This window comes from Streptomyces sp. NPDC002623 (genome assembly GCF_053592635.1).
In genome coordinates, this window is record NZ_JBSFWB010000051.1 from 1 (window position 1) to 57671 (window position 57671).

Here is a 57671-nt window from a genome sequence, read left to right on the forward strand (position 1 = left end):
GGCCTGACGGATTCCGTCAGGCCACGCCCCTGTCGGCGTAGGGCTTGGTGTCGGGCTCGTCGGGGATGGTCGGGGCTCAGCCCTGCTTCTGCTGCGGTCGTCGCTGGGACCACCACAGCCCGGCCACGCCCGCCGCGAGCAGCGAGGCCCCGGCCGCGCCGAGCGGCAGCAGGTCGCGTCCGACGCCCGTCTTGGGCAGTTCGTCGCCGCCGGGGGCCACGGGCGTGTTGTCGGTCCCGAGGAGCAGCGGGGTGGCGGGCGCGTTCGGCGACGGGTTCGTCGTACCGAACGGGACCGGGCCCTGCTGCCAGAACGTCTTCGTCCCGTCGCTGGTCTGGACGGGCAGACAGATCTTCCCGGTCTTGCTCAGATCGAAGGTCGCGTCGACGTCGTACGACTTCGACGCCCCGGCCGCGAGATTGTCGATAGGACAGGCGAAACCGCTGTTGGATCCCTCCGGAAGATCTTTCTCCGCGATGGCGTCACACCCTTCGACGCTTTTGACCGTGAGTCCGTCGAACCCGACGACCAAAAGCCTTATCTGTCCGCTGTCCTTGGTTCCCTCGTTCTTCACCGTCGCGGTGATGGCCGTTTTATTCGAACTGTTGTCGACCGAGATCGACTCCGGCAGCAGTGTCGTCGTCTTCACGCCCGCAGGCGCCTCGTCGACCGGCTTTCCCCCCTTGCTGCTGCCGGGCCCTTGGTCGTCCGCCCCGGCCGGGAACGAAAAGATCAACACTGCCGAGAAAGATGTCACGACCAGCGATCCGGCAATGGTCGTCGCACGACGAGAACTCATGTTCGGCCCCCTTGGCTGCGCCTGAGTTCGCAGTACTTGAAGAGGTACCACAAGATTTCTCCACACTATGCTGGTACGGCACTAAGTGTGACTATTGTGTTTCGGGGGCCGGGCAATGGAGGGGGTGCAGCGGATTGCCGGGAAATTCGGGAAACACAGGGAATCCGGGGAGTCCGGAGGATCCGGGGGGTCCGGGGAACGGCGGGAGTCCGGGGAATTCCGGGAGCGAGGGTTTCCCCGGGATAATCGTGACGGGCCGCTATCGGCTGGTCGAGAGTATCGGTCAGGGGGGAATGGGGCGGGTGTGGCGAGCCACCGACGAGGTGCTCGACCGCCAGGTCGCGGTGAAGGAGATGCGCATCGACGGCCTCGACTCGGAGGACACCCGCACCCGCCGCGAACGCACCTTGCGCGAAGCCAGGGCCACCGCCCGCATCGACCACCCCAACGTGGTGCGCGTCTACGACGTCGTGGACGAGGGCGAACGCCTCTGGATCGTCATGGAGTTGGTCGCCGGCCGCTCCCTGGAGCGAATCATGGCCGAGGAAGGTCCGCTGGGCCCGCGCGAGACCGCCCGCATCGGCCTCGGCCTGGTCATGGCGCTGCGTCAGGTGCACGCCGGGGGAGTCCTGCACCGAGACATCAAACCGGGCAACGTCCTGGTGGAGAACACACGGAGCGTGCAGACCGTGCACGGAGTGCGGAGCGTGCAGACCGCGCACGGTGTGCCGAGCGCGCAGACCGTCGCGAACAGTGCGGCCGGCGATCGACGCGTCGTCCTCACCGACTTCGGCATCGCCGCGATCCAGGACGCGAAGGCGCTGACCATGGTCGGCATGCTGGTCGGTTCCCCCGACTACATGGCCCCCGAGCGCATCTCCGGCAGCCCACAGGGCCCGCCCTCCGACGTCTGGTCCCTGGGCGCGACGCTCTGCGCGGCCCTGGCCGGCCACTCCCCCTTCTCCCGGGACACGACGCTGGCCACCCTGCACGCGGTCCTCTACGAGGAGCCTCGACTCCCCGCCAACGCGGGCCCGTTGCGGGCCGTCCTGGCCGGCCTCCTGACGAAGGACCCCACAACCCGCCCGACCCTCACCGACCTGGAATCCGCCCTCGCCCCCATCGCCTTCCCGCGCGCTGTAGATGAGGGGGAAGGGCCAGAGGAAGCTCTGGGAGAAAGTCTGGGAGAAGGCCTGGGAGAAGGCCTGAGGGAGGGGCAGGGGGAAGGGGATCGGAGCGCGGGACCCCCTCCGACCGTGGGACCCCCTCCGACCGTGGGGCCCACGCCGACCGCTGGGGACCTACCGCTGAGGGAGCTGCCGACGCGCGCGCTCCTGGACCCCACCAGGACGCCGGCCCCGCCGGCCCCGCCGGACCCCCCGGACCCCTCCACCGAAGCAGCGTCAGAGATGCGCTCGGAGTCAGGCTCCGAACCCCCACCCGCGTCCCCGTACCTGTCTCCGTCCCCCTCTCCCTCCCCGTCTCCGTCTCCGAGTGGGGCCGGAACCCCACGCCCTCGCTCCGGAGTCTCACTGGCCCGCTCCCAGGCGGTGACGGAACGCAGGCCTGTGCCAGGAACGGGAGCGGGGGCGGGGGCGGGAGCGGGGGCGAGGGAGGAGCCCCCCGCACTGCGTCCGGCAGTCCAGACCCGCCGAGCGGGATTGCCACCCGGCGGCGAACTGCCCGGTCCCGCCGTCCCGGCAGCCTCCCGGAGCGGATGGACGGCGGGCTGGACAGGCCGGGGTCGCCGTACCGGAGCGGTCGCCGCCCTGGGCGTCGTAGCCGTCGGGACGGTCGTGGCGATCGTGCTGGCGTCGGCCTCCGGATCGCACAACGGCGACGACCAGGCAGGTGGTGCCTCGCCCAAGCCGTCAGCCGCCACCAGCACGCCCTCCGAATCAACCGCAACCACAACCGCAACCCCGTCGCCGTCACCGCCGTCGCCGACAGTCGAGGGGACCTTCCGGCCGCCGAGTCTGCCGCCGGGCACGCACCAGGAGGCCGGTGGCTTCGCGTGGGCGACGCCCAAGGGCTGGCGGCGGGACGTGAAGACGGGCGCGGAGGTGCACTACACGTCCCCTGACGGCACCCAGGAGCTCGTCGCGAAGTCCTCCCTGGCCCGCGGCGACCTGATCGACACCTGGCGGACCTCCGAGCGGAACGCCCACCAGGGCCAGGACTACCGCAAGATCCGCCTGGAGGAGACGACGTTCCGAGGCCGCCCGGCGGTCGTCTGGGAGTACACCTTCACCCTCCAGGGCACCCCCTGGCACGCCCGTCTCCTGGGCTTCAACGAGGACGGCAAGTCGTTCCAGATCAACACCTGGTACCAGCCCGAGACGGAGACGGCGGCCATGGAGACCTACGAGAGGGTGAAGGACAGCTTCAAGGTGATGTGAGAGACGAAGAAGGACGACGAGAGAAGAGAAAGGGGCCCGCGGAACGGACCACGGACCCCTTCCTTCACCTCTCGCGAAGTGCACTAGCTCACGTTGGCCTTGGCCTTGTCCTTGTCCTTGGCGTTGGCCTTGAGCCTGCCCTGCTTCACGAAGGCGATGGCGACCACGACCGCCGCGACGAGCAGCGACAGCAGCACGGTCGTCCGCCCGCTGCTCTCACCCTCGGTGTCGGTCAGCATGTAGCCGAGCACGAAGACGATCAGCGCGGCCGTAGCCCAGGTCAGGTACGGGTACAGCCACATCTTCACGACGAGCTTCTCGGGCGCCTCGGCCTGGATGATCTTCCGCATCCGAAGCTGCGAGAAGCAGATCACGAGCCAGACGAACAGGGCCACGGCCCCGCTGGAGTTCACGAGGAAGAGGAAGACGGAGTCCGGGAACTTGTAGTTGAAGAAGACGGCGACGAACCCGAACACGACGGAGACGACGATGGCGGTGAGCGGAACGCCACGCGCGGTCGTCCGGGCGAAGACCTTGGGCGCGTCGCCACGCTGGCCGAGCGAGAAGGCCATGCGGGAGGCCGTGTAGAGCCCGGAGTTGAGACAGGACAGCACGGACGTCAGCACGATGAAGTTCATGATCTGACCGGCGTGCGCGATGCCCAGGGAGTCGAGGGCGGCGACGTAGGAGCCCTGCTCCTTGATGGACGCGTCGTCCCAGGGCAGCAGCGTGACGACGACGAAGATCGACCCGAGGTAGAAGACGCCGATCCGCCAGATGATGCTGTTGGTGGACTTGGTGACGGCCCGCTGCGGGTCCTCGGACTCGCCGGCCGCCAGGGTCGCGATCTCGCTGCCCATGAAGGAGAAGACGACGAGCAGCACGCCGGTGAGGATGGCGCCGGGCCCGTTGGGCAGGAAGCCGCCGTGTCCGGTGAGGTTGTCCAGCCCCGCCTTGTCGCTGTCGACGCCGGGCAGCACACCGAAGACGGCGAGCCCGCCGATGACGATGAACGCGCCGATCGCCACGACCTTGATCCCGGCGAACCAGAACTCGAACTCGCCGTAGGAGCCGACGGACACGAGGTTCGTGGCGGTGAGCACGACCATCACGATGAGCGCCCACCCCCACTGGGGAACGGCGGGAATCCATCCTTCGAGGATCTTGGCGCCGGCGGTGGCCTCGACCGCCAGCACGACGACCCAGAAGAACCAGTACAGCCAGCCGATGGAGAACCCGGCCCAGCGCCCGAGCGCCCGGTCGGCGTGGGCGGAGAACGAGCCGGAGGTCGGGTTGGCCGCGGACATCTCGCCGAGCATCCGCATCACCAGCACCACGAGCGTGCCGACGAGGGCGTACGAGAGCAGGATGCCGGGCCCGGCGGTGGCGATGCCGGAGCTGGATCCGACGAACAGTCCGGCACCGATGACGCCGCCGATGGCGATCATCGACAGATGCCGGTTCTTGAGCCCTGCGTGAAGCCCGGAACCGGATTCTCCGGGTTCTCCGGGGCCTCCGGGGCCGCGGTCGGCCTTGGCGAGGGTCGGCTGCGAAGTCATGGGATGGCTTTCCTTTGCGCCGCGTGAGGGGGAATCAGCTGGATCGACAGGTGTCGACACGTGGGGGGCGTACGAGCCGGTCCAGTGAATCCGAGGTGAATGAATTCAGGAACCTTTGATTCCAGATCGTTACTTGAGGTTTTCCTGAGCTTCTGTGGGATTGCCTACAGTTTTCGGACACAGCACCCGGCGCTGCCACCCCGCAACACCCGTGTCACACTCATCCCATGCGCGTGTATCTCGGCTCGGACCATGCCGGCTTCGAACTCAAGAACCACCTCGTCGAATGGCTCAAGTCGGCGGGTCACGACCCGGTCGACTGCGGACCCCACATCTACGACGCCCAGGACGACTACCCCCCGTTCTGCCTCCGCGCCGCTGAGCGCACCGCCGCCGACCCCGACTCGCTCGGCATCGTGATCGGCGGTTCCGGCAACGGCGAGCAGATCGCGGCGAACAAGGTGAAGGGCGTCCGTGCGGCGCTGGCCTGGAGCGAGGAGACGGCGTCGCTGGGCCGCCAGCACAACAACGCCAACGTCGTCGCGGTCGGCGCCCGGATGCACACCCAGGACGAGGCGACGAAGTTCGTCGAGACCTTCCTGGCCACCCCGTTCTCCGAGGACACCCGCCACATCCGCCGAATCGACATGCTGACCACCTACGAAACCACGGCCACCCTCCCGGAAATCCCGCCCCACCACCCCCAGCAGTAACCCCGGCAGGGATGGAAGACTGAAACAGCACCACCCGGGGTGGATAGCGGAGCAGCACCGCCCGGGGTGCAGGACTGAAGCAGCACCGCCCGGATGGGGCTGAAACAGCACCGCCCAGGGTGGGGCTGAAGCAGCACCACCCGGGGTGCAGGGGCGGAGCCCCGCCGGGGGTGCAGGGGGCGGAGCCCCCGCAGGGGTCTGGGGCGGAGCCCCAGACCAACCCTCACCTTCCAGCCCACCGAGTCGGGCGGGTGGGTGGGCGAGGGTTTTGGGGCGCGCCCGCAGGGGGCTCGCGCGCCCGCAGGGGTCCGGGGCGAAGCCCCGGGGGAGGCTCACCTCTCGGCCGACCGAGTCGGGCGGGTGGGCGGGAAAGAACAAGGGAGACCCCGGTGCCGGAAGGGCACACGATTCACCGACTGGCGCAGGATTACGCCCGCTTCACCCACCAGACAACCCAACTCACCAGCCCCCAGGGCAAGTTCACCGACGCCGCCGCCCTCCTCGCCGACACCCCCCTCACCCACACCGAGGCCCACGGCAAACACCTCTTCCTCGGCTTCGCCGGCGCCCGCTGGATCCACATCCACCTCGGCCTCTTCGGCAAGGTCAACTTCGGCCCGGCCCCCGCGCCCCCGCCCACGGACACGGTCCGCCTCCGCCTCACCGGCCCCACCTCCTACGTGGATCTCCGGGGCCCCACCACCTGCGCGCTGATCACGGACGAGGAGAAGCAGGCCATACACGCCCGCCTCGGCCCGGACCCCCTCCGCGCCGACGCCGACCCGCACCGCGCCTACGCCCGCATCTCCCGCAGCCGTACGACGATCGCCGCTCTCCTCATGGACCAGAAGATCATCGCGGGCGTCGGCAACGTCTACCGCGCCGAGGTCCTCTTCCGGCACGGCATCGACCCCTACCGCACGGGCAGGACCCTCACCCCCGCCGAGTGGGACGCGATCTGGACCGACCTCGTCGACCTCATGCGCGAGGGCGTCCGCAACAACCGCATCGACACGGTCCGCCCGCAGCACACCCCGGAGGCGATGGGCCGCCCGCCCCGCGTGGACGACCACGGCGGCGAGGTGTACGTCTACCGCCGTGCGAACCAGCCCTGCCACCTCTGCGGCGAAGCGATCCGCACGGCGGACCTGGCGGCCCGCAACCTCTTCTGGTGCCCCACCTGCCAGAAAAACTGAGAACCACGAACGACCAGGCCGGGCACGACCAGACCAGGAAAGCCCGGCCCGCCCCGCCCGCCCCCCTTAGAACCCGTGCGGGGCCAGGCCAGGCCAGGCCAGGAAGGCCCGGCCCGCCCCCGCCCGCCCCGTCAGAACCCGTGCGGCAGCCAAGGCGCAGCGACCGCCCCGAACCCCACCGCCGCCTCCGCCAACGCCCCCTGCCTGAGCTCCCGCACCCGCCCGGCCGCACCGAGCGCCCCCAGGCTCACCCCGCCGAGGTACGCCGCCCCCAACTCCCGTACCGACAGAGCGAGATCGGCGGCGTCGGACGTACGCCCGCACACCGCCCCCTTGGCGTCGCCGGACAGCCGCCAACGCCCCGAGTTCCAGGGGCAGAAGGCGTCCTCGACGTCCAACACCACATCCACCGGCGTCTGATACGTCCGCGCCTCCAGCGCCGCGCCGACGTCCACCAGCCGCACGTACAGCGAGTCCCGCACCCGCAGCTCGCACCGCCGGATGTCGGAGACGAGATGCTGCCACGCCTCGTCCATCGGCCGCCCCCGCACCTTCAGCGTGGTCGTGAGGTCGATCCCGAACAGGAACCGCCACAGCGCCGCCTCGGACACGTGATCGAGCCCCGTCAGGTCCTGGAGCTGCACCTGCCCGTTGTGCCCGCGGTCCGTCCACTCGGGCCGCACCCGGAAACGGGCGTACCCGACGACCTCCCCGTCCCGCTCGGCGAGCACGCACTGCAGCGGCGACGCCCCGTTCCGCCCGCTCTCCGGATCGATCAGCGCCAGCCGCTCCCACCCGGGCCGCCGGGCGAGCATGCCGGCCCGCTCGGGCACGGTCCGCGCATACACCGCCTCGCACGCGTCGAGTGTCGCGGCGGGGTCGACGTACCGCAGCCGTACGTCGTCCGTGCCGGCCGGGACGGACAGCCGTACCCGGCTGGTGTCGATCTCGGCGTGCAGCCCGAAGGTCGCCGCGGCGTACCCGAACCGTCCGTAGATGTCCGGCTCGGAGGCGGTGAGGGCGGCGAGCGGCTCGCCCCACGCCCGTACGTCGTCCAGCTGCCGCCGCATCATCGACGTCAGCACCCCGCGCCGCCGGTGGGTCGCCCGCACGCTGACCATCGTCACGCCCGCCGTGGGCACCGAGGTGCCGCCGGGCACCGTCAGCCGGAAGTCGAAGGCCCCCGCGGTTCCCACACAGCCGCCGTCCCCGCTGCCTCCGCCCTCCTCGTCCCACACGCCCACGGAGCGTGGGAACGGGGTGAGCGCCCTCCACAGCTCCCGTTCCTCGGTCGTCTCGCGCACCCCGCCGAAGGCACGGACCAGGGTGTCGTACCACTCGTCCCATTCGTCCGGTCGCAGCACCCGCAACCCGGTCGCCGACCGGGCCGCACCGTCCCTCGCCTCACTCGTCATGGACCCATGCCTAGCAGTCCAATGCAGGACGAGCCAGGGAATTTCTCCCTCTTCGCGGCGCGAGCGCTTTCCGTGAAGTTCACTGTGAAGTTGGGCCTCGGACGGGGGACAAGTGGGACCTCCCGTGCCAAGCGGCGGGTTCGATGGATAGGGTCCCGAACTAATGGCAGCAGGACGACAGCGGCGCGCGGAAGCCGAGACGTTCACGGCCCGGTTGAAGCACTTGTTGCACCGGGTCCGCACCGGCGTGCGCAGAAGCGCCGTGGACTACTTCCGCGGCGACGGCTCGGACTGGATCGCGCTGGCCTTCCTCCTCCTCACCGTCCCGCTGATCGCCGTCACCACGCTCGCCAACTCCGTGTGGTGCTCACCGGCCGCCCTGGTCCTGCCGATCGTCGCGGGCGGCCTGCTGCTGCGCCCGTCGAGCCTGCTCGGTCTGTACGCGGCGGCGGCCACGGCCCTCATCGTGGAGTCGGTGCAGCTGGGGCCGTACACGGAGGGCCCGTCCAGAGTCACCCCGGGGGTGGTCCTGGTCGTCGCCGCATGCGGTTTCTTCGGCCTCCTCATCGCCCAGTTCCGCAGCCGGGTCGGCGTGCCCTGGCGGCGCGGCGGCACCATGCTCTTCGACCTGCGCGAGCGCATCCGGGTGCAGAGCAAGCTGCCGAGCCTGCCGCAGGGCTGGCACCGCGAGATGGCGCTCAGGCCGGCCGGCGGCCAGTCGTTCTCCGGCGACTTCGTCGTCGCGGCCCGGACGAACGGCGGCCGCACCATGGAGGTCGTCCTCACGGACGTCTCCGGCAAGGGCATGGACGCGGGCTCCCGGGCCCTCCTGCTCTCGGGCGCCTTCGGCGGCCTGCTCGGCTCCCTGCCCCCGCACGCCTTCCTCCCGGCGGCAAACGGTTACCTCCTCCGCCAGGACTGGGACGAGGGCTTCGCGACCTCCATCCATCTGGTCCTCGACCTCGACTCCGGCGACTACGAGCTCTACTCCGCCGGTCATCCGCCGGGCCTCCAGCTGAGCGCGGGCAGCGGCCGCTGGGAGGAGAAGGCCGCCGAGGGCCCCCTCCTGGGCGTGTACGACGGCGCTCAGTTCGACCCGGTGAAGGGCTCGCTGCGCCCCGGCGACGTGCTGATGCTCTTCACCGACGGCCTGGTGGAGACCTCCGACCGGGACATCGTCGAGGGCATCGACCGCCTCACCGGCGAGGCGGACCGCTATGTGGCCGGCGGCTTCCAGGGCGCGGCCTGGCACCTGATCGAGGCGGTGGCGAAGGACGTCAACGACGACCGGGCCCTGCTGCTGGTCTGCCGAGAGGGCCCGACGTCCCAAGCCGTATCGCTGTCCTGAGCTCTGCTGAGCTCTCCCGAGGGGGACCCGTGCTGCTCATCCTGTCCGAGGTCGAGGCCCTGGCCCGCGCCGCCCACGAGGGACAGACCGACAAGGCGGGCCGGCCGTACGCCGAGCACCTCCGGGCGGTCGCGGAGGGCGTACGCGCGCGTGGCGGCGACGCCGATCAGATCGCGGCCGCCTGGCTGCACGACGCCGTCGAGGACGACGCCCTGTCCGAGGCCTGGCTGGACGACGCCCCGCTGAGCGACCGCACGAAGACGATCGTCCTGGCGGTCACCAAGCGGCCGGGGGAGCCCCCGGAGGCGTACGCGGGGCGCATCCTGGCCACACCGGGCGCGCTGCTGGTGAAGCAGGCGGATCTGGCCCACAACGCGGACCCGGCCCGGCTGGCGGCCCTGGACGCGCCGACGCGGACCCGCCTGACCGAGAAGTACGCACGCATGCACGGACTTCTCGGCCTGACGGCCCACCCGGGGTGAAGCGCTAGGCGCGGACCTTGCCGCCCTCGACGTGCCGGGTCTCGCTCTGGGCCTCGCTCTGGGTTTTTTGCCGCGTCTCCCGCTCCCGGGCGAGTTCGGCGGCGTCCCGCTTGAAGGCCCACTCCATCCTCGGCTCGATCACGAACCGGAAGACCCGCCGCACGGGCGGGGTGCACAGCAGTGTGACGGCCACGGCCACGGCGACGCTGACGGCGATCTCGCCGAGCGGCCGGTGCAGCGAGGGGTGGTCGAACCAGCCGCGGTAGTCGGCGGTCTTGATCAGGAAGCCGTGCAGCAGATAGCCGTACAGCGTGCCCGCGCCGAGTGCCGTGAACCACATCGTGCGGCCCGGCACCCAGGAGAAGAAGCAGGCCGTCAGCAGCAGCGAACTGCCGAACAGGGCGAGCTGCATGACGGGTCCGGTCCACCAGGGCGCGCCCAACGCCTGTGCGGCGTCGCGGTGGTAGAGCCACGAGGCGTTCATCCGCGGCACCGCCCAATAGGCGAAGGCCAGCGCGACGGCGAACACCGGCACGGCCGCGATCCGCACCGAGCGGCGGCGCACCAGCCGGAAGTGCTCGGGCCTGAGGCACAGACCGAGGACGAAGTAGGGCAGGAACTGCAGGACCCGCTGGAGGTCCAGGTCGTCGCCTATGCCGGGGGTGAGGGCGGCCAGCATGGCGACACCGAGCGCGAGCGGCAGCGGATGGCGGACGAGCTTCCAGACGGGGGTGGTGAGCCGCCAGATGAACAGCGCGCACAGGAACCAGGTCAGGTACCAGGGGTCGAGGAGGCTGATCGCCTGGGCGGGGTTGTCGTCCACGATCCGCCGGAAGATCGGATACGCGGTCTCGAAGACGACGTACGGGACGGCGACGCCCGTGATCAGGCGTTTGAGCCGGCGGGGACTCCCGTCGAAGCTGCGGGAGAAGAAGCCGGAGACGACGATGAACGCCGGCATGTGGAAGGTGTAGACGAACATGTACGCGGCCTGCAGCACCCGGCTGCCGCCCTTGATCGGCTCCCAGGAGTGACCCACGGCAACCAGCACGATCGCCAGGTACTTGGCGTTGTCGAAGAACGCGTCGCGCCTCGCGGAGGGTCGCGGGGACGGCGAGCGCGAGCGCGAACCCGGAACGAGAGACGAAGCGGCGTGGAACATTCGAGGCACCCTAGCGTCGAGTGCGCGCATTCGTAAAACGCCCCAGGTCATTCCTCGTTATTGCCCTTCGTGCGCAAAGCCGGAACGCATGCCCGCACCGCAGAGCACCGTCGCACGATCACCTCACACCGCCCAGGATGTCACGATTCATCCCCACTAAAAGGCGCATAACGTCGGTCGTGTGTCCGTAGTTGGTGCGTCTGCGCCCGCAATTCGAATTAGCTGCACAGGTGTTGTGTGGACATGGAAACGAACTCTCTCAATTCCCTGTGCCGGTACGCGATCCCATTGCCGTACGGCACTCGTGGAGGCGGAAGGCCCGCGCGATGATGCGTCACGGGCAGCATAGGGAGGCCGTGTTGGTGGCACGATGGAGTCGGGAGTGCGGACCTATCGAGGGTGTGTGATCAGTCGTGGCCATTTCACTGTCAGTAGTGGTGCTGTTGGCGATCATCCTGGTCGTACTGATCAGAGGAGGGTCGATCAAGGCGGGCCCGGCCATAGTCGCGATCCTGTTCGGCTTCTTCCTCGCCTCGACCGGCATGGCCCCGTCGATCAACCGCTTCCTCGACTCCCTCGCCGACACGATCAACTCGATCAGCTTCTGAGGCCCGCCCTCGTCGACTCCGGCCACGCGCCCGGACGCGAACACGACGAGGGCCGGGTCGGAGAAGGAAATCTCCGACCCGGCCCGGGTCGTTCGGAGCGGGCGACGGGAATCGAACCCGCGTAGCTAGTTTGGAAGACTAGTGCTCTACCATTGAGCTACGCCCGCACAGCGCGCGCCGCAGGTCGGTGGACCGCGGCACTGCCAGCATCGTAGCGGGTCGGAACCGTGTGTCGCACACCCCGTTCCCCGGCCCCGCCGCGGCTCGCCCGCGGGCTCGGCAAAAGCGACGGTCAGGCGGCCTGCGGGCATGTACCCTACGTCTCGCACCAGACGGGGTGTGGCGCAGCTTGGTAGCGCGTCCGCTTTGGGAGCGGAAGGCCGTGGGTTCAAATCCCGCCACCCCGACCACCGACCGGCAATCGACCGACCGGCGACCGGCCACTTGTGCGGTCACCTCGCTTGATCGCCTTTGGGGCGTGTCCTCGCTGCCGTTACTATGCAAGCTGCACGCCCGTATGTCTCATCTCTCTTGAAGTCCTCCGGGCGGCGAATCCGCGGGAGCCGGTCTGGCTCCTGCAGAACCCAAGAAGTCAGCCCCCAAGGAGACCGAACCGTGAAGAGCGCCGTGGAGACCCTGAACCCGACTCGGGTTCGGCTCAGCATCGAGGTGCCCTTCGAGGAGCTCAAGGACAGCCTCGACGCGGCGTACAAGAAGATCAACCAGCAGGTCACGGTGAAGGGTTTCCGCAAGGGCAAGATCCCCGCCCGGGTCATCGACCAGCGCTTCGGCCGCGGGGCCGTGCTGGAGGAGGCCGTCAACGACGCGCTGCCGAAGTTCTACACCGAGGCCGTCAACGAGGCCTCGATCGACGTTCTCGGCCAGCCCGAGGTCGACATCACGGAGCTGAAGGACGGCGAGACGCTGAACTTCACCGCCGAGGTCGACGTCCGTCCCGCCCTTGAGCTCCCCGAGGACTTCTCCTCCATCGAGGTCGAGGTCGACGCCGTCGAGGTGTCGGACGAGGACATCGACAAGTCGGTCGAGCAGCTCCGCGAGCGCTTCGCCTCGACCTCCCCGGTCGAGCGGGCCGCCGAGGACGGCGACGTCGTGACCGTGGACCTGGAGGCCAAGGTCGACGGAGAGATCCTGGAGGACGGCGTCGCGAGCGGCGTCTCCTACACGATCGGCTCCGGCGAGCTGCTGGACGGCATCGACGACGCCGTGAAGGGCCTGGAGGCCGGTGGCGAGGCCACCTTCACCTCCGAGCTGAAGGGCGGCTCCGCGGCCGGCAAGGAGGCCGAGGTCACCGTCAAGGTCACCCAGGTCGCCGCCCGTGAGCTTCCCGAGCTGGACGACGAGTTCGCGCAGCTCGCCTCCGAGTTCGACACCCTCGACGAGCTCAAGGCGGACAGCCGCAAGCGCCTCGAGAACATGAAGCAGTACGACCAGGCCACGCAGGCCCAGGAGCGCGTCCTGGAGAAGCTGCTGGAGCTCGTCGAGGTGCCCGTCCCCGAGAAGCTGCTCGAGGACGAGATCAACACCCGCAAGCACAACCTGGAGCACCACCAGCTCGGCCAGATGGGCCTGGACCTCGACAAGTACCTGGAGATCCAGGGCAAGACCGCCGAGGAGTTCGAGACCGAGACCCGCGAGGCCGCGGTCAAGGGCATCAAGACCCAGTTCGTGCTCGACGAGCTCGTCAAGCGCGAGAAGCTGAACGTCAACCAGGAGGAGCTCACCGAGCACCTCATGCGCCGTGCCGCCTCCTCCGGCATGTCGCCCGACCAGTTCGCCCAGGCGGTCGTCGAAGGCGGCCAGGTTCCGCTCCTGGTCGGCGAGGTCGCCCGCGGCAAGGCGCTGGCCACGGTCGTCGAGTCCGCCACGGTGAAGGACACCAACGGCGAGGTCGTCGACCTGGACGACGAGGACGAGGTCGAGGCCGCCACCGAGACGGTCGAGGCCGTCGAGGGCGCTGCCGACGCCGCGTCCGAGTCCGAGTCCGAGGAGAAGCCCGAGGCCTGAGCCTCGAGTCACCTCTGAATTGCTCTGATGTGCGTACGACGGGCCCCGAGGACTTCCTGTCCCGGGGCCCGTCGGCGTACCCAGGGCCTGTGCGGGCCTGCACGGGCCCGCACGGGGGCTGCCTGAGGGCTGCCCGGCGGCGGCGCTGGCGGCGCGCGGGCGGCAGCGATCCGCGGCCCTGCCGCGGGCGGCACCGGCTACGCCCCCGGCGAACACTCTCCTCTCCGGGATTCCCCGAAGGGGCCCGCGCGTTAGGGTCCATGAATACGAGGGCAGGGGAGTCCCCGTTGCCCCCGGCAGTACACGTGAGACGGCCCGGCGCCGTCGTAAGACGAGCAGGTGGATACGTGACGAATCTGATGCCCACAGCCGCCGGCGACCCTATCGGTGGTGGCCTCGGCGACCAGGTCTACAACCGGCTGCTCGGCGAGCGGATCATCTTCCTCGGCCAGGCGGTCGACGACGACATCGCCAACAAGATCACCGCACAGTTGCTGCTCCTTGCCGCCGACCCGGACAAGGACATCTACCTCTACATCAACAGCCCCGGCGGTTCGATCACGGCGGGCATGGCGATCTACGACACCATGCAGTTCATCAAGAACGACGTGGTGACCATCGCAATGGGTCTCGCGGCCTCGATGGGCCAGTTCCTGCTCAGCGCGGGCACCCCCGGCAAGCGCTTCGCGCTGCCGAACGCCGAGATCCTGATCCACCAGCCCTCCGCGGGCCTGGCCGGCTCGGCCTCGGACATCAAGATCCACGCCGAGCGGCTGCTGCACACCAAGAGGCGCATGGCCGAGCTGACCTCCCAGCACACCGGTCAGTCGGTCGAGCAGGTCACCCGCGACTCGGACCGCGACCGCTGGTTCGACGCCTTCGAGGCCAAGGAGTACGGCCTCATCGACGACGTCATCCCGACGGCCGCCGGCATGCCGGGCGGCGGCGGTACCGGGGCGGCCTAGGGCCGTTCTCTGACGGCGGCAGGGCCGCTCAGGGCGCTCTCCGGAGCCCGCCGAGCACCCTGACCCCTGAGTCCCTTCCGAAGTCCCAGGAGCCCTCCGAGGCCCTCCCGGAGTTCCAGGAAGCCCTCCCGGCCTCCCGGAGCCTCTCCGGGGGCATCGAGGGGCCCGGGGACCCCGGAAGCCGTCAGGGCCGTCAGAACCCCCTTCCAGCCCCTCCAGTCACCGCCCCAGCCCTCTCTCCAGGAGACACCGTGAACGACTTCCCCGGCAGCGGCCTCTACGCCCGCACCGAGGCCGAATACACCGGCCCCCGCGCCGAATCCCGCTACGTCATCCCGCGCTTCGTCGAGCGCACCTCCCAGGGCATCCGCGAGTACGACCCGTACGCGAAGCTCTTCGAGGAGCGCGTCATCTTCCTCGGCGTGCAGATCGACGACGCCTCCGCCAACGACGTCATGGCGCAGCTGCTGTGCCTCGAGTCGATGGACCCCGACCGGGACATCTCGGTCTACATCAACAGCCCCGGCGGCTCCTTCACTGCGCTGACCGCGATCTACGACACGATGCAGTTCGTGAAGCCCGACGTCCAGACGGTCTGCATGGGTCAGGCGGCCTCCGCCGCCGCGATCCTGCTGGCCGCCGGCACGCCGGGCAAGCGCATGGCTCTGCCCAACGCGCGCGTGCTGATCCACCAGCCGTACAGCGAGACGGGCCGCGGTCAGGTCTCCGACCTGGAGATCGCCGCCAACGAGATCCTCCGGATGCGCGCCCAGCTGGAGGACATGCTGGCCAAGCACTCCACCACGCCGATCGAGAAGATCCGCGAGGACATCGAGCGCGACAAGATCCTCACGGCCGAGGACGCGCTCGCGTACGGCCTGATCGACCAGATCATCTCCACCCGCAAGATGAACAACAACTCTCTGCGTTGACACGCGAGGTCGTCCCGTTCGAGGGCCCCTCGGCACGATGTGACACGGTCCACGTCGCAGTGAACCGTGCCAAGGGGGGCCCGAACGGGGGGCCAGGCAAGGTACCGTCGGAATAAGGCAGCACCAGGAGCCGCTGGATTCGAAAGCGTCCAGTCGTCTCCCAGGCGAAGGGGAAGCACACCGTGGCACGCATCGGTGACGGCGGCGATCTGCTCAAGTGCTCGTTCTGCGGCAAGAGCCAGAAGCAGGTCAAGAAGCTCATCGCAGGGCCCGGTGTCTATATCTGCGACGAGTGCATCGATCTCTGCAACGAGATCATCGAGGAAGAGCTCGCGGAGACGAGCGAGGTCCGCTGGGAGGAACTCCCTAAGCCGCGCGAGATCTACGAGTTCCTCGAGGGCTACGTGGTGGGTCAGGAGCCCGCCAAGAAGGCCCTGTCGGTCGCGGTGTACAACCACTACAAGCGCGTCCAGGCCGGCGAGAACGGCGGCGCCCAAGGCCGCGAGGACGCCATCGAGTTGGCGAAGTCCAACATCCTTCTGCTCGGCCCCACCGGCTCGGGCAAGACGCTCCTCGCGCAGACACTGGCGCGCATGCTGAACGTCCCGTTCGCGATCGCCGACGCCACGGCCCTGACCGAGGCGGGTTACGTCGGCGAGGACGTCGAGAACATCCTGCTGAAGCTGATCCAGGCCGCCGACTACGACGTCAAGAAGGCCGAGACCGGGATCATCTACATCGATGAGATCGACAAGGTCGCGCGGAAGAGTGAAAACCCCTCCATCACGCGCGACGTGTCGGGCGAGGGCGTGCAGCAGGCCCTGCTGAAGATCCTGGAGGGCACCACCGCCTCGGTCCCGCCGCAGGGCGGCCGCAAGCACCCGCACCAGGAGTTCATCCAGATCGACACGACGAACGTGCTGTTCATCGTGGGCGGTGCCTTCTCCGGGCTCGAGAAGATCATCGAGACCCGCGCGGGCGCCAAGGGCATCGGCTTCGGGGCCACGATCCGCTCCAAGCGCGAGCTGGAGTCCAAGGACCAGTTCGAGGCCGTCATGCCCGAGGACCTGGTCAAGTTCGGCATGATCCCGGAGTTCATCGGCCGTCTGCCGGTCATCACCTCGGTCCACAACCTGGACCGCGAGGCGCTCCTGCAGATCCTGATCGAGCCGCGCAACGCGCTGGTCAAGCAGTACCAGCGGCTCTTCGAACTCGACGGCGTGGAGCTGGACTTCGAGCGCGAGGCCCTGGAGGCCATCGCCGACCAGGCCATCCTCCGCCAGACCGGCGCACGCGGTCTGCGCGCCATCATGGAGGAAGTCCTCCAGGCGGTCATGTACGAGGTCCCGTCCCGCAAGGACGTGGCGCGCGTCGTCATCACGGCGGACGTCGTCCTGTCCAACGTCAACCCGACCCTGATCCCTCGCGACGCGCGCGGCGGGCGGGGCCCGGGCGAGCAGAAGACCGCCTAGCCGGCACAGGCACGGCGACACGTACGACGAAGGGGCCCCGGTCAACCGACCGGGGCCCCTTCGTGGTTGAGACTGTCCTACGCCCGGGCCTACGCCTTGATGCGGACCTGGTCGCGCAGCTTCGTGGTGATGTCGATCGCCGCGTCCTTGGTGATGCTCTTGGTGTTGTCGCCCGGGGACACCATGGCGATCGTGCTGTAGTCGGACCAGACGCAGAACCAGTCGGTCGACTCCTTCTTGGTCAGCGAGTTGGTGCTCTTCGCCGACTGGCACTTCATGACCGCGCCGTCGATGTCGGCCGCCTCGGGCTCGCCGATCAGCTCGGTCTTGCCATCGGTGCTGCTCGAGGAACTGGAGGAGTCGGTGCTCTCGAGCTCCTGCTGGATGGCGGCGAAGTACTTGTCCAGGGTGCTCTCGGGGTCCGCGATCTTGCCGTAGCCGCCGAGCATCGTGATGCCCTTGGCGGTCAGCAGCTCGGCCTCGCTCGGCAGGTCCGCGGCGTCGGGGTTCTGCGGGTCGTAGTCGCCGAAGTCGGCCGTCGACCACTGTCCGACGACGGCCTTGCCGCCCGTGACGCCGCTGGCCGTCAGGTACTTGGTGGTGTCCGAGTCGCTGCTCTCGCCGCCCTTGCCGACCCGCTTGTACTCGGTGAGCGCGGTCGCCGGGGTGTCCAGCTTGTGCGCGCCGTCGTCCTTCAGGCCGCCGCCCGAGCCGGTCCCGCCGAGCACGAAGTAGACGCCCACGCCGATCGCGGCGACGACGGCCACCGCGCCGATCACGATGCCGGCCTTCTTGTTGCCGCCGCCCGCGGCCGGGGGTTGCGGAACGCCGTAAGGGGGCTGGCCGTAGGGAGGCTGCTGGCCGTACGGGGGCTGCTGCTGGCCGTACGGAGGCTGCTGCTGCCCGTACGGTCCGGGCTGCTGGCCGTACGGCGGCGGGGCCTGCGGGGGGACGCCCTGCGGGGGCTGCTGCGGGTAGCCGTAACCGGGCTGCGGGGCGGGGGGCTGCTGGGGGTGGCCGTAGCCGGGCTGGGGTGCCTGCGGCGGCTGGCCGTACGGACCCGGTTGGCCGTACGGTCCGGGCTGCTGGGGCTGCCCACCGTAAGGGCCCGGCTGGTTGTGACTCATTTCTGGGTTCCCCTCCAGATGCTTATGTGATTTTCACATCCTGGCTCAAAGCCAACACCTGCACGGCAGCGGGGCCCCTACCGTTACAGAGCAAACACGTTTCGGGACGGCGCGGTGACACCCCTAAACTGGGCCCGTGACCGAGAACGCTCAGCAGCAGCCATCAGCGCCCCACACCGAACTGCCGACCCAGTACGCGCCGGCCGATGTAGAGGGGCCGCTGTACGAGCGCTGGGTGGAGCGGGGCTACTTCGAGGCCGACGCGAAGAGCGACAAGCCTCCGTACACCATCGTCATCCCCCCGCCGAACGTCACGGGCAGCCTGCACCTGGGGCATGCCTTCGAGCACACGCTCATCGACGCCCTCACCCGCCGCAAGCGCATGCAGGGCTTCGAGACGCTGTGGCAGCCCGGCATGGACCACGCCGGCATCGCCACGCAGAACGTCGTCGAGCGCGAACTGGGCAAGGAGGGCAAGTCCCGGCACGACCTCGGCCGTGAGGCCTTCGTCGACCGCGTCTGGCAGTGGAAGGGCGAGTCCGGCGGCCAGATCAGCGGCCAGATGCGCCGCCTCGGCGACGGCGTCGCCTGGTCGCGCGAGCGCTTCACCATGGACGAGGGCCTCTCCCAGGCCGTCCAGACCATCTTCAAGCGGCTCTACGACGACGAGCTGATCTACCGCGCCGAGCGCATCATCAACTGGTGCCCGCGCTGTCTGACCGCGATCTCCGACATCGAGGTCGAGTACCAGGAGGACGACGGCGAGCTCGTCTCCATGAAGTACGGCGAGGGGGACGACACCATCGTCGTCGCCACCACGCGCGCGGAGACGATGCTCGGTGACACCGCCGTCGCCGTCCACCCCGACGACGAGCGCTACAAGCACCTGGTCGGCAAGGAGATCCGCCTCCCGCTGACCGACCGCTCCATCCCGGTCGTCGCCGACACCCACGTCGACCCCGAGTTCGGCACCGGCGCCGTCAAGGTGACCCCGGCGCACGACCCGAACGACTTCGAGATCGGCCAGCGGCACGACCTGCCGGCCATCACGATCATGGACGAGCACGCGGTCATCACCGCCCACGGCCCCTTCCAGGGCCTGGACCGGCTCGAGGCCCGCTCCGCCATCGTCGCCGCCCTGCGCGCCGAGGGCCGGATCGTCGCCGAGAAGCGGCCGTACGTCCACTCCGTCGGTCACTGCTCGCGCTGCAAGACCACCATCGAGCCGCGCCTGTCCATGCAGTGGTGGGTCAAGGTCGGCCCGCTGGCGAAGGCCGCCGGTGACGCCGTCCGCGACGGCCGTGTCAAGATCCACCCGCAGGAGATGGAGAAGCGGTACTTCGACTGGGTCGACAACCTCCACGACTGGTGCATCTCGCGGCAGTTGTGGTGGGGCCACCGCATTCCGGTCTGGTACGGCCCCGAGGGCGAGGTCGTCTGCGTCGGCCCGGACGAGGAGCCGCCGAGCGGCGAGGGCTGGCGTCAGGACACCGACGTCCTCGACACCTGGTTCTCCTCCGGACTGTGGCCGTTCTCCACGCTCGGCTGGCCCGAACAGACCGAGTCGCTCGCGAAGTTCTACCCGAACTCCGTCCTGGTCACCGGCTACGACATCCTCTTCTTCTGGGTCGCCCGGATGATGATGTTCGGCCTCTACGCGATGGACGGCACCCCGCCGTTCCACACCATCGCCCTGCACGGCATGGTCCGCGACCAGTTCGGCAAGAAGATGTCCAAGTCCTTCGGCAACGCGGTCAACCCGCTGGACTGGATGGACAAGTACGGTTCCGACGCGCTCCGGTTCACCCTCGCGCGCGGTGCCAACCCCGGCGTCGACGTCCCGATCGGCGAGGACTGGGTCCAGGGCTCCCGCAACTTCGCCAACAAGATCTGGAACGCGACGCGCTTCGCGCTGATGAACGGCGCGACGGTCGACGGCCCGCTGCCGGAGACCGCCGAGCTGTCGGCGACGGACCGCTGGATCCTCTCCCGTCTCAACTCGGTCGTCGCCGAAGTCGACGCGCTCTACGAGGACTTCCAGTTCGCGAAGCTCTCCGACGCGCTGTTCCACTTCGCCTGGGACGAAGTCTTCGACTGGTACGTCGAGCTCTCCAAGACGACGTTCATGGCCGGCGGCGAGCCCGCGAAGGTCTCCGGCCGGGTCCTCGGCGAGGTCCTCGACGTCACCCTGAAGCTGCTGCACCCGATCGTCCCGTTCGTCACGGAGACCCTCTGGACGACGCTGACCGGCGGCGAGTCGGTCGTCGTCGCCGAGTGGCCGAAGGACAGCGGCTTCCGGGACACGGCCGCCGAGCAGGAGATCGAGAGCCTGCAGAGCGTGATCACCGAGGTCCGCCGCTTCCGTGCCGACCAGGGTCTGCAGCCCGGACAGCGCGTCCCGGCCCGTCTCACGCTGGACGGCACGCCGTTCGCGGCGCACGAGGCGGCCGTCCGTCAGCTGCTGCGCCTGACGCCGGAGGGCGAGGACTTCTCGGCGACGGCGACTCTGCCCGTCGCGGGCGCCACGGTCGCGCTGGACCTCTCCGGCACGATCGACGTCGTCGCGGAGCGCAAGCGCCTGGCCAAGGATCTGGCGGCCGCCGAGAAGGAGAAGGCCCAGGCCAACGCCAAGCTCGGCAACGAGGCCTTCCTGGCGAAGGCCCCGGACAACGTGGTCGACAAGATCCGCGGCCGCCTCGCCAAGGCGGACGAGGACATCGCCCGCATCCAGAGCCAGCTGGAGCGCCTGCCGCAGGCGTGAGGCACCGAGGCACGGCACCACCGAGGTGGTGAGGCACTGAAGCCTTGCGGCTTTTGAGGCCGGCAGGCACTGCGTAGGCGAAGGCCCCCGGGATCCGTACGGTTCCGGGGGCCTTCGCCTACGTCTGTCAGTGGTCGTCCGTAGACTGGCCCCGTGAGCGAGCTCCCCCCGAACGGTGACCACGACCAGCCCCGCCCCCTCGACCCCTTCGACGAGATCATCGCGGAGGAGACAGACCGCGATCCCGATCTCGCCGTCATCGAGGCCGGCAGCCGCACCCTGCGCACCCAGGGCAGCGCAGGGCAGGCCGATGTGCCCGCGCGTCCCGCGGATCCCGAGGTCGACAAGGCCCTGCGCGAGGTGGAGTCGGAGCTGGCCACCCGCTGGGGCGAGACCAAGCTGGAGCCCTCCGTCAGCCGTATCTCCGCGCTGATGGACGTGCTGGGGGAGCCGCAGCGCGCGTACCCGTCGATCCACATCACGGGCACGAACGGCAAGACGTCCACCGCCCGCATGATCGAGGCCCTGCTCGGCGCCTTCGAGCTGCGCACCGGCCGCTACACCAGCCCGCACGTCCAGTCGATCACCGAGCGGATCAGCCTCGACGGCGTCCCGATCTCCGCCGAGCGGTTCATCGAGACGTACCAGGACATCAAGCCGTACGTCGAGATGGTCGACGGGTCGCAGGAGTACCGGCTGTCCTTCTTCGAGGTGCTCACCGGCATGGCGTACGCCGCCTTCGCGGACGCGCCGGTCGACGTGGCGGTCGTGGAAGTGGGGATGGGCGGCTCCTGGGACGCGACGAACGTGATCGACGGAGACGTCGCCGTCGTGACGCCCATCGACCTGGACCACACCGACCGGCTCGGCGAGACGCCCGCCGCGATCGCCGTCGAGAAGAGCGGGATCATCAAGCAGGACGCCACCGTCATCCTGGCCCAGCAGCCGGTCGACGCGGCCCAGGTCCTGCTGAAGAAGGCCGTCGAGGTCGACGCGACCGTGGCCCGGGAGGGTCTGGAGTTCGGCGTCGTCGCACGTCAGGTCGCCGTCGGCGGGCAGCTGGTCACCCTGCGCGGGCTGGGCGGCGAGTACCCCGAGGTGTATCTGCCGCTGCACGGCGCCTACCAGGCGCACAACGCGGCCGTCGCGCTCGCCGCCGTCGAGGCGTTCTTCGGCGTCGGCGCCCAGCGCCCCGAGCCGCTCTACATCGATACGGTCCGCAAGGCCTTCGCGGCCGTGTCCTCCCCGGGCCGCCTCGAAGTCGTCCGGCGGTCCCCGACCGTCGTCCTCGACGCCGCCCACAACCCGGCCGGCGCCCGCGCCACCGCCGAGGCCGTCAGCGAGGCCTTCGACTTCAGCCGGCTGATCGGCGTGGTCGGCGCCAGCGGCGACAAGAACGTGCGAGGGCTTCTGGAGGCCTTCGAGCCGATCTTCGCCGAGGTCGTGGTCACCCAGAACTCGAGCCACCGCGCGATGGACGTCGACGAACTCGCCGCGATCGCCGTCGAGGTGTTCGGGGACGACCGCGTCCAGGTCGAGCCGCGGCTGCCCGACGCGCTGGAGGCGGCGATCACGCTCGCCGAGGAGGACGGCGAGTTCACCGGCGGCGGGGTGCTGGTCACCGGTTCCGTCATCACCGTCGGCGAGGCCCGACTGCTTCTCGGGAAGGGCTGAGGTCCCACACCATGCGAACACTCTGCTCCTCGACCCTGATCGGCGAGTTCTTCATCATCGGCTTCGCCGGTCTCGTCGCGATGAAGGAACCCGACCTGTCCACCTCCACGGTGTGGACGGTCTGCGGCATCGCCATGTTCTTCAGCGTGCTGCTGTGCGCTCTGGTCACCCGGCCCGGAGGCGTCGCCCTCGGCTGGGCGCTGCAGATCGCCCTTGTCGCATCCGGATTCTTCATCCCGATGATGTTCTTCATGGGGGTGCTGTTCGGCGCCCTGTGGTGGGCTTCGGTGCATTACGGCAGAGAGATCGACGAGGCGAAGGCGCGCTTCGCAGCACAGGCCGCCGCCGGCTCTCCGGATACTGCTGACGCTGCGTGACAGGCGCCCGGACACGCCCTGTAACCTCATCCCACCGCACACCCCGGCAGTAGCCCGGTCGTAGAAGGAGTCACCCCGTGAGCCAGCGCACCCTCGTCCTGCTCAAGCCCGACGCGGTCCGTCGTGGCCTGACCGGCGAGATCATCAGCCGTATCGAGCGCAAGGCCGGCTGGCAGATCACCGCGCTGGAGCTGCGCACCCTGGACCAGGACACGCTGGAGCAGCACTACGGCGAGCACAAGGGCAAGCCCTTCTACGAGCCGCTGGTGGAGTTCATGGCCTCCGGTCCGGTCGTCGCGCTGATCGTCGAGGGTGAGCGGGTCATCGAGGGCGTGCGCGCGCTCGCCGGTCCGACCGACCCGATCGCCGCCGCCCCCGGCTCCATCCGCGGTGACTTCGGCGTGATCGTCCGCGAGAACCTGATCCACGCCTCCGACTCCGAGGAGTCCGCCGAGCGCGAGGTGAAGATCTTCTTCCCCGGTCGCGTCTGACGCACCGACGGCGGCGCTGAAAGACGCCCCGACAGCGGTCTGAAGCGGGCGATCGAGGGAACGCGTATCCCCGAACGCCCGTCTCCAGAAGCGAACCCACACAGCATCTGCAAACAATGGCGGAGACCGCTCCGCAGTGTTCGTGCAGGCGCGTTTACGATGGAAGCCTTCACGTCACAGCACCCACCTCGCCGACCTGATAAGCCCTCAAAAAGCTCATGGAAGGCCAGTCGAATCCTGATGGGGAACTCAATGTCGTTCATCGGCCGTGACATGGCTGTCGACCTCGGGACCGCCAACACGCTGGTGTACGTCAGGGGTCGCGGGATCGTACTCAACGAGCCGTCCGTCGTCGCGATCAACACCAACACCGGTGGCATCCTCGCGGTCGGCGCCGAAGCGAAGAAGATGATCGGGCGCACGCCGGGCAACATCGTCGCCGTGCGTCCGCTGAAGGACGGCGTCATCGCCGACTTCGAGATCACCGAGCGGATGCTCCGCTACTTCATCCTGAAGATCCACAAGCGGCGGTATCTGGCTCGGCCGCGAGTCGTCGTCTGTGTGCCCTCGGGCATCACGGGCGTCGAGCGCCGTGCCGTCATCGAGGCGTCGACCCAGGCCGGCGCCCGTCAGGTGCACATCATCGAGGAGCCCATGGCCGCGGCCATCGGCTCCGGCCTGCCGGTCCACGAGGCCACGGGCAACATGGTGGTGGACATCGGCGGCGGCACCACGGAGGTCGCGGTCATCTCGCTCGGCGGCATCGTCACCGCCCAGTCCATCCGTGTCGCGGGCGATGAACTGGACAACGCGATCATCCAGCACATCAAGAAGGAGTACAGCCTCCTTCTCGGTGAGCGGACGGCCGAACAGATCAAGATCACGATCGGTTCGGCGTACGACCTCGACGACGACCAGCACACCGAAATCCGCGGCCGGGACCTGGTCTCCGGGCTGCCCAAGACCGTCGTCATCTCGGCCGCCGAAGTGCGCAAGGCGATCGAGGAGCCGGTCAACGCCATCGTCGACGCCGTGAAGACCACCCTCGACAAGTGTCCGCCGGAGCTGTCCGGCGACATCATGGACCGCGGAATCGTTCTGACCGGCGGCGGAGCCCTGCTGCGCGGTCTGGACGAGCGGCTGCGCCGGGAGACCGGCATGCCCATCCACATCGCCGAGGACCCGCTGGACAGCGTGGCGCTCGGCTCCGGCAAGTGCGTCGAGGAGTTCGAGGCGCTCCAGCAGGTGCTGGACGCCGCGCCCCGCAGATGACGTAACGCTTCGGTTCCGCCGTACGAGATGATCTCCTCTCGTGCGGCGGATCGTTGATATAGAGGCATAAGCTCCCACAAAGCGCCCTTGGTCATCTTGGCCCGGGGCTACGTGAATTCCTGTTTTCCTGGTTCCTGGTTTTTTCTCTCGAGGAAGGGCACGGCCGCCGCACGTGAGGGACACACGAGAGAGCCGGCTGCTCCTGGTGCTGCTGGTCGCGATCGCGTTCGCGCTGATCACGGTGGACATCCGCGGCGGGGAGGACTCCCCGGTCGACGGTGCCCGGCAGGCCGCGGCCGCGGTCTTCGGTCCGATCGAGGACGGCGTGTCGTCGGCGGTCGATCCCGTCGGCAACGCCGTCTCCGCCGTCCGTGACTCCGGTGAACGCCATGACCGACTCGCCGATCTGGAGCAGGAGAACGCGGCTCTCAAGGCGAAGCTCGGCAGCGACGACCGCAACCGCAGCCGGCTGACGCAGCTCGACAAGATGCTGAAGATCGCCGGCGCGGGCCAGTACGGCATCAAGGGCGCGGAGGTCATCGCGATAGGAGCGGCCCAGGGCTTCTCCTGGACCATCACCATCGACGTCGGCGCGAACGACGGCGTCAAGCGCGACATGACGGTCCTGAACGGGGACGGGCTGGTCGGGCGGGTCACCACCGTCGGCCCCAACACCGCGACCGTGCTGCTCGCCAACGACCCCGACTTCACCGTGGGCACCCGGATGGAGGCGTCCGACGAGCTCGGCTTCGCCTCCGGGCAGGGCGACCGGCCGCTGCGCGTCGAACTCCTCAACGGCAAGGCCGAGGTGAAGAAGGGCGACCGGCTGGTCACCTTCGGCTCGCAGGCCGACAAGCCCTTCGTGCCCGGTGTCCCCGTCGGCGTCGTCTCCCGCGTCGACCCCTCCGGCGGCGACCTCACCCGCACCCTCTACGTCACGCCCTATGTCAGCTTCACCAAGCTCGACATCGTGGGAGTGGTGGTCGAGGCCCCGAAGAAGGACCCGCGCGACACCGTGCTCCCGTCCAAGCCCAAGCCGGTGCCCACCCCGACGGTCACCGTCACGGTGACCCCGAACGCGTCCGTCGACGGCCAGCAAGAGCAGCAGTAGGAGCTGACACCCCCCATGCGCGTCAACCGGATCCTGCTCTCCGTCCCGCTGGTGGTCGTCGCCCTGGTGATCCAGGTGAGCGTCTTCGCCCGCCTGCACCTCCCGGGAGCCGTCCCCGACCTCCTCCTGCTCACGGTCCTGGGCCTCGCCATGATCTACGGTCATGTCGGCGGCGCCCTCATCGGCTTCGGCGCCGGCCTCCTCGCCGACCTCGCCCCGCCCGCCGACCACGCCGCCGGCCGGTATGCGCTGGTGCTGTGCGTGATCGGCTATCTCGCCGGGCTCGTCAAGCCCGAGAGCGGGCAGATCAAGTCGGCCACCGGCCCGATGATCGTGGTCGTCGGCGCCGCGATCGGCTCCACGCTGCTGTACGCCGGGGTCGGCGCGCTCGTCGGCGACACCGCCGCCCGCCATGTCGGCCTGACCGGGCTGCTGTTCACGGCCGCGCTGTACGACCTGCTGCTGGCCCCGTTCGTGGTCCCCGCGGTCATGTTCCTGGCGCGGCGCGCCGACAACGACCCCCTCGCGGAGACCAACTCCGCCGCCAGGAGCCCCGACATCTCCTCCGGCTGGCTCTCCTCCGGGACGGGGCTGCGGATCGGCGGCCAGCGCAACGGACTGAAGCTGAAGGCGGCCAAGTCGCGGGGGGCCCGCGCCGGCCGCATCAAGGGGGTCAAGCGGCTGTGAGCGCGGGCGGGTTCACCCGAACGATCACCGTGGGATTCACCCGAACGATCACCCCGGGATTCACTCGAACGGGGAAGTTCCGGCGGAACGTGGGCTCACAGGCCGGTCGTTCATCATTCGTACGCACACACAGCTGCGCACACTCGTTCGCGTACTGAGAGGGGGAGACAGCCGCAGTGACCAATATTCCCGAGACCGGTCGGACACCACGGGTCCAGATCAGGCTCGTCGTGATCCAGATCCTCGTTCTCTCCCTGCTCGGCACCCTCGGCGGCCGCCTGTGGTACCTGCAGATCCGGGAGGGCGCGGAGTACGCCAAGGAGGCCTCCGGCAACCACGTCCAACAGGTCGTCGAGCCCGCCGTCCGCGGCTCGATCCTGGACGCGCGCGGAGTGCCCCTGGCCGACAACGAGACACGGCTCGTGGTCTCCGCCTCCCGCACCGACCTGCTGAAGCAGCCGGACGACGGCAAGGCGGTCCTGACGAAGCTGGCGGGCGTGCTCGGCATGACCCCCGAGGACGTCATGCTGAAGGTCCGGCTGTGCGACTCGGAGACGCCCCAGCCCTGCTGGAACGGCTCGCCTTACCAGCCGATCCCGATCACCGACGAGGCCACCGCCAAGCAGGCCCTGCAGATCCGCGAGCGCGCCGAGGACTTCCCCGGCATCACCGCCGAGCCCGAGGCCGTGCGTCGCTACCCCGCCCCCGGCAAGGCCAACACCGCCCAGGTCCTCGGCTACCTCTCCCCGGTCACCGACGACGAGCTCACCAAGGCCCAGGACACCGACTCGCCCTATCTGCGCTCCGACCAGGTCGGCCGCTCGGGCCTGGAACGCGAGTACGACAAGGAGCTGCGCGGCAAGGCCGGCGTCACCCGCTACGAGGTCGACAACCTCGGCCGCGTCATCGGCGAGGCCGAGGCGGACCCGGCCGAGCCCGGCTCCAACCTCGTCACCAGCATCGACGCCCGCGTCCAGCGGGTCGCCGAGTACGAGCTGAACGAGGCGATGAAGGAAGCCCGCAAGCAGCACGACCGCAACACCAACGAGAACTACAAGGCCGACTCCGGCGCGGTCGTCGTGATGGAGGTCAAGACCGGCCGCATCGTCGCCATGGCCTCCAACCCGACGTACGACCCGAACGCCTGGGTCGGCGGGATCTCCGCCAAGGACTACACCCGGCTGACCGGCAAGGCCTCCAACTACCCGCTGCTCAACCGGGCCATACAGGGTCAGTCCGCGCCCGGCTCCACCTTCAAGGTGATCTCCACGGCGGGCGCCGTCGCGGCCGGCTACGACTTCAACGGCAATTACCCCTGCACCAGCTCCTACTCGGTCGGCGGCCAGGTCTTCAAGAACTTCGAGTCGCAGAGCTTCGGCTCCATCTCGCTCGGCCGGGCCCTGGAGGTCTCCTGCGACACCGTGTTCTACGGGCTCGCCCACAAGGAATGGCAGAAGGACGGCGGCATCAACCCGAAGAAGGGCGAGCCCAACGACTACTTCTTCAAGGCCGCCCACCAGTTCGGGCTCGGCAAGGAGACCGGCATCGACCTGCCCAACGAGGTCACCGGCCGCGTCCCCGACCGTCAGTGGAAGCAGTCCTACTGGGACGCCAACAAGGACGGCTGGTGCAAGACCGGCAAGAAGGACGGCAGTTACGTCGAGAAGATCGCGTACGAGAACTGCCTCGAAGGCAACAAGATGCGCGCCGGTGACGAGATCAACTACTCCATCGGTCAGGGCGACACCCTCGTCACCCCGATCCAGATGGCCACGATCTACGCGGCGATCTCCAACGGCGGCACCCTGTACGACCCGACGGTCGGCAAGGCCATCGTCAGCGCCGACGGCAAGACGATCACCGAGATCGAGCCCAAGTCGCACGGCAAGCTGCCGATAAGCAAGACCACACTGAGCCAGATGGGCGAGGCCCTCGCGGGCGTCGCCACCCGCGGCACGGCCGCCTGGCGCTTCGCCCAGGTCGGCTGGCCCCAGGACAAGATCGCGATGCACGCCAAGACCGGCACCGCCGAGGTCTACGGCAAGCAGACGACGTCCTGGTTCACCACGTACACCAAGGACTACGCGGTCGTGATGACGATCTCGCAGGGTGGTACCGGTTCCGGCGCCTCCGGTCCGGCCGTGCGCAACATCTACGACGCGCTCTACGGCGTCTCCGACGACGGCAAGATCGACAAGAAGAACGCCCTGATGCCCACGCCGCTGACGAGCCTGCCGAAGATCCAGACGGACGGCACGATCAAGTCCCCGAAGATCCCCAAGGACCCGGCGAAGCAGCAGCGCCTCAGCCAGCAGGCCGCGCCGGAGCCGGACGAGACACAGGCGGCGGGCACCGCCCAGCAGAACACGAGCACCAACCGAGACACCCGCCGACGACGGCGGAAGAGGGGAAGCCGGAGGATGTGCACATGACCGGCGCGAACAGCTTCTCCGTCTCCGGATACGGGCCCCAGCGGGCCGGCTGGACACGGGTCTTCGCCCGTGACTCGCTGGCCCGGCGGCTGGACTGGCCGATACTGCTGTCGGCGATCTCCCTGTCGCTGATCGGCTCGCTCCTGGTCTACTCGGCGACCCGCAACCGCACCGAGATCAACCAGGGCGACCCGTACTACTTCCTCGTCCGGCACCTCATGAACACCGGCATCGGGATCTGCCTGATGATCGCCACGGTGTGGCTCGGCCACCGCACCCTGCGCAACGCGGTCCCGGTGCTCTACGGCCTCTCGCTGCTGGGGATCCTCGCGGTGCTGACCCCGCTCGGCTCCACGGTCAACGGCGCGCACTCCTGGATCGTCCTCGGCGGCGGCTTCTCGCTCCAGCCCTCGGAGTTCGTGAAGATCTCGATCATCCTGGGCATGGCCATGCTGCTCGCGGCCCGGGTCGACGCGGGCGACAAGCTCTACCCCGACCATCGCACGGTCGTCCAGGCACTCGGCCTCGCGACCGTTCCGATGCTGATCGTCATGCTGATGCCCGACCTCGGGTCGGTCATGGTCATGGTGCTGATCGTGCTGGGCGTGCTGCTGGCCTCCGGAGCCTCCAACCGCTGGGTCTTCGGGCTGATCGGCGCGGGAGCGGCCGGCGCGATCACCGTCTGGCAGCTGCACATCCTGGACGAGTACCAGATCGCACGCTTCGCCGCCTTCGCCAACCCCAGCCTCGACCCCGCCGGCGTCGGCTACAACACCAACCAGGCGCGGATCGCGATCGGTTCCGGCGGTCTGACCGGGGCCGGCCTGTTCCACGGTTCGCAGACGACGGGCCAGTTCGTCCCGGAACAGCAGACGGACTTCGTCTTCACCGTCGCCGGCGAGGAACTGGGCTTCATGGGCGCGGGCCTGATCATCGTCCTGCTCGGCGTGATCCTGTGGCGCGCCTGCCGCATCGCCCGTGAGACGACGGAGCTGTACGGCACGATCGTCGCCGCGGGCATCGTGGCCTGGTTCGCCTTCCAGTCGTTCGAGAACATCGGGATGACCCTGGGGATCATGCCGGTGACGGGCCTGCCGCTGCCGTTCGTCTCCTACGGTGGCTCGTCGATGTTCGCGGTGTGGGTCGCAATGGGGCTGTTGCAGTCCATCCGGGTGCAACGGCCGATGTCCGCGTAAACATCGGGACACCTTGTGGTTTCCCTGCGTTCATCCCCGATTGGCACCCGGTGCGCACTGCCGTTCGGGCCCGAGTCCGACTAGATTCAATTCATGGCGGAGACGAAACGCGAGATCGAGCGCAAGTACGAATCCGATGAGAGCGGGCTGCCCGACCTCACCGGCGTGGCCGGGGTCGCCTCCGTCCTCGACAAGGGCGTCGCCGAGCTGGACGCGATCTACTACGACACCTCCGACCTGCGCCTGGCCGCGGCCTCGATCACGCTGCGCCGCCGTACCGGCGGCTCGGACGCCGGCTGGCATCTGAAACTGCCGGTCGAAACCGGAGTCAGGGACGAGATCAGAGCCCCGCTCTCCGACGACGTACCCGAAGAGCTCGCCGGGCTGGTGCGCTCCCGCGTTCGTGAGGGACAGCTGGTGCCTGTGGTGCGGCTGCGCTCCAGCCGGGACATCCGCGATCTCCTCGACGCCGAGGGCGGGCTGCTCGCCGAGGCCAGCGTGGACGCCGTCCGGGCGGACCGGCTGTTCGGCGGCGAGGGCAGCGCGCAGTGGTCCGAGATCGAGGTGGAGCTCGCCGACGGCGGTGACCCGGCCCTGCTCGACAAGCTGGAGAAGCGGCTGCGCAAGGCGGGCGTACGGCCGTCGAAGTCGGCGTCGAAGCTGGCGCGGGCGCTGACGGAGACCGGGTCGAAGAAGCAGCGCAAGAAGGCGAAGGAAGCCGGGAAGGCAGCCGGGAAGGCAGCCGGGAAGGCAGCCGGGAAGGGGGCCGGGCCGGGCGAAGGGGCCTCCGTCCGGGAGCCCGTGACCGCGGGCGATCATGTGCTGGCGTACGTCCGTGCCCAGCGGGACGCGATCGTCGAGCTCGATCCTGCCGTGCGCCAGGAGGCCGAGGAGTCCGTGCACGACATGCGCGTCGCCACCCGTCGGCTGCGCAGCACCTTCCGCTCCTTCGGCAAGGTCCTGGACCGGACCGTCACCGACCCGATCGGCGACGAGCTGAAGTGGCTGGCCGGCGAGCTGGGCGTGGGCCGCGACCACGAGGTGCTCGGCGAACGCCTCAAGGCCGGCCTCGACGACGTGCCGCACACCCTGGTCTCCGGCCCGGTCCGTGAACGCGTGCAGACCTGGGACAAGGCCGGGCACCGCGGCTCCCGCAAGCGGCTGCTCGGCGTCCTGGACTCCAAGCGCTACCTGACCCTGCTCGACACCCTCGACGGGCTGGTCGCCGACCCGCCGCTGCTGGAGGCGGCCGCAGGCCGGCCGTCCGAGGTGCTCGCCAAGGCCGTCCGCAAGGACTTCGGCAAGGTGTCCGAGCTGATCGAGCAGGCGCTGGCGCAGCCGTCCGGCCATGAACGCGACGAAGCCCTGCACGAGGCGCGCAAGAAGGCCAAGCGGACCCGCTACGCGGCGGAGACGGCCACGCCGGCGATCGGCGGCCCGGCCAAGACCCTGACCAGGTCCATGAAGTCGCTGCAGAGCCTGCTCGGCGAACACCAGGACAGCGTCATGGCCCGCGTGACCCTGCGCGAGCTGTCCGCCGTGGCGCACGCGGCGGGGGAGAGCGCCTTCACCTACGGGCTGCTCTACGGCCGTGAGGAACGCCGGGCGGAGCTGGCGGAGGACGCGCTGCCGGAGGCGTGGGAGACGATCCAGGGCGACATGGACGTATAGGGGGACGGCGAAGCCATCTGGTAGGGGGGCGGCGAAGCGATCTGGGGCGGGGGAGTCCTTCGACCGGGTTAGGCTTGATGGTCACCCCTGCCGCACAGCTGTCTCGCCCCTGTCAGCTCAGCTCACGAAGGTAACGCCGCGATGTCTGTCGAATCGGTCTTCCCGCAGCTCGAAGCCTTGCTCCCGCATGTGCAGAAGCCGATCCAGTACGTGGGCGGCGAGCTCAACTCCACGGTCAAGCCCTGGGAGGACTGCGACGTCCGCTGGGCCCTCATGTACCCGGACGCCTACGAGGTCGGGCTGCCCAACCAGGGCGTCATGATCCTCTACGAGGTACTGAACGAGCAGCAGGGCGTCCTCGCCGAGCGCACGTACAGCGTGTGGCCGGACCTGGAGGCGCTGATGCGGGAGCACGCCGTCCCGCAGTTCACCGTCGACGGCCACCGCCCGGTGAAGGCCTTCGACGTGTTCGGCCTGTCCTTCTCCACGGAGCTGGGCTACACCAACATGCTGACGGCGCTGGACCTCGCGGGCATCCCGCTGGAGTCCAAGGACCGCGGCCTCGACGACCCGATCGTCCTCGCGGGCGGCCACGCGGCCTTCAACCCCGAGCCGATCGCGGACTTCATCGACGCGGCGGTCATCGGCGACGGCGAGCAGGCCGTGCTGGACATGACGAAGATCATCCGCGAGTGGAAGGCGGAGGGCCGCCCGGGCGGCCGCGAGGAGGTCCTCTTCCGCCTCGCGAAGACGGGCGCGGTGTACATCCCGGCGTTCTACGACGTCGAGTACCTGCCGGACGGCCGTATCGCCCGTGTCGTGCCGAACAAGAGCGGTGTGCCGTGGCGCGTGTCCAAGCACACGGTCATGGACCTCGACGAGTGGCCCTACCCCAAGCAGCCGCTGGTCCCGCTCGCCGAGACGGTGCACGAGCGCATGTCGGTGGAGATCTTCCGCGGCTGCACCCGCGGCTGCCGTTTCTGCCAGGCCGGCATGATCACCCGCCCGGTGCGCGAGCGTTCCATCACGGGCATCGGCGACATGGTGGAGAAGGGCCTGAAGGCGACCGGCTTCGAGGAGGTCGGCCTGCTGTCGCTGTCCAGCGCCGACCACAGCGAGATCGGCGAGGTCGCCAAGGGGCTGGCGGACCGCTACGAGGCGGACAAGATCGGCCTGTCCCTCCCCTCCACCCGGGTGGACGCCTTCAACGTCGACCTGGCGAACGAACTCACGCGCAACGGCCGCCGCTCGGGCCTCACCTTCGCCCCCGAGGGCGGCTCGGAGCGCATGCGCAAGGTCATCAACAAGATGGTCTCGGAAGAGGACCTGATCAGGACGGTCTCCACGGCGTACGGCAACGGCTGGCGTCAGGTGAAGCTGTACTTCATGTGCGGTCTGCCGACGGAGACGGACGACGACGTCCTGCAGATCGCCGACATGGCGATGAACGTGATCGCCGAGGGCCGCAAGGTCTCCGGCCAGAACGACATCCGCTGCACGGTCTCGATCGGCGGCTTCGTCCCCAAGCCCCACACCCCCTTCCAGTGGGCCCCGCAGCTCTCGGCGGAGGAGACAGACGCCCGTCTGACGAAGCTCCGCGACAAGATCCGCGGCGACAAGAAGTACGGCCGCTCGATCGGCTTCCGCTACCACGACGGCAAGCCCGGCATCGTGGAGGGCCTGCTGTCCCGAGGCGACCGCCGTATCGGCGCGGTCATCCGGGCCGTCTACGAGGACGGCGGCCGCTTCGACGGCTGGCGCGAGCACTTCTCCTACGACCGCTGGATGGCCTGCGCCGACAAGACGCTGCCCGCCTTCGGCGTGGACGTCGACTGGTACACGACCCGCGAGAAGACCTACGAGGAGGTCCTGCCCTGGGACCACCTGGACTCGGGCCTCGACAAGGACTGGCTCTGGGAGGACTGGCAGGACGCCCTCGACGAGACAGAGGTCGAGGACTGCCGCTGGACGCCCTGCTTCGACTGCGGGGTGTGCCCGGCGATGGACACCCACATCCAGATCGGTCCGACCGGCAAGAAGTTGCTGCCGTTGACGGTGAAGCAGCCGACGCCGGCCGGCTGAGGCGGGGCGTGTCGGCGCTGGTGCGTCGATCGAGTGGTTCGGCTCGGCGATCGTGGGGTCAGGCCAAACGGGGCAGTTCCGCGTGCGTGGTGCTGTTTCCGGTTTGAGCCTGAACCCATGAGCATCCGTCCGTGGGTCATTGTCGAGGAGCCGGACGGTCGCGGGCTGCGCCGGGTCACGATCGGCGGCGAGACGGTGGGAAGCGCCTGGTCGGCGGGTGAACTGCGGAGAATGCTTGTTCGGCGCGGCTATCCGGTGAACATGGATCTGGATGATCCGACGTCCATATGCTGGCGCGGCGGGGACAGCAGGACCTGGCCCGACCGGGCATGGCGAAGACGTGCGACCGCGGTGCTCATGATGGCCGGACTGCTGGCGTCCATGGTGCTCAATGCGGTCATCGGATGGCCGGACGCCTCCGGGGCGCTGACGTTTGCGCAACGGATGACCGGGGGGCTCTTCGTCCTGTCAGGTCTGGTGCAGGGCGCGGCTGCCGGCATGGTGCTCGACTACTGGGGGAGACGGCAGGTCAAGCTCTCCGGAGCGGTCGTTCTGCTCGCTGTGCTGATCGCGCTGGCGACCGACACTCTCCTTCTGGTCATGTGGATGGAGGAGACGGAGTACACGCCCTACCTGCTGGCGTTCGTGCCCCTGTGGTGCTGGTCCCTGTGGGCGCTTGTCCTCCTTGCGCGTGAAAAACCCTGGCACGGAGCCCCGCAGCCCAAGACGTTCGCGGCGGGATTGGTCGTCACCGCACTTCTGACGGGTGCCAGCCTGGCGTATTCGACCATGTACCAACCTGCGACAGCCCCCATCCACTTTACTTTGAGTGCAAAATTCGGGGCGGCACGGCCGGATCGTAGGGAGCCGTTCGTTCACGTCCCGCTGACGCTTTACATGAAGAATACCGGCGGGATCCCGGTCTACATCGTCAATGACATCTATACGGTCCGCGGCAGAGATGTCGAATACTCCAGAGACTCCGGGACCCGGGACTTGTTGGCGGAATGGGAGGAGAGCGCGGGGAAGGGGGGCGGCTTGGTGGGGGAGACGGAACTCTATGTCGACGACTTCTCAAACACCACGATCAGCAGCGGGCATTTCTTCGGTCCCGGTGAGCGGCTCGAAGTCGGGCAGGAATACGCTCTTGAGCGCGTTGTCCAACTCCCTGTGGATGCCGAGTACGAAACGGTGAGCGTCCGCGTGCAGGTTTCGTACATGAGGAAGGACCGTGGGAAGCTCGATGTGAAGAATTTCTCTGCAGTTCATTATTCATGGAACAAGAGTGACGAGAAATACTACTGCCCCTCCGAGGGGGGATGTGGGCGGCAGCTCATTTATCGAGGGAGGGTGTGGCACAACAATAATCTGATCAATGTCACGCGTAAGCCCCGCTATGTGACGGCGATCTGGTCGCCCGTAGGCCGGCTCATCTCTTCGATCTCGTCGTTCCGGTTCCAGGACGAGCAGGGTTTTCATTCGGAAGAGAGGAGGGAGCTGGACAGGTACGGGGCGGCGTCGGTTCATGCTGATGCGGAGGTGTCCGTGGCGGAGCTGCTGGGATCCGCCGGTCGTTGACGGCGGTGTTCCGTTCCTCAACCGCCCTCGGGCATCATGCGCCAGGGCGCCACGGTGATCCCGGCGTCCGTCTCCAGGTCCAGCGCGGTCTGCCTGCAGAACAGAGTGGGCTTTCCGCCGAGAGTCGAGAGCAGTGCGTCCCCCGGCACCAGTTCGGCGAGCTCGGTGATGAGCGGTGCGATGTCGAAGGGGGCGTGGGCGCGTTCGTCGTTCTGCAACTGGGCGAGGACGTCGAACGAGTCGTTGCGTTCTTCCTTGGCCTTCCAGAAGTCCTTGACCCCTTCGGTGTCCCACTTCTCTGGAAGCAGCTCCTCCAGCCCCTTGGCGAGTTTGTGCTCCGGCGTGGCGTCGAATATCGCGTTGGTGCACACTTCGGCCGCCTTGCCGAAGGAGGCTTCCGGCGGGCGCTGGGCGGAGACGGCTTTCTCCTGCCTGCTCTTCATCCCAGGGGTCCGGTCCCTCAGCTCCTCCCGGGCTTCGGTCCGCTCCTCCGATGACCTTCTGGGGTCGCTCATCACCTTCACCAGCTGATTGCCCTGCTGCGCGTCATCCATGAGCTCTTGCCGGTCCACGTGGAGCGGGTACTGGTCCGCATGGAGCGGGTGCTTGTCTGTGTGGGGTGTCTGCTGGTCGAGGGCCAGTTCCACCGAAGTGCTCGTCAGCAGCAGGGCCTTGGCGGTCTCCTCCCCGCCGCGGCTCATCTCCAGGGCGGAGTTCGCGTCCGTCACGATGGCGATCAGTTGCCCGCGCAGGTCTTGCGGCGTCTCGGGGGAGCGGATCGCGTCGAGGACGGATGTGGTCCGCTTCACGACCAGGAGGACCCTGGACCGGTCCTCGGGCGGCACGCTCGGATCGGTGCCCACCTCCAGGGTGGCAGTTACCTGTTTCACCAACGGGGTCAACTGTTCTTGCAGCTCGTCAGGGACGCTGTCGTCGCTGATGACTGCCAGCGTCTCGGTCAGCTCTTCCGTGCTTTCGATGACCGCTTGCCTGTCCTGCGGAGTCGTCCCGGGGTCTTCGACCACTTCCAGGGTGGTGGTCAAATTTTCCACAGTCGGTGCGAGCTCTTCGGGGGCTTCTGTCTGTTGTTCGTTCAGACTTGTTGTTAGATCTTCAATATTCTCCGTCTGTTCCGCCGGAGGTTCGGACGCCGAATTGTCCGTATCGTCGGTATTTGACGGTTCACTCGATGTGGGGGACGTGGGTGACGTGGGAGGTGTGGGCGAAGGGGGCGTCGAGGACGTCGGCGACGTATCAGTCGGGGGCTGGGTGGTGGTCGGGGTGGCAGTGGAGGTGGGGGTCGGGGTCGGGGTAGGCGTTGGGGTAATTGCCGGAGGTGGAGACGGAGGCGGAGACGGGGGTGGAGGTGGCGTCGGCGAGGCGGATTCCGTTTGTGCGAGTGCTGCGGCCGGGTTCGTGCTGTCGTCGGTCCGAGGCGCTGCCACCGCACTCGTCAGGCCCGTCGGCAATGTGAGCGCTGCAGTCAAGAGGGATGTGCCGACCATGTCGAAGACGTGTCGCCGGGCGGTTCTGGGCATAGCGATTCCAGATGCGCTTTGTAGGCGGTCTCTCAGAAACGCTCCGGAGCACAGAAACTCCGGAGCGGAGAAGATCTGGCACTCGAACAAGGCAGAGCCGATATAAACCACTCTTCACCCGCTCGGTGTATTCCGCAACGCGGACACCGCGCAGGTGGGGAGGGGCGCTCGGAGCTCGGTCGGCGGACCTCCGGGCCCGTTCCTGACGGGCTCTCAGCATCGCATCCTTCGGGGCGGATGTAGCGTCTACGTCTACATGGACCTGCAGAAATCGCCCGCCGAACCGCCTGCCCGGCCGCCCGCGCAGGCGCAGGCGCCCGAAGGGTGTCTTGTCGTGGCGGTTCGGTTGCCTGTGCGGATCGTCGTGCTGGTGCTGGTCCTCCCCGTGCGGATGGCGTGGGATGCGCTCGTCGTCGTGGGTCGGTTCCTTCGGGACACCGTCTTGCGGCCGGTCGGGCGGGGGTTGTTGTGGCTGGGGAAGGCGCTGCTCGTCTGGCCGTTGATCGGGCTGTGGCGGTATGCCGTCGTGCCGCTGTGCAGGGTGCTCGGCCGGCTCGGGAACCTGCTGCTGGTCGTGCCGGCGGTGTGGGTCTGTCGGTACGTTCTCGCGCCGGTCGGGCGGGGGCTCGCGTGGGTGTACGCGCGCGTTCTCACGCCGGTTGGGCATGCCGTCCTCTGGGTGGTGAAGGGGATCTGCGTCGGTGCGTACACCGGCGTGGCATGGCTGGCGCGGTATCTGGTCGTCGTGCCCGCCCAGTGGGTCTACGCGTGGATTCTCGCGCCGGTCGGGCGGGCGATCGCCTGGTGTGCGCGCGGGGTGGGGCGGTTCCTGGGGGCGCTGGCCGGCGGGATCGGGGTCGCCCTGTACTGGACGGCCAGGGTGCTGGTCGTGCTGCCCCTGCTCGCTCTGTGGCGGTGGGTGCTCGTCCCCGTCGGGCGCGTCCTCGCGGTCGTCGCGCGTGAGGTGGGGGACGCCCTCGGGCATGCGTGGCGGATCGCGGGACGGATCTCGCTCGCCGTCGGCCGGTTCCTCGGGACGCTCTTCCGGTGGATCTTCGTGGAGCCCGTGCGCTGGGTGTACCGGACCGTTCTCACCCCGGTCGGGCACGTCGTCCGGGATGCCGTGCTGCGTCCCGCCGCCCGGGTGGCGCGCAGCGTGAGCCGGGCGACCCGGCAGGCGCTGGCCACCGCCCGCGAGACGGCACGGCAGGCCCGCGCGGACGTACGGCGGATGCTGTTCGGGGAGCCGGAGCAGCGGGAGGCGGTCGTCCGCCGGGAACCATCGGCGGACGAGACACGTACTCTTGGTAGCAGCACGACCGCTCTCACGAAGGACTGAACGACACTGGGCAAGCGACAGCCCGAAGGCCCGCCGCCCGCACCCGCGGTGCAGCGCATCCGACTGCGCTACACCAAGCGCGGCCGCCTCCGGTTCACCAGCCACCGTGACTTCCAGCGTGCCTTTGAGCGCGCGTTGCGCCGTGCCGAGGTGCCGATGGCGTACTCGGCGGGGTTCACGCCGCACCCGAAGGTGTCGTACGCCAATGCCGCACCCACCGGCACGGGCAGTGAGGCGGAGTACCTGGAGATCGCGCTCACCGCGGCGCGTGACCCGGAGAAGCTGAGAGCTCTGCTCGACGAGTCGCTGCCCACCGGGCTCGACGTCGTCGACGCGGTCGAGGCCCGGACCTCGGGTCTCGCCGACCGGCTGACGGCCTCCGTATGGGAGCTGCGGCTGGACGGCGTGGACCCGGCCGACGCCGATCGCGCGGTGAACGCCTTCAACGAGGCCGACGCCGTAGAGGTCCAGCGCATGGCCAAGAACGGCGTCCGCACCTTCGACGCCCGTGCCGCGGTCGTACAACTTGAAACGCACAGTGAACCTGCTGATAGGCCGACCGACCAGCCCTGTGCGATACTGCGGCTGGTTGTTCGGCACGTGACGCCTGCCGTTCGACCCGACGACGTCCTGTCCGGTCTCCGCGCCGTGGCCGACCTGGCGCCGCCGGTCCCCGCTGCGGTGACCAGGCTGGCGCAGGGGCTGTTCGATGAAGAGACCGGCACGGTGACCGACCCGCTCGCGCCCGACCGCGAGGCAGCTCAGGCCCTCACAACGGGCGATCCCGCTGCCGCCGCGAAGGCGCCCGCGTAGGGAAGGTCCCGCGATGGGACGGACGTCGTAGCGCCGCCCTCGTACTCGGGAGCCACCTGGGTCGGGCAGCGCACCGACCAGAAGACTTTCGCCAGGCCGTACGCATTCGGCGTACGGAACCGGCGAGACAGGACACAGAGAGCTCCCGTGCGGCGCCCGCGCCCCGGACGGCGGCACCGCGCATCGCGCGAGCCGCGGACGTCAACGGCGATCGATCCCCCGTGATCGACGCCGGACCAGGCGCGGCGCCCGGGAGCCTGACGGGAGAAACGCCCGCATGCTCGAGCCAACAGAATCCACAGAGTCCGTGACGGACTCCGAATCGAACAGCCCCAGCGACACCCTGCCGCCGCGTCGTCGGCGCAGGGCCGCTTCCCGGCCGGCGGGACCGCCGGTCGGCACCGCCGACACCTCGGCCGAGATGACCGCGCCGGCCATACCGGCCGTCGAGTCCGCCGAGCAGTTGGCGGAGGAGGACGTCCTCGACGACGACCTCAAGACCGACGTCGACGTCGATGTCGATGCTGACGTCAAGGCGCAGGAGGCGGCAGAGGCCGCTCCTCGTACGCGTCGCCGGGCCACCCGGCGTGCCTCCGCGCCCGCCGGGGCTCCGGCCGCCGCCGAGGTCGCCGAGACCGTCGTGCCCGTGGCCGCCGCCGAGGTGAGCGCGCCGGCCGTCGAGGAAGCCCCCGTGGAGGAGGCCGCCGCCGAGGACGCCGCTCCTCGCCGTGCCCGTCGCCGGGCCACGCGCCGGGTGACCACGCCCGCCGAGGTCACTGCCGAGGACGCCGCCGTCGAGTCCCAGCCCGAGGCTGCCGCCGAGGTGACCGAAGAGGTCGTCGAGGCCGCTCCCCGTACGCGGCGTCGCGCCTCCCGCCGGGCCACCGCGCCCGCCGGCGCCCCGGAGGCGGAGGCGGAGACGCCCGCCGTCACCGCCGAGGCCGAGGCCGAGGTTCCGGCTGTGACGGACGTGGCTACGGAGGAAGCGCCCGCCGAGGTCGCCGAAGCCGCTCCCCGTACCCGCCGTCGTGCCACGCGCCGCGTCTCCGCGCCCGCCGAGGCCGAGGTCGCCGAGACCACCGAGGTCGCCGCCGAGACTGCCGTCGCCGTCGCCGCCGTCGAAGAGCCGAAGGTTCCCGAAGCTCCCGCCGTTCCCGCTGCTCAGGCCGACGAGGACGCCGGTTCGCGGCGTGGACGTCGGCGTGTGGTCCGTCGGGCCGCCGGTGGCTTCTCCGCGCCCGAGCCCGCGAAGGGCAACGGCGAGGAGGACGCGCCGCGTCGTCCGGCGCGGCCCGCGGTCGCCGTGTTCCAGGCGCCCGTGTTCGCCGAACCGCAGTTCCAGACCCCGCTGCGGGCCGCTGCCGAGGCGGCCGCCGCCGAGGCGGAGGCCACCGAGGTCGAGGAGCCCGAGGAGGCTCAGCCGGCTCAGGAGCTCATCGAGGAGCCGACCGGTTCGCGTCGCCGTCGTCGCCGCCGTGGCGCCGGTTTCGGCGAGGAGCCCGAGGCCGCCCGCACCGCCGCGCCCGTCGAGACCGCCGCCCTCGCCGCCGAGGACGAGGCGGAGAGCGAGTCGGAGGAGCCCGACGAGGTCGACGAGACCGACGAGGGTGACGACGACACCGAGGAGACCGGCTCGCGTCGCCGTCGCCGCCGTGGCGGCCGTCGCCGTCGTCGTGGCGATGCCGCCGACGGCGAGGGGGAGTCCGGGGACGAGTCCGACGAGCTCGCCGCCGCGCAGGCCGCACAGGACGCCGACGACACCGCCGAGCAGGAGGACGAGGACGCGGAGGACGAGGACTCGGCCGGTGGCTCCACCGCCGGCAGCCGTCGCCGTCGTCGCCGTCGTCGTCGTGCCGGTGACTCCTCCGGCGAGGCCGACTCGGTCGACGGAGACCCGGAGCGCACGGTCGTCAAGGTCCGTGAGCCGCGCAAGCCCTCCGAGCCGTCCGACGAGGTGCAGTCCATCAAGGGCTCGACCCGTCTCGAGGCGAAGAAGCAGCGCCGCCGGGAAGGCCGCGAGCAGGGCCGCCGCCGGGTGCCGATCATCACCGAGGCCGAGTTCCTGGCCCGCCGTGAGGCCGTCGAGCGGGTGATGGTCGTCCGCCAGAGCGGCGAGCGCACCCAGATCGGCGTCCTGGAAGACAACGTGCTCGTCGAGCACTACGTGAACAAGGAGCAGTCGACCTCCTACGTCGGCAACGTGTACCTGGGCAAGGTGCAGAACGTGCTGCCGTCGATGGAGGCCGCCTTCATCGACATCGGCAAGGGACGCAACGCCGTCCTGTACGCCGGTGAGGTCAACTTCGAGGCGCTCGGCATGGCCAACGGGCCGCGCCGCATCGAGTCCGCCCTCAAGTCGGGCCAGTCGGTCCTCGTCCAGGTGACGAAGGACCCGATCGGGCACAAGGGCGCCCGGCTGACCAGCCAGGTCTCCCTCCCGGGCCGCTACCTCGTGTACGTGCCCGAGGGCTCGATGACCGGCATCAGCCGCAAGCTGCCCGACACCGAGCGGGCCCGGCTGAAGACGATCCTCAAGAAGATCGTCCCCGAGGACGCGGGCGTCATCGTGCGCACCGCCGCCGAGGGTGCGAGCGAGGACGAGCTGCGCCGCGATGTCGAGCGGCTGCAGGGGCAGTGGGAGGACATCCAGAAGAAGGCGAAGAACGGCGGCAACGCCCCGACGCTGCTGTACGGCGAGCCGGACATGACCGTCCGGGTCGTGCGCGACATCTTCAACGAGGACTTCTCCAAGGTCATCGTCAGCGGTGACGAGGCCTGGTCGACCATCCACGGGTACGTGTCGCACGTCGCCCCCGACCTGGCCGAGCGGCTGTCGAAGTGGACCTCCGAGGTCGACGTCTTCGCCACCTACCGGATCGACGAGCAGCTCGCCAAGGCGCTGGACCGCAAGGTCTGGCTGCCCAGCGGCGGTTCGCTGGTGATCGACCGGACCGAGGCGATGGTCGTCGTCGACGTCAACACCGGCAAGTTCACCGGTCAGGGCGGCAACCTCGAGGAGACGGTCACCAGGAACAACCTGGAGGCGGCCGAGGAGATCGTGCGTCAGCTGCGGCTGCGCGACCTCGGCGGCATCATCGTGATCGACTTCATCGACATGGTGCTGGAGTCCAACCGGGATCTGGTGCTGCGGCGTCTGCTGGAGTGCCTGGGCCGTGACCGTACGAAGCACCAGGTCGCCGAGGTGACCTCGCTGGGGCTCGTGCAGATGACCCGTAAGCGGGTCGGGCAGGGCCTGCTGGAGTCGTTCTCCGAGACCTGTGTGCACTGCAACGGGCGCGGTGTCATCGTCCACATGGAGCAGCCGACCGCGGTCGGCGGCGGTGGCAAGCGCAAGAAGCGCGGCCGCGGCGGTGACGTCCACGAGCACGAGCACGAGGCCGCTGTGGCCACCGAGGTCGCCGAGACCCTGGTGAGCGCCGAGGAGGAGGCGGAGAGCGAGGCCGAGGTCGCCGCCGAGGCGGCCGAGCCGATCGCGCTCCCGGCCCCCGACTATGCGCCCGACGAGGAGCTGTACAGCAGCATCGCCGAGGCGGAGGCCGCCGCCACGCGTGGCCGGGGTCGGCGTCGGGCGAGCCGCCGGGCGTCCGCTCCGGCGGGTGCGCCGCGCGGCAGTCAGTCGCGCAGGGCGGGCGGCTCCGAGTCGTTCGCCGCGGCGGAGCCCGCCGAGGCCGTCGAGGCCGTCGAGGAAGTCGCCGAGCCGGTCGTGGCGGCGCCCGCCGCGCCGGAGGCCGTCGTCGAGACGGCCGGCGCGCAGGCCGAGCCGGTCGCCGTCGAGGCGCCGGTCGTCGAGGCGCCGGAGGCTCCGGTCGTCGACGAGGCCGCGCCCAAGGGGCGTACGCGCCGTCGCGCCACCCGCAAGGTGTCCGCGCCGGCCGGTTCGCCCGCGGGTGCGGAGGCCGCCGTGGTGACGGTCGCCGAGTCGGCTCCCGCGCCGGCTCCGGTCGTCGAGGCTCCGGTCGCCGAGGCCGCTCCGGTGGAGCAGCCCGAGGCCGAGCAGGTCGCCGAGCCCGTCGTCGAGAGCGCGGCCCCGGCCCGCCCGCGGCGCCGTGCCGTGCGCAAGGCCACCGCGCCGACCGCGTCCGAGGAGACGGCCGTCACGGTCGTCCCGTCGGCACCGGCGGAGGTCGCCGCCGAGGCGGCAGCCGAGACCGAGGCTGAGGCCGAGGCGGCCGACGCGTCCGTCGAGGAGGCGGAGGCGGCTCCGGCGAAGAAGACGGCCGCGCGCAAGACGGCGAAGAAGGCCACGGCGAAGAAGGCGGCCACCAAGAAGACGGTCGCGGCCAAGAAGACGGCCGCGAAGAAGACCGTCGCCAAGAAGACGACGGCGAAGAAGGCCGCGTCGAAGAAGACGGCGGCGGCGCAGCAGAGCGTGCCGTCCGTCACAGCCTCCACAGAGGACTGATGTTCGGCTGAGCGAACGGCGGTGCGGGCATCCGGAACGATCGGATGCCCGCACCGCCGTCTCCCCGGGTGAGCGTCCATGCGCCGTGTCGCAGTGAGTTCACAGGGGAGTTACTCTGTGTCTCGCTGTGGTGCAGCCCACCCGTACGGTGGGTTTCGCTGTGGTAACCCTAGGGAAAATCGCCGTCCGCAGGCTGGTAACGTGCACCGTGGTCCCGGTGGCCAGAGACATGCACACCGTGACCACAGCCGATGAGCACATCCGGTCTTCACAGCCGGACACGGCTGACTTCCCGCCCGGAACCCTTTGGGGGGAGCGGGGTCCTGTATACAAACCGTCCGCCCGCACCAAGGCTCGGCGGACAACCAGGGACGCGGCCGTGCTGAGCATCGACACGGCCCCTTCCCGACGACGCATGACGTGGTGCGCCTTCGAGGTCGCCGTACGAGGAGGGGATGTCGATGACCGACGCCCATGAGTTCATACCGGCCGCCAAGCCTGTGATCTCCGAAGAGGAGATCGAGGCTGCCGTGCGCGTGCTGCGCAGCGGCATGGTCGTCCAGGGGCCCGAGGTGGCCGCGTTCGAGGAGGAGTTCTCGGAGCTGGTCGCCGGCCGCCACTGCGTCGCGGTCAACTCCGGCACCTCAGCGCTGCACCTTTCCCTCCTCGCCCTCGGTCTCGGCCCGGGCGACGAGGTCATCGTGCCGTCGTTCTCCTTCGCCGCCTCCGCCAACGCGGTGCGGCTGGTCGGCGCCGACGTCGTCTTCGCCGACATCGACCCGGAGACGTTCTGTCTGGACCCGGCCGCGGTCGAGGCGGCCCTGTCGCCGCGCACCGCCGCGATCATGCCGGTGCACCTGTACGGTCACCCGGCGGCCATGGACAAGATCATGGCGATCGCCGAGCAGCACGGGCTCGCCGTGATCGAGGACGCCTGCCAGGCCCACGCGGCCGCACTGCACGGCACCCCGGTCGGCGCCTTCGGCGCCGCGGGCACGTTCAGCTTCTACCCGACGAAGAACATGCACAGCCTCGAGGGCGGCATGATCTCCACCGGGGACGCGGAGACCGCGCGGACCCTGCGCCTGCTGCGCAACCAGGGCATGGAGAAGCGCTACGCCAACGAGATCGTCGGCGCGAACGTGCGGATGACGGACGTGTCGGCGGCCATCGGCCGTGTGCAGCGACGCAAGCTGGACGGCTGGACCGAGCAGCGCATCGCCAACGCCGCGTTCCTCACCGAGCACATCACGACGCCGAACGTGATCACGCCCAAGGTGGCCGACGGCGCCCGGCACATCTACCACCAGTACACGGTCCGCATCCAGGGCGACCGCGACGCCGCCATGGCCAAGCTGACCGAGGCCGGCATCGGCAACGCGGTGTACTACCCGACGCCCATCCACCGGCTGAAGCCGTACTGGGAGCCGGACCAGAAGGCGGGTCGCACCTGGGACCTGCCCGAGACGGACCGCGCGGCCGCCGAGGTCGTGTCGCTGCCCGTGCACCCGGCCCTGTCCACGCAGGACCTGGAGCGCATCGTCACCACCGTCAATGCTCTGGGGGAGCAGCTGTGAGCACCGGGAAGTCGCTGCGGGCGGGACTCGTCGGCCTCGGTTCCATGGGGCGTCACCACGCCCGTGTCCTGTCGGGTCTGGACGGCGTCGACCTCGTCGGCGTCGTCGACCCGATGGGCGACAAGTTCGGCGCCGCCCAGGGCGCGCCGATCCTGGACACCGTCGAGGAGCTCATCGCCCTCGGCGTGGACTACGCCGTCGTGGCCTGTCCGACCGCGCTGCACGAGCCGGTCGGCTTGGCGCTCGCCGAGGCCGGCGTGTGCGCGCTGGTCGAGAAGCCGCTCGCGGAGTCCGTGGACGGCGCCCGCCGTCTTGTCGAGGCGTTCGAGTCGCGGGGCCTGGTGGCCGGCGTCGGTCACATCGAGCGCTGCAACCCGGCGCTGATGTCGCTGCGCGCCCGGCTGGAGGCCGGCGAGCTGGGTGACGTCTACCAGGTCGTCACCCGTCGTCAGGGTCCCTTCCCGCACCGCATCGCAGACGTCGGCGTGGTCAAGGACCTCGCCACGCACGACATCGACCTCACCGGCTGGGTGACCGGTCGGCAGTACGTGTCCATCGCCGCGCACACCGTCTCCAAGAGCGGCCGTGAGCACGAGGACATGGTCTCCGCGGTGGGTCGGCTCGACGACGGCACCATGGTCAACCACCTGGTGAACTGGCTGAGCCCGCTCAAGGAGCGGTTCACCTCGGTCACCGGTGAGCGCGGCTGCTTCATCGCCGACACCCTCACCGCCGACCTCACGTTCCACTCCAATGCCGCGGTGACCACCGAGTGGGAGGCCCTGCAGGCCTTCCGCGGTGTCTCCGAGGGCGACATGATCCGGTACGCCATCCCGAAGCGCGAGCCGCTGCAGGTCGAGCACGAGCTCTTCCGCGACGCCGTGCTCGGCAAGGAAGCCGACATCTGCACCCTGCGCCAGGGCATGCGCACCGTCGAGGTGGCCGCTGCGCTCCTCGAATCGGCCACGACGAACACCAGCGTTACCCTTCCGGTGGAGGACCTGGCCGTCCATGGCAGCTGAGCATCACACATCGGGGGAACGGTGCGTGCTCGGTAGGACTCCTATGTTCTGTGAGACTTTCCCCGCAGGACCCAGCCGTCTCGGCTGGCGGAGACCAGGAGCCCGAGCATGAGTGCTGCGCCTGACGTCAGTGTCGTCGTCGCGGTCTACAACACGATGCCGTACCTGACGGAGTGCCTGAACTCCCTGGTCAAACAGACCATCGGACGTGAGCGCCTGGAGATCGTCGCTGTCGACGACGGCTCCACGGACGACAGCGGCCGCGAACTCGACCGGTTCGCGGCGCTGTACCCGGACACCGTCAAAGTGATCCACCAGCCGAATTCCGGCGGCCCGGCCGCGCCCAGCAACCGTGCGCTGGACGTGGCCACCGGCCGTTATGTGTACTTCATAGGCTCCGACGACTACCTCGGCGAGGAAGCCCTCGAGCGCATGGTGAAGTACGCCGACAAGCACGACTCGGACGTCGTGGTCGGCAAGATGGTCGGCACCAACGGTCGGTACGTGCACCAGGAGCTCTTCCAGCACGGCAACCGCGAAGTCGCCCTGGACGAGCCGGGGGTGCCGTACACCCTGGCCAACACCAAGCTGTTCCGCCGGGAGATGGTCGAGAAGCACGGGCTGCGCTTCCCGGAGCACATGGCCGTGGGCAGCGACCAGCCGTTCACCATCGAGGCCCTCGTGCGGGCCCGCAAGATCTCCGTGGTCGCCAACTACACCTGCTACTACGCGGTCAAGCGCGGCGACAACAGCAACATCACCTACCGTGCCGACCACCTCTCCCGGCTCGAGTGCACCGCCGAGATGATGGGCTCCGCAGCCGCCCTCATCGAGGCCGGACCGCAGCGTGACGCCCTGCTGCGCCGGCACTTCACCTGGGAGCTGGCCAAGCTGGTCCAGGACGACTTCCCGGGTCTGGACCGCGAGCTCCAGCGGCGGATCTGCGCGGGCATCGCCGAGCTGGCCGACGCGTACTTCACCGACGGCATCCGGGACGCGATGGACGTCAAGCGCCGGGTGCGCATCGCGCTGGCCCAGGCCGGCGCGGTCGACGAGCTGGTCGAGATGATCAGCTCGGAGGCGGAGAGCGGGGTCACGTTCCTCGTCGAGGACGACCGCGCCTTCGCCCGCTACCCCGGCTTCCGCGACCCGCGCCTCGGCCTGCCCGACCGCTTGTTCGAGGTGCTGCCGGGGGGTTCGGTGGCAGCCCAGCTCGCCCCGGGCACCCGGCTGCTCGCCTCCGACTGGGAGCAGGAGGGCGAGGGCCTCACCTACACGGTGTCCGTGCGGGTGCCCGTCCTCGGCGGCCTCGACGGGGTCGGCCTGCGGCTCGCGAACGGCGCCATGCCCAAGTCGGCCGACAAGCCGGGGGCACGGAAGCTGAAGAGCGGCGCCAAGCTCCCGGAGACGGTCGGCGAGCAGGTGGTGAAGCCCGCCGAGGACGGCGCCTCCGGTGTGCTGCACGCCCGGATCCCGCTGGAGTACGTCACGGCCAAGCGCGGTGTGCGCCTGTACGTGACTCTCGTCGGTACGACGTACGAGATCCCCGTGCGCGGCACGGACCTGCCCATGCCGCTGGCCCGCCAGTGGGGGCGGGAGGGGGACCCCTACCGGGCGTCCGCCCTGGTCAACGACAAGGGCCGCGTCGTGATCGACACGGCCCAGATGCACCCGCCGAAGAGGGCACTGATCCTCCGGGCGCTGGCAGCTCCCCCCCGGAAGCTGAAGTCCCTGGCCGGCCGCGTGAGAGCGGTCGGCGTCAGAAAGTTGAAGTCCGCCGGTTTCAAGAAGCCGACCGGTTCCAAAAGGAAGTAGCGACCCTCCATGAACATCTGTGTAGTAGCACTCGGCAAGATCGGCCTCCCGTTGGCCGTGCAGTTCGCCTCCAAGGGCCACCGGGTCATCGGCGCGGACGTCAACGAGAAGGTCGTCGAGCTGGTCAACGCCGGCGTCGAGCCGTTCCCCGGCGAGCACGACCTCGACGTCAAGCTGAAGCAGGCCGTCGACGCCGGTCTGCTGAGCGCGACCACGGACACCGCGTCCGCGGTCGCCGAGTCCGAGGCCGTCGTCGTGGTCGTCCCGCTGTTCGTGGACGCCGAGGGCACCCCGGACTTCGGCTGGATGGACTCCGCGACGAAGGCGATCGCGCAGGGCCTCAAGCCCGGCACGCTGGTCTCCTACGAGACGACCCTCCCCGTCGGCACGACCCGCACCCGCTGGGCGCCGATGCTGGCCGAGGGCTCGGGCCTGACCGCGGGCGAGGACTTCCACCTGGTGTTCTCCCCGGAGCGCGTGCTGACCGGCCGGGTCTTCGCCGACCTGCGCCGCTACCCCAAGCTGGTCGGCGGCGTCGACGAGGCGTCCGCGGCCCGTGGCGTGGAGTTCTACGAGCAGGTCCTCGACTTCGACGAGCGCGCCGACCTGCCGCAGGCCAACGGCGTCTGGGACCTGGGCACCGCCGAGGCCTCCGAGCTGGCCAAGCTGGCCGAGACGACCTACCGGGACGTCAACATCGGCCTGGCGAACCAGTTCGCGCGCTTCGCCGACCAGAACGACATCGACGTCAAGAAGGTCATCGAGGCCTGCAACTCGCAGCCCTTCAGCCACATCCACCAGCCGGGCATCGCCGTCGGCGGTCACTGCATCCCGATCTACCCGCGGATGTACCTGTGGAACGACCCGGCCGCGACCGTCGTGCGCTCCGCCCGTGAGGCGAACGCCGCGATGCCCGAGTACGCCGTCGACCTGCTGGCCGCCGCCTACGGCGACCTGACCGGCGTGGGCGTGCTGGTGCTGGGCGCCGCGTACCGCGGTGGCGTGAAGGAGACGGCCTTCTCGGGCGTCTTCCCGACCGTCGAGGCCCTCAAGGCGCGCGGCGCGGTCCCCTTCGTCTCGGACCCGATGTACACCGACGAGGAGCTCGCCGCCCACGGTCTCACCCCGCACGCCGGCGAGAAGGTCACCGCGGCGATCCTGCAGGCCGACCACGCCGAGTACCGCACCCTGACCCCGGCGGACCTGCCGGACGTCACCGTCCTGGTCGACGGTCGCCGCACGACGGACCCGGAGGCCTGGAAGGGCGTCCGCCGCGTCGTCATCGGCGGCTGAGCAGCACCCGCGTAACAGACGGCTCGGGCCCTTCCTCGTACGGACGAGGAAGGGCCCGAGCCGTTCTGTGTCGACTACTGTGCGCCCACGGTCGGCCGGGTGCCGGGCCGACTGAGGGGCTGCACGGACGGGCCGATGCGGCGCAGCCGGCGTTCCGCCGGGTGCTCCACCCACTGGTACGCAGCGCCCGCGGCGGCCAGGCTGGCCGTCAGCACGCCGGCCCAGAAGACGAGCGTCTCGGCGCCGGGGGCGGGTTTGCCCCAGTGGAAGACGGCCGCCCGGATCACGATCTCGTGGATCAGGTACCAGGCGAACGACCAGTGCCCCAGCCTGATCATCCAGGCCCCGCCGAGACCGGTGCGCCTGCCGTCGAGATCGGCGCGGGCGGCAGCGCAGATCAGGGCCGCGAAGATCGGTGCGGACAGCCACTGCGACGCGGTGTAGGGGCTGTACCAGAGGGCGTCCGGCACCGCGTGCGACCAGGGGATCAGGGCCAGATGCCAGCCGATGACGAGCCCGGCGGCCGCCCACAGGGGAACGGGAGGCCGCCAGCCGCGCTTGAGCGCCAGCCCGGCCACCACACCCAGCACAAACTGCAGGGAGCGGGTCAGCGGCAGGTAGTTGAGCGCCCAGCTGCGGCTATCGGGCGAGAGCCCGGACAGCGCGGGCCACAGTGCGAACATGGCGCAGGTGGCGGCGGCTGCGGTCCAGACCCAGACCCGGGCGCGGCGGCCCGCGAGCAGGGCCAGCAGCGCGGGGAAGATCAGATAGAAGAAGGCCTCGTCACTGATCGACCAGGCCGCCGGGTTCGCCCCGGTGAACATCACGGGCTGCGGGAACCAGGCGTGTATCGACAGCAGTGTCGCCGCCGTCGTCCCGAGCGACACGGCGTGACCCATGAAACTCCACACGGCGACCGACAGCCCGACGCTGACCGCGAGCAGCGGCCAGATCCGGGCGAAGCGCCGCCACAGGAAAACCTTGACGGGGATCCGGGCGCCGTCGTACGTCCAGGCGAGGACGACACCCGAGAGAACGAAGAAAAACGTCACACCGCTACGGCCGTACCAGACCGTCTCACTGAGGTACGGGACGAAGCCGACCTTTCGTGACAGGTGGTACAGGACTACGAGAAGGGCCGCCCAGAAGCGCAGCCCGGTCAGCGACGGCAGCCGGTCGCGACCGGGCGCGCGTGTCTGGAGGTCATGAGGAATCCTTCGGTGTCAGGGCAGCAGGACGCGGTCGAACTCTTCCCGTACGACCGGCCAGTCCCATGCTGCCAGAGCGTGTGCGGATGCAGCCTGTCCGGCCTGCCGCCAGCTCTCGGGGGTCGCCGTGACCTTCAGGATCCGCTCGGCGGCCTCCTGCGGGGTGGCGACGACCCAGTCGGCGGGGAACAGGGTGCGGGCGCCGTTGGCCTGGCCCGCGAAGAACGGCCAGTCGCGGCCCACCGGCACGGCCCCGCTCGCGGCGCCCTCGACGAACCCGCAGTGGAAGCTCTCCCGCACGGAGGAGCTCAGGATGACGCCGACATCGGTCAACGCGGCCGGGATGTCGTCCAGTTGGCCGAGCCTGCGGACGGCGCCCGAGGGCTCCAGCTCGGCCAGGTCCTGGCGGTAGAGCCGGGCGTAGGCGCGGGCGGCGGCGCTGAGCTTCGCGTCCACGTCCTCGCCGATCAGCAGGAGGCGGTAGCGGGGGTCCTCGGCGCGCAGGATGCGCAGCACCTCGATGGCCCAGCGGGGGTCCTTGGCCACCGACGAGATGCCCGTCACGCCGAGGGTGAAGCGCGCCTCGTCCGTCTTGGGGCGGGCCTGGGCGGTCAGGTCCATGGCGTTGGCGATGACGTGCAGCCGGGGGCCCGGCCGGTCCTGCCCGGCCGCGAGCTGCGGCACGACCGCGACGGTCAGGTCGCGCAGATGGGCGCCGACGAAGATCAGGTCGTCGACACGGGAGAAGTCGACCAGGAACGGCCACGGGCTGAAGGTCTCGGCGCTGTGCAGGCGCACGACGATCCGGGTGTCCCCGGGGTCGACGGAGGTCAGCAGCGCGGCCGGTCCGACGCACCAGTCGACGAACGCGGTGTCCGCCCAGTCCAGGTGCGGACGCAGCAGTTCCTCGGCCCGCCGGCCGAACTCCGGCTCCTCGCCGAGGCGGTGGGCCGCGATACGGGTGAGGGAGCCGGCCAGCTCGTCGAGGTCCGGCTCGTCCTTCAGGTCCAGGGAGCGCACCTCGACGTCGGGGTGGGCCTGGTAGTGGTCGTGGATCTCGCGCAGGAAGTTCGCGTTGCCCCAGGTGACGAACAGCAGGCGCAGCGGCCGGTCGGTCGGCGGGGCGGCGGCCTCGGTGGCCCGGCCCGCTCCCTCGGTCAGCGCCCGGACGGCCGAGCTGGCGTGCAGCTGTGCCAGGTAGGCGCCGGGGTCCTTGGCGAGCGGGGAGGAGGTCCGGTCGAAGTGCAGCACCCGGTGGAAGGAGAGCTGGAGCGCGCGGACCGCGGAGGCGGCGGCTGTCGTGGCGTCGCCGTCGGCCAACTGGGCGTCGGCGTAGGAGAGTTCGGCGGAGACCGCGGCGGTCAGGGCACGCGGGGTCCGGCCGCGCGCCAGTTCGAGCCGGGCCGCGTCGCCGAGCAGGTCGGCCCGGTGGCGCGCGTTGCTCGTGCGGCTGGCGGCGGAGCTCAGGGTGAGCACCGCGCCCTCGGGCCGGTTGGCCTTGTCCAGGCCCTCACGCACGCGCTGGGCGATACGGAAGCGCAACGAGTCGGACAGACCCGGGGCCGACACCACGAACCGCCAGGCGCGCGCACCCGCGCCGGTCCGCAGCACGCTCGGGTGAAGTGCGCGTCGGGCCACCGCTCCGGGCAGCCGCAGAACCCCCCGTTTGACGTTCGTCATGCGCGCGGGCTCCCCGCGAGCGCGGGGCGGACGGCGTCGCTCAGCTGCTCGGCCGCGGGGGCCATCAGCAGGCCGCGGGTGAACCGCGCGGCGTGGGCGCGTGCTTCGGCCCGCTGCTCGGCGGTCGTCTCGACGGCCATCCGGGCCGCCTTGACGAACGAGTCCGCGATGCCCTCCACGTCGAGGCCGCAGGCCCCGGTCCACAGGGGGTGCCCGGCGAGCACGGCGGAGGCGTCGTGGTCCACCTCGTGGGCGGAGACCACCGGCAGCCCCGAGGCCATGAACTCGTACACCTTGCCCGAGGTGACGAAGCGGCCGCCGACGAGCATCAGGACCAGCGCGTCCCAGCGGCCGTAGGTCGGGCCGACCTCCGCCTTGGGCACCGGGCCGCCGAAGAGGACGCCGTCGGGCTCGGCCTGCCGGATGAGGGTCATATGGGCGTTGGCCTCACGGCTGGCGCCCGCGCCGATGTGCCCGCGGATCTCGAACCGGGACCTGGCCACCAGGGGGTCGCGTTCCCGGGCCGCCCGCCAGCCGTCCAGGACGGTGGCGAGGAACGCGGGCTTGAAGTTCACCGAGCCCAGGTAGCCGAAGGTCAGGCCCTTCTCCGGGTCCGGCCGGCCGTGCACCTCGGGGACGCTGTCCGGGTCGAAGCCGTTGCGCACCACGTGCACCCGCTCGGCGAGCTGCGGGTAGCGCTCCCGGTAGAAGTCCGCGATGGGGTCGTTGACGCACCAGATGGCGACGGCCTGCGACAGGACGCGCGTCTCCCACTCACCCGACTCGGAGTCGTGGGTGAACGCCTCGCCGCCGCCGATGACGTCGACCGACCAGCCGTCCCGGAAGTCGATCGCGTAGGGGACCTTGTGCGTCTCCCACAGCTTCCAGGCGGCCGCCAGGTTGACGTACGGCGCGCAGCTCGCCAGCAGCAGGTCGGCGGGGAACTCCTCGTGGATGTCCACGACGCCCTGCTCCAGGGCCGCCCGCCAGCCGCCGAACACCGGCTCGGGGAAGTGCTCCAGGTGGCGGTCGCGCTCCCGCTGCATCCAGCGGATCGGGTTCAGCGCCCGGTCCTCGGTGAACAGCCGGATGTCGGTCTCCAGGTCCTCGCGGGCCAGCGGGAGCTCGACGATCCGCACCCGCGGGTCGACCGGGTCGGACAGGGTGTGGTCGAGCCCGTACTCGCGCTCCCAGGACTCCTCCGCGATCGTGAGCACGGTCACGTCCCAGCCGAGCTCGACGAACTTGTTCGCCGTCTCGCGCATCCGGTACGCACAGCTCTTGGCCGCGGGCGGGAAGCCGATGGCCAGGTAGATCATGTGCGGACGGACTCCGTCGGGGCGTGGGCCCGTCGTCCTGGTGCGCTTGATCACGTTTCGCAAGGGGTGCTCCGAGAGACTGATGGAACGGTGACGAGTACGGGCGCTCGGTCAGGCTTCGATGATGGCCTGGACGGCGCGCACGGCGGCGTTCCCGTCACCGTACGGCGTGCCGCGCGGGGTCTCGGGCGCCGGGCGCGTGGCGAGCTCGGTGAAGCCGGGGGTCTCGTGCGGGTCCGGCACGAGGTGGTTCCAGCCGTCCTCGAGGGTCTCGACCCACTCCGTCTCCGGGCGGACGGTGGTGCAGGCGCGGCCCAGCAGGAAGGCCTCCTTCTGCAGGCCGCCGGAGTCGGTGACCACACCGGCGGAGCCGAGGACGGCGCCGACCAGCCCGGCGTAGGGAAGGGGACGGCCGACGTGCACCGCGCCCTGGTTCAGCTTGATGCCGTGCTGCTCGGCGCGGGCCACCAGGCGCGGGTGGGCCAGCAGCGCCACCGGCACGGGCAGGGCGGCCAGCGCGCCGATGATGGCGGCGAGCCGCTCGGGGTCGTCGGTGTTGTCCGGACGGTGCAGCGTGGACACCAGGTAGGGGGCGTCGGCGTCGATGCCCTCGGGCAGCGCCGGGCTGGGGTGCTCACCGGCGAGCACGGCGTCGCGGATGCGCAGGCACACGTCGACCATGACGTCGCCGACGAGCGTGGAGCGGTGGCTCAGGCCCTCGTTGGCGAGGTGGCGCATGGCCTCCTCGGTCGGGGCGAGGAGCAGGTCGGCGGCGTGGTCGGTGAGGACCCGGTTGTGCTCCTCGGGCATGCGCCGGTTGAAGGAGCGCAGACCGGCCTCGAGGTGGGCGACGCGGTAGTGCAGCTTCACCGCGGACAGCGCGCCGGCGACGGTCGAGTTCGTGTCGCCGTATACCAACACCCAGTCGGGCTTCTCCGTCTCCAGCACCTTGTCCATGGCGGCGAGGACCGCGCCCGTCTGCTCTCCGTGACCGCCGGAGCCGACGCCGAGGTGCACATCGGGGTCGGGGATGCCGAGGCCCGAGAAGAAGACGTCGGAGAGGTCCGCGTCGTAGTGCTGGCCGGTGTGCACGATGACGTGCTCGTGAGGGGTGTCGGCGAATGCAGCCGCGATCGGGGCGAGCTTGACCAACTGGGGGCGTGCGCCCACGACACTGATGACCTTCACGTGCGCTGCTCCTGCCAAATTAAACGTATGGACGGCCGAACCCAGATCATACGGGCGTGGCGGGGAGCGACGTCGCGCCCTGGCGACGGCCCGGCGACGACCCGGCAACGGGCGTGCAACGGCGCGGCACGGGCCGTTGGGGGGCTCTTCGCTGAAGGTATGCTGTGTTGCGCTGGGTTATCGGGTTTGTAGCCGTGCCGTTAGCGCCCAAGTGCACTGCACGAGACGCCCGCTTTGGACGGAACTGGTGTGCGAGCTCGAACATCCTTGCGGGCTCCTGCAACGTGCCAGAAGCTTCAGATTTCAGGAAAGGCACACATACATGGAGCTCGACAGCACCGACGGGCAGAGAAGGCCCAAGGCCTCCCGAGGCCGAATTGTGATGCTGGTCGACAACGGTGTCCGAAATGACTCGCGTGTCCAGAAGTCGGCTCGATCTGCCGCCGAAGCCGGGTGGGAGGTCGTTCTTTTCGGAATCTCGCCCGCTCCCGAGATCCAGACCTGGAACATCGGCGACGCCGAGGTCCGTCTGGTGCCCAAGCCGGGTCTGCTCGGCCCCAGCCGGCAGGACAGGCACGGGCTGCGCTGGCGCAGCCCGTTCGCGTATCGCACGCCCCAGATTGCCAGTTACCGCAAGCAGCAGGTGAAGGCCTGGCGCGCGGACCTCCGCTTCCGCGCCGCCGCGGCCAAGGCCGACGGCCCCGGCAAGCCGAGCGCCAGCGGCGCTGCCGCCCGGCTGATCGTGCCCAAGGCCGCCGCGAAGCTGACCGGCAAGTGGGTCTCGCTGCGCTCGCGCATGACCGGCCGCGCCAAGCGGAAGCGGTCCAAGTTCAACACCCCGCTCGACCATCTGCAGATCAAGTTCTGGCAGCTCACCATGGGCCAGCGTGCCTGGCGTCGGCTGCTGCCGTACCTGTGGGACTTCGAGCTGGCCTTCGGCCCGCACATCGACGAGCTGAAGCCCGACCTGATCCACGCGCACGACTTCCGCATGCTCGGTGTGGCCGCCCGTGCCGCCGTCCGGCTGCGCGCCGAGGGACACCCGGTCAAGCTGGTCTGGGACGCGCACGAGTTCGTCCCCGGCCTGCACTCCCACCAGGACCGCTGGATCCCCGGTCACGTGGCGTGGGAGAAGGAGCACGCGGTGTTCGCCGACGCGGCGATCACCGTCTCGCCCTCGCTCGCCGAGCTGCTGGTCAAGGGCCACAAGCTGACGGAGACGCCCTACGTCGTCCTGAACGCCCCGGTGATGCACCCGGCCGCCGACGAGGTGGCCGACGTGGACCCGGTCCCCGACCTGCGCGAACTGTGCGGCGTCGACGCGGACACCCCGCTGCTGGCGTACTGCGGCGGCATCAATCCGGTGCGTGGCGTCGAGACCATCATCGAGGGCCTCACGCACATGCCGGACGTGCACGTCGCGCTGGTCTCGCTGCCGCCGTCGGGCAAGCACTTCCCCGCCACGAAGAAGATCATCGAGCTGATCGAGGAGCTGGGCGTCGGCGACCGCGCCCACATCCTGCCGTTCGTGCCGCACTGGCAGGTGCCCGAGTTCCTGTCCACGGCGGACGCCGCGGTCAGCCCGCTGCACCACCTGCCCAACCACGAGCTGGCCCTGAGCAACAAGTTCTTCGAGTACTCCCAGGCCAGGCTGCCGCTGGTGGTCAGCGACATCCGCACCATGGCGGAGATGGTCGAGAAGACCGGCCAGGGCGAGATCTTCAAGGCGCAGGACACCGAGGACTACGTACGCGCCGTCAAGGCCGTCCTCGCCAACCCGGACAAGTACCGGGCGGCCTACGACGACCCGGGCCTGCTGGAGAAGTGGACCTGGGAGGCCCAGGCCGTGGTCCTTGACCAGATCTACAGCCGGCTGCTGCCCGGCGACGGGAAGACCGTGTGACGGGACGGCTGTGACCCACGGCGTCGGTCCGGCCGACGAAGCGACGGAAACGTCTCTTCGCCGGACCGACGCCCACAGCATGTCCCCGGCACGGAACGCAGAACAGGTGGAGGACCTCCTCACATGACCCACGTACTCCTGATCGCCGGCACGGCGCCGACGCTCTCGATGCTGAAAGCCGCCGTCGACCAGTTCCGGGCCGCGGGAGCGACCGTTCAGCTGGCCGGCTACTTCGAACGCGAAGCGGTGGACGGCGTCCTCGACGCCGCCGACGTGTGCTCGCTGCCCGAAGCGGCCACCGAGCGGAGCGTCGCCTTCGGCAAGCGCGTCGCGAAGCTGCCGCCCGCCCGCAGGACCTGGGCAGGCACGGAACGCAACCGGTGGGTCCTCCGTCACGCACGCCGCGCGCAGGTCCTCGTCGCCCTGGACGCGCACGCCGTCTACACCGTCTGGCGGCTCGCCGAGCGCAACCGGCGCGCCGACGCCGTCTTCGGCGTCGCGCCCGGCCTGCGGGCCCTCCAGGCGCGCGGCGAGCGTCCGATGCACTACGCGCTGCGGGACGCCGTCCGTACCGTCCCGTCCCCGGCCGTCACCCTGCGCTCCACCAAGCGCGGCGTGCGGCACAGTGCGGGCGCCGTGCTGCGCCGGGCGTCGTCGCCCGCCGTGATGCGCACCGCGATCGGCGCCAAGGCCTGGCGGACCGCGGTCATGGCGCCCAAGGTGCCGGACGCGATGCGCGCGAAGCTGGCCCGCCGGGTGAGCCTGAGCATGACCAAGGGCGGCCGGAAGACGGGCGCCACGCTGGTGCTGAACCAGGCCGCCGACCGGATCGGCAACCGCAAGCTCAGCGCGGCCCTGCTGGCCGACGCGGCCCGCGCCGACCTGGCCCGCGCGCACGACAACCCCAAGCTCCGCAACAAGGCCATCGAGGCCGCGCTGGTCCTCGCGGACCAGCGGTACAAGAAGAAGGACCTCGGGGCCGCGGCCGACCAGCTCTCCACGGCGTTCGGCCTCGCCTT

Annotated in this window: 41 protein-coding genes and 2 tRNA genes (1 of these 43 running past the window's edge); 32 read left to right on the forward strand and 11 right to left on the reverse strand. The window is 69.8% G+C overall.

Annotation, left to right across the window (positions count from 1 at the left end):
- Positions 1-76 precede the first annotated feature (76 nt).
- Positions 77-799: an LPXTG cell wall anchor domain-containing protein gene (locus ACWD4O_RS44155; RefSeq protein WP_451288699.1), complete on the reverse strand. Its 723-nt coding sequence runs from the start codon at positions 797-799 to the stop codon at positions 77-79.
- A 293-nt stretch (positions 800-1092) separates the two neighbouring features.
- Here ACWD4O_RS44155 and ACWD4O_RS44160 point away from each other — a divergent pair, with 293 nt between their 5' ends.
- On the forward strand, positions 1093-3198 hold the full coding sequence (locus tag ACWD4O_RS44160) for a protein kinase domain-containing protein (protein ID WP_451288730.1): 2106 nt from the start codon (positions 1093-1095) through the stop codon (positions 3196-3198).
- Positions 3199-3281: 83 nt separating this feature from the next.
- Here ACWD4O_RS44160 and ACWD4O_RS44165 read toward each other — a convergent pair whose 3' ends face one another.
- Complete coding sequence (locus tag ACWD4O_RS44165) at positions 3282-4757, reverse strand: amino acid permease (RefSeq protein WP_451288700.1); 1476 nt, start codon at positions 4755-4757, stop codon at positions 3282-3284.
- 227 nt (positions 4758-4984) lie between these two features.
- Between ACWD4O_RS44165 and ACWD4O_RS44170 the strand changes: the two genes are divergently transcribed.
- Both ACWD4O_RS44170 and ACWD4O_RS44175 read left to right on the forward strand, forming a co-directional pair.
- A complete protein-coding gene (locus ACWD4O_RS44170) occupies positions 4985-5470 on the forward strand; it encodes a ribose-5-phosphate isomerase (protein ID WP_451288701.1) in 486 nt (161 codons plus the stop codon).
- A gap of 389 nt (positions 5471-5859) precedes the next feature.
- Positions 5860-6666: an Fpg/Nei family DNA glycosylase gene (locus ACWD4O_RS44175; protein WP_451288702.1), complete on the forward strand. Its 807-nt coding sequence runs from the start codon at positions 5860-5862 to the stop codon at positions 6664-6666.
- Positions 6667-6797: 131 nt separating this feature from the next.
- Here the strand turns inward: ACWD4O_RS44175 and ACWD4O_RS44180 are convergent, their stop codons facing one another.
- On the reverse strand, positions 6798-8081 hold the full coding sequence (locus ACWD4O_RS44180; RefSeq protein ID WP_451288703.1) for a GNAT family N-acetyltransferase: 1284 nt from the start codon (positions 8079-8081) through the stop codon (positions 6798-6800).
- A 163-nt stretch (positions 8082-8244) separates the two neighbouring features.
- On the opposite strand from ACWD4O_RS44180, the gene ACWD4O_RS44185 reads away from it, so the two are divergent.
- Together ACWD4O_RS44185 and ACWD4O_RS44190 are read left to right on the forward strand one after the other, a co-directional pair.
- Entirely contained in the window at positions 8245-9429 is a 1185-nt protein-coding gene (locus ACWD4O_RS44185; protein WP_451288704.1) for a PP2C family protein-serine/threonine phosphatase, read from the forward strand.
- A gap of 32 nt (positions 9430-9461) precedes the next feature.
- Complete coding sequence (locus ACWD4O_RS44190) at positions 9462-9911, forward strand: HD domain-containing protein (protein ID WP_451288731.1); 450 nt, start codon at positions 9462-9464, stop codon at positions 9909-9911.
- Positions 9912-9915: 4 nt separating this feature from the next.
- Here the strand turns inward: ACWD4O_RS44190 and ACWD4O_RS44195 are convergent, their stop codons facing one another.
- The gene (locus tag ACWD4O_RS44195) at positions 9916-11073 is read right to left on the reverse strand and encodes an acyltransferase family protein (protein ID WP_451288705.1); all 1158 of its coding nucleotides are present in this window, start codon (positions 11071-11073) and stop codon (positions 9916-9918) included.
- A 413-nt stretch (positions 11074-11486) separates the two neighbouring features.
- Here ACWD4O_RS44195 and ACWD4O_RS44200 point away from each other — a divergent pair, with 413 nt between their 5' ends.
- On the forward strand, positions 11487-11681 hold the full coding sequence (locus ACWD4O_RS44200) for a hypothetical protein (protein ID WP_451288706.1): 195 nt from the start codon (positions 11487-11489) through the stop codon (positions 11679-11681).
- 96 nt (positions 11682-11777) lie between these two features.
- Here ACWD4O_RS44200 and ACWD4O_RS44205 read toward each other — a convergent pair.
- Positions 11778-11848, reverse strand: a tRNA-Gly gene (locus ACWD4O_RS44205).
- Positions 11849-12014: 166 nt separating this feature from the next.
- On the opposite strand from ACWD4O_RS44205, the gene ACWD4O_RS44210 reads away from it, so the two are divergent.
- From ACWD4O_RS44210 to clpX, 5 genes are all read left to right on the forward strand, one after another.
- Positions 12015-12091: transfer RNA gene (locus tag ACWD4O_RS44210), tRNA-Pro, on the forward strand.
- A gap of 205 nt (positions 12092-12296) precedes the next feature.
- Complete coding sequence (gene tig, locus ACWD4O_RS44215; RefSeq protein WP_398425371.1) at positions 12297-13706, forward strand: trigger factor; 1410 nt, start codon at positions 12297-12299, stop codon at positions 13704-13706.
- A gap of 359 nt (positions 13707-14065) precedes the next feature.
- Positions 14066-14671, forward strand: coding sequence for an ATP-dependent Clp protease proteolytic subunit (locus tag ACWD4O_RS44220; RefSeq protein ID WP_351916950.1), 606 nt, complete (start codon positions 14066-14068; stop codon positions 14669-14671).
- A 251-nt stretch (positions 14672-14922) separates the two neighbouring features.
- Entirely contained in the window at positions 14923-15603 is a 681-nt protein-coding gene (locus tag ACWD4O_RS44225; RefSeq protein ID WP_351916897.1) for an ATP-dependent Clp protease proteolytic subunit, read from the forward strand.
- Positions 15604-15785: 182 nt separating this feature from the next.
- On the forward strand, positions 15786-17075 hold the full coding sequence (clpX, locus tag ACWD4O_RS44230) for an ATP-dependent Clp protease ATP-binding subunit ClpX (RefSeq protein WP_351916899.1): 1290 nt from the start codon (positions 15786-15788) through the stop codon (positions 17073-17075).
- 89 nt (positions 17076-17164) lie between these two features.
- On the opposite strand, the gene ACWD4O_RS44235 is transcribed toward clpX, so the two are convergent.
- Positions 17165-18202, reverse strand: coding sequence for a hypothetical protein (locus tag ACWD4O_RS44235; RefSeq protein WP_451288707.1), 1038 nt, complete (start codon positions 18200-18202; stop codon positions 17165-17167).
- A 136-nt stretch (positions 18203-18338) separates the two neighbouring features.
- Between ACWD4O_RS44235 and ACWD4O_RS44240 the strand changes: the two genes are divergently transcribed.
- From ACWD4O_RS44240 to ACWD4O_RS44295, 12 genes are all read left to right on the forward strand, one after another.
- The gene (locus ACWD4O_RS44240; RefSeq protein WP_451288708.1) at positions 18339-20963 is read left to right on the forward strand and encodes a valine--tRNA ligase; all 2625 of its coding nucleotides are present in this window, start codon (positions 18339-18341) and stop codon (positions 20961-20963) included.
- A 153-nt stretch (positions 20964-21116) separates the two neighbouring features.
- Complete coding sequence (folC, locus tag ACWD4O_RS44245; protein WP_451288709.1) at positions 21117-22637, forward strand: bifunctional tetrahydrofolate synthase/dihydrofolate synthase; 1521 nt, start codon at positions 21117-21119, stop codon at positions 22635-22637.
- 11 nt (positions 22638-22648) lie between these two features.
- Positions 22649-23014 (forward strand): DUF4233 domain-containing protein, encoded by a 366-nt coding sequence (locus ACWD4O_RS44250; RefSeq protein ID WP_451288711.1) that lies wholly within the window; start codon positions 22649-22651, stop codon positions 23012-23014.
- Positions 23015-23091: 77 nt separating this feature from the next.
- Positions 23092-23505, forward strand: coding sequence for a nucleoside-diphosphate kinase (gene ndk, locus ACWD4O_RS44255; RefSeq protein WP_351916909.1), 414 nt, complete (start codon positions 23092-23094; stop codon positions 23503-23505).
- A 252-nt stretch (positions 23506-23757) separates the two neighbouring features.
- Positions 23758-24777 (forward strand): rod shape-determining protein, encoded by a 1020-nt coding sequence (locus ACWD4O_RS44260; protein WP_020127820.1) that lies wholly within the window; start codon positions 23758-23760, stop codon positions 24775-24777.
- A gap of 172 nt (positions 24778-24949) precedes the next feature.
- Complete coding sequence (gene mreC, locus ACWD4O_RS44265) at positions 24950-25888, forward strand: rod shape-determining protein MreC (protein ID WP_451288712.1); 939 nt, start codon at positions 24950-24952, stop codon at positions 25886-25888.
- Positions 25889-25903: 15 nt separating this feature from the next.
- Positions 25904-26575 carry a rod shape-determining protein MreD gene (gene mreD, locus ACWD4O_RS44270; protein WP_451288713.1) on the forward strand — a complete coding sequence of 224 codons (672 nt, stop codon included), beginning with the start codon at positions 25904-25906 and terminating at the stop codon, positions 26573-26575.
- A 176-nt stretch (positions 26576-26751) separates the two neighbouring features.
- Complete coding sequence (mrdA, locus tag ACWD4O_RS44275) at positions 26752-29007, forward strand: penicillin-binding protein 2 (RefSeq protein WP_451288714.1); 2256 nt, start codon at positions 26752-26754, stop codon at positions 29005-29007.
- Entirely contained in the window at positions 29004-30203 is a 1200-nt protein-coding gene (gene rodA, locus ACWD4O_RS44280) for a rod shape-determining protein RodA (RefSeq protein ID WP_451288715.1), read from the forward strand. The genes mrdA and rodA overlap by 4 nt, the downstream gene beginning before the upstream one ends.
- A 93-nt stretch (positions 30204-30296) precedes the next feature.
- A complete protein-coding gene (locus tag ACWD4O_RS44285; protein WP_451288716.1) occupies positions 30297-31874 on the forward strand; it encodes a CYTH and CHAD domain-containing protein in 1578 nt (525 codons plus the stop codon).
- Between the two features lie 141 nt (positions 31875-32015).
- Entirely contained in the window at positions 32016-33956 is a 1941-nt protein-coding gene (locus ACWD4O_RS44290; protein ID WP_451288717.1) for a TIGR03960 family B12-binding radical SAM protein, read from the forward strand.
- A gap of 117 nt (positions 33957-34073) precedes the next feature.
- Positions 34074-35534, forward strand: a complete 1461-nt coding sequence (locus ACWD4O_RS44295; protein WP_451288718.1) for a hypothetical protein — start codon at positions 34074-34076, stop codon at positions 35532-35534.
- Between the two features lie 17 nt (positions 35535-35551).
- On the opposite strand, the gene ACWD4O_RS44300 is transcribed toward ACWD4O_RS44295, so the two are convergent.
- Entirely contained in the window at positions 35552-36577 is a 1026-nt protein-coding gene (locus ACWD4O_RS44300) for a hypothetical protein (RefSeq protein ID WP_451288720.1), read from the reverse strand.
- Positions 36578-37328: 751 nt separating this feature from the next.
- On the opposite strand from ACWD4O_RS44300, the gene ACWD4O_RS44305 reads away from it, so the two are divergent.
- The 7 genes from ACWD4O_RS44305 (at position 37329) to ACWD4O_RS44335 (ending at position 49354) form a co-directional block, all read left to right on the forward strand.
- Positions 37329-38411, forward strand: a complete 1083-nt coding sequence (locus tag ACWD4O_RS44305; protein ID WP_451288721.1) for a hypothetical protein — start codon at positions 37329-37331, stop codon at positions 38409-38411.
- Positions 38412-38459: 48 nt separating this feature from the next.
- Positions 38460-39224 (forward strand): TIGR03936 family radical SAM-associated protein, encoded by a 765-nt coding sequence (locus tag ACWD4O_RS44310; protein ID WP_450945909.1) that lies wholly within the window; start codon positions 38460-38462, stop codon positions 39222-39224.
- Between the two features lie 277 nt (positions 39225-39501).
- Complete coding sequence (locus ACWD4O_RS44315; RefSeq protein ID WP_451288722.1) at positions 39502-43647, forward strand: Rne/Rng family ribonuclease; 4146 nt, start codon at positions 39502-39504, stop codon at positions 43645-43647.
- A gap of 461 nt (positions 43648-44108) precedes the next feature.
- Positions 44109-45224 (forward strand): DegT/DnrJ/EryC1/StrS family aminotransferase, encoded by a 1116-nt coding sequence (locus ACWD4O_RS44320; protein WP_351916931.1) that lies wholly within the window; start codon positions 44109-44111, stop codon positions 45222-45224.
- The gene (locus tag ACWD4O_RS44325; protein ID WP_450945912.1) at positions 45221-46246 is read left to right on the forward strand and encodes a Gfo/Idh/MocA family protein; all 1026 of its coding nucleotides are present in this window, start codon (positions 45221-45223) and stop codon (positions 46244-46246) included. Before ACWD4O_RS44320 ends, ACWD4O_RS44325 begins: the two co-directional genes overlap by 4 nt.
- Positions 46247-46354: 108 nt before the next feature.
- Positions 46355-48061, forward strand: a complete 1707-nt coding sequence (locus tag ACWD4O_RS44330) for a glycosyltransferase family 2 protein (RefSeq protein WP_451288723.1) — start codon at positions 46355-46357, stop codon at positions 48059-48061.
- A gap of 9 nt (positions 48062-48070) precedes the next feature.
- A complete protein-coding gene (locus ACWD4O_RS44335) occupies positions 48071-49354 on the forward strand; it encodes a nucleotide sugar dehydrogenase (protein ID WP_451288724.1) in 1284 nt (427 codons plus the stop codon).
- 74 nt (positions 49355-49428) lie between these two features.
- On the opposite strand, the gene ACWD4O_RS44340 is transcribed toward ACWD4O_RS44335, so the two are convergent.
- The 4 genes from ACWD4O_RS44340 to wecB form a co-directional block, all read right to left on the reverse strand.
- A complete protein-coding gene (locus ACWD4O_RS44340) occupies positions 49429-50568 on the reverse strand; it encodes an acyltransferase family protein (protein ID WP_451288733.1) in 1140 nt (379 codons plus the stop codon).
- A gap of 9 nt (positions 50569-50577) precedes the next feature.
- Entirely contained in the window at positions 50578-52242 is a 1665-nt protein-coding gene (locus ACWD4O_RS44345) for a glycosyltransferase (RefSeq protein ID WP_451288725.1), read from the reverse strand.
- Entirely contained in the window at positions 52239-53561 is a 1323-nt protein-coding gene (locus ACWD4O_RS44350) for a glycosyltransferase family protein (RefSeq protein WP_351916942.1), read from the reverse strand. Before ACWD4O_RS44350 ends, ACWD4O_RS44345 begins: the two co-directional genes overlap by 4 nt.
- 111 nt (positions 53562-53672) lie before the next feature.
- Positions 53673-54749, reverse strand: a complete 1077-nt coding sequence (wecB, locus tag ACWD4O_RS44355; protein WP_451288726.1) for a non-hydrolyzing UDP-N-acetylglucosamine 2-epimerase — start codon at positions 54747-54749, stop codon at positions 53673-53675.
- A gap of 322 nt (positions 54750-55071) precedes the next feature.
- On the opposite strand from wecB, the gene ACWD4O_RS44360 reads away from it, so the two are divergent.
- Positions 55072-56652 carry a glycosyltransferase family 4 protein gene (locus ACWD4O_RS44360; RefSeq protein WP_451288728.1) on the forward strand — a complete coding sequence of 527 codons (1581 nt, stop codon included), beginning with the start codon at positions 55072-55074 and terminating at the stop codon, positions 56650-56652.
- 123 nt (positions 56653-56775) lie between these two features.
- On the forward strand, positions 56776-57671 hold the 5' portion of the coding sequence (locus ACWD4O_RS44365) for a glycosyltransferase (protein WP_451288729.1). The gene runs 1246 nt beyond the window's last position; 896 of the gene's 2142 nt are visible here — the first part of the coding sequence; the start codon lies at positions 56776-56778; its stop codon lies off the right edge, out of view.

Bases quoted from the DNA above. Each gene is read 5' to 3' on its own strand.
- ACWD4O_RS44155 (WP_451288699.1), bottom strand. From the start codon at position 799: ATGAGTTCTCGTCGTGCGACGACCATTGCCGGATCGCTGGTCGTGACA.
- ACWD4O_RS44160 (WP_451288730.1), top strand. From the start codon at position 1,093: ATGGGGCGGGTGTGGCGAGCCACCGACGAGGTGCTCGACCGCCAGGTC.
- ACWD4O_RS44165 (WP_451288700.1), bottom strand. From the start codon at position 4,757: ATGACTTCGCAGCCGACCCTCGCCAAGGCCGACCGCGGCCCCGGAGGC.
- ACWD4O_RS44170 (WP_451288701.1), top strand. From the start codon at position 4,985: ATGCGCGTGTATCTCGGCTCGGACCATGCCGGCTTCGAACTCAAGAAC.
- ACWD4O_RS44180 (WP_451288703.1), bottom strand. From the start codon at position 8,081: ATGACGAGTGAGGCGAGGGACGGTGCGGCCCGGTCGGCGACCGGGTTG.
- ACWD4O_RS44185 (WP_451288704.1), top strand. From the start codon at position 8,245: ATGGCAGCAGGACGACAGCGGCGCGCGGAAGCCGAGACGTTCACGGCC.
- ACWD4O_RS44195 (WP_451288705.1), bottom strand. From the start codon at position 11,073: ATGTTCCACGCCGCTTCGTCTCTCGTTCCGGGTTCGCGCTCGCGCTCG.
- ACWD4O_RS44220 (WP_351916950.1), top strand. From the start codon at position 14,066: ATGCCCACAGCCGCCGGCGACCCTATCGGTGGTGGCCTCGGCGACCAG.
- ACWD4O_RS44235 (WP_451288707.1), bottom strand. From the start codon at position 18,202: ATGAGTCACAACCAGCCGGGCCCTTACGGTGGGCAGCCCCAGCAGCCC.
- ACWD4O_RS44250 (WP_451288711.1), top strand. From the start codon at position 22,649: ATGCGAACACTCTGCTCCTCGACCCTGATCGGCGAGTTCTTCATCATC.
- ACWD4O_RS44260 (WP_020127820.1), top strand. From the start codon at position 23,758: ATGTCGTTCATCGGCCGTGACATGGCTGTCGACCTCGGGACCGCCAAC.
- mreD (WP_451288713.1), top strand. From the start codon at position 25,904: ATGCGCGTCAACCGGATCCTGCTCTCCGTCCCGCTGGTGGTCGTCGCC.
- rodA (WP_451288715.1), top strand. From the start codon at position 29,004: ATGACCGGCGCGAACAGCTTCTCCGTCTCCGGATACGGGCCCCAGCGG.
- ACWD4O_RS44285 (WP_451288716.1), top strand. From the start codon at position 30,297: ATGGCGGAGACGAAACGCGAGATCGAGCGCAAGTACGAATCCGATGAG.
- ACWD4O_RS44290 (WP_451288717.1), top strand. From the start codon at position 32,016: ATGTCTGTCGAATCGGTCTTCCCGCAGCTCGAAGCCTTGCTCCCGCAT.
- ACWD4O_RS44295 (WP_451288718.1), top strand. From the start codon at position 34,074: ATGAGCATCCGTCCGTGGGTCATTGTCGAGGAGCCGGACGGTCGCGGG.
- ACWD4O_RS44305 (WP_451288721.1), top strand. From the start codon at position 37,329: ATGGACCTGCAGAAATCGCCCGCCGAACCGCCTGCCCGGCCGCCCGCG.
- ACWD4O_RS44315 (WP_451288722.1), top strand. From the start codon at position 39,502: ATGCTCGAGCCAACAGAATCCACAGAGTCCGTGACGGACTCCGAATCG.
- ACWD4O_RS44320 (WP_351916931.1), top strand. From the start codon at position 44,109: ATGACCGACGCCCATGAGTTCATACCGGCCGCCAAGCCTGTGATCTCC.
- ACWD4O_RS44330 (WP_451288723.1), top strand. From the start codon at position 46,355: ATGAGTGCTGCGCCTGACGTCAGTGTCGTCGTCGCGGTCTACAACACG.
- ACWD4O_RS44335 (WP_451288724.1), top strand. From the start codon at position 48,071: ATGAACATCTGTGTAGTAGCACTCGGCAAGATCGGCCTCCCGTTGGCC.
- ACWD4O_RS44345 (WP_451288725.1), bottom strand. From the start codon at position 52,242: ATGACGAACGTCAAACGGGGGGTTCTGCGGCTGCCCGGAGCGGTGGCC.
- ACWD4O_RS44350 (WP_351916942.1), bottom strand. From the start codon at position 53,561: ATGATCTACCTGGCCATCGGCTTCCCGCCCGCGGCCAAGAGCTGTGCG.
- ACWD4O_RS44360 (WP_451288728.1), top strand. From the start codon at position 55,072: ATGGAGCTCGACAGCACCGACGGGCAGAGAAGGCCCAAGGCCTCCCGA.